Source organism: Acinetobacter sp. BSP-28, assembly GCF_044130285.1.
GTDB lineage: Bacteria > Pseudomonadota > Gammaproteobacteria > Pseudomonadales > Moraxellaceae > Acinetobacter.
The window spans coordinates 172,616-227,424 of sequence record NZ_JBIQOB010000003.1 but is presented as its reverse complement, the minus strand read 5'-3'; the positions used below and the strand labels follow the sequence as shown (position 1 = coordinate 227,424).

Annotated in this window: 44 protein-coding genes and 3 pseudogenes (1 of these 47 cut by a window edge); 9 read left to right on the top strand and 38 right to left on the bottom strand. The window is 39.3% G+C overall.

From position 1 onward, the window contains the following. The 13 genes from ACE01R_RS03595 to ACE01R_RS03535 form a co-directional block, all read right to left on the bottom strand. A partial coding sequence (locus tag ACE01R_RS03595) for a DUF4116 domain-containing protein (protein ID WP_395546198.1) occupies nt 1-472 on the bottom strand: 472 nt, incomplete at its 3' end. A 63-nt stretch (nt 473-535) separates the two neighbouring features. Next, a complete protein-coding gene (dmpG, locus tag ACE01R_RS03590) occupies nt 536-1,561 on the bottom strand; it encodes a 4-hydroxy-2-oxovalerate aldolase (protein ID WP_395546197.1) in 1,026 nt (341 codons plus the stop codon). Between the two features lie 11 nt (nt 1,562-1,572). Further along, nucleotides 1,573-2,517, bottom strand: a complete 945-nt coding sequence (locus ACE01R_RS03585; RefSeq protein ID WP_395546205.1) for an acetaldehyde dehydrogenase (acetylating) — start codon at nt 2,515-2,517, stop codon at nt 1,573-1,575. A 15-nt stretch (nt 2,518-2,532) separates the two neighbouring features. Continuing rightward, entirely contained in the window at nt 2,533-3,318 is a 786-nt protein-coding gene (locus ACE01R_RS03580) for a 2-keto-4-pentenoate hydratase (RefSeq protein WP_395546196.1), read from the bottom strand. 135 nt (nt 3,319-3,453) lie between these two features. Beyond that, on the bottom strand, nt 3,454-3,993 hold the full coding sequence (locus ACE01R_RS03575) for a VOC family protein (protein WP_395546195.1): 540 nt from the start codon (nt 3,991-3,993) through the stop codon (nt 3,454-3,456). Between the two features lie 11 nt (nt 3,994-4,004). Next, on the bottom strand, nt 4,005-4,223 hold the full coding sequence (locus ACE01R_RS03570; RefSeq protein ID WP_395546194.1) for a ferredoxin: 219 nt from the start codon (nt 4,221-4,223) through the stop codon (nt 4,005-4,007). A gap of 43 nt (nt 4,224-4,266) precedes the next feature. Next, on the bottom strand, nt 4,267-4,764 hold the full coding sequence (locus ACE01R_RS03565) for an aromatic-ring-hydroxylating dioxygenase subunit beta (RefSeq protein WP_395546193.1): 498 nt from the start codon (nt 4,762-4,764) through the stop codon (nt 4,267-4,269). Beyond that, on the bottom strand, nt 4,764-6,170 hold the full coding sequence (locus tag ACE01R_RS03560; protein WP_395546192.1) for an aromatic ring-hydroxylating dioxygenase subunit alpha: 1,407 nt from the start codon (nt 6,168-6,170) through the stop codon (nt 4,764-4,766). Before ACE01R_RS03560 ends, ACE01R_RS03565 begins: the two co-directional genes overlap by 1 nt. 120 nt (nt 6,171-6,290) lie before the next feature. Further along, on the bottom strand, nt 6,291-7,235 hold the full coding sequence (locus ACE01R_RS03555; RefSeq protein WP_395546191.1) for a VOC family protein: 945 nt from the start codon (nt 7,233-7,235) through the stop codon (nt 6,291-6,293). A gap of 157 nt (nt 7,236-7,392) precedes the next feature. Then, complete coding sequence (locus ACE01R_RS03550) at nt 7,393-8,886, bottom strand: NAD-dependent succinate-semialdehyde dehydrogenase (protein ID WP_395546190.1); 1,494 nt, start codon at nt 8,884-8,886, stop codon at nt 7,393-7,395. 25 nt (nt 8,887-8,911) lie between these two features. Further along, nucleotides 8,912-9,931, bottom strand: a complete 1,020-nt coding sequence (locus tag ACE01R_RS03545) for a dihydrodipicolinate synthase family protein (RefSeq protein ID WP_395546189.1) — start codon at nt 9,929-9,931, stop codon at nt 8,912-8,914. A 74-nt stretch (nt 9,932-10,005) separates the two neighbouring features. After that, nucleotides 10,006-11,007, bottom strand: coding sequence for an ornithine cyclodeaminase family protein (locus tag ACE01R_RS03540; RefSeq protein ID WP_395546188.1), 1,002 nt, complete (start codon nt 11,005-11,007; stop codon nt 10,006-10,008). 347 nt (nt 11,008-11,354) lie between these two features. After that, nucleotides 11,355-11,945, bottom strand: a complete 591-nt coding sequence (locus ACE01R_RS03535) for a hypothetical protein (RefSeq protein ID WP_395546187.1) — start codon at nt 11,943-11,945, stop codon at nt 11,355-11,357. A 667-nt stretch (nt 11,946-12,612) separates the two neighbouring features. On the opposite strand from ACE01R_RS03535, the gene ACE01R_RS03530 reads away from it, so the two are divergent. After that, nucleotides 12,613-12,810: a hypothetical protein gene (locus ACE01R_RS03530; RefSeq protein ID WP_395546186.1), complete on the top strand. Its 198-nt coding sequence runs from the start codon at nt 12,613-12,615 to the stop codon at nt 12,808-12,810. Nucleotides 12,811-12,932: 122 nt separating this feature from the next. Here ACE01R_RS03530 and ACE01R_RS03525 read toward each other — a convergent pair whose 3' ends face one another. The 3 genes from ACE01R_RS03525 to ACE01R_RS03515 form a co-directional block, all read right to left on the bottom strand. Continuing rightward, nucleotides 12,933-13,850: a LysR family transcriptional regulator gene (locus ACE01R_RS03525; RefSeq protein ID WP_395546185.1), complete on the bottom strand. Its 918-nt coding sequence runs from the start codon at nt 13,848-13,850 to the stop codon at nt 12,933-12,935. 75 nt (nt 13,851-13,925) lie between these two features. After that, nucleotides 13,926-15,170, bottom strand: a complete 1,245-nt coding sequence (locus tag ACE01R_RS03520) for an NAD(P)/FAD-dependent oxidoreductase (protein ID WP_395546184.1) — start codon at nt 15,168-15,170, stop codon at nt 13,926-13,928. 25 nt (nt 15,171-15,195) lie between these two features. Further along, on the bottom strand, nt 15,196-15,975 hold the full coding sequence (locus tag ACE01R_RS03515; RefSeq protein ID WP_395546183.1) for an alpha/beta fold hydrolase: 780 nt from the start codon (nt 15,973-15,975) through the stop codon (nt 15,196-15,198). 200 nt (nt 15,976-16,175) lie between these two features. On the opposite strand from ACE01R_RS03515, the gene ACE01R_RS03510 reads away from it, so the two are divergent. The 7 genes from ACE01R_RS03510 to ACE01R_RS03480 all read left to right on the top strand — a co-directional run bounded on the left by ACE01R_RS03510 (nt 16,176) and on the right by ACE01R_RS03480 (nt 22,659). Next, on the top strand, nt 16,176-17,153 hold the full coding sequence (locus ACE01R_RS03510) for a VOC family protein (protein WP_395546182.1): 978 nt from the start codon (nt 16,176-16,178) through the stop codon (nt 17,151-17,153). Nucleotides 17,154-17,180: 27 nt separating this feature from the next. Next, nucleotides 17,181-18,083 (top strand): alpha/beta fold hydrolase, encoded by a 903-nt coding sequence (locus ACE01R_RS03505; RefSeq protein ID WP_395546181.1) that lies wholly within the window; start codon nt 17,181-17,183, stop codon nt 18,081-18,083. Between the two features lie 37 nt (nt 18,084-18,120). Continuing rightward, nucleotides 18,121-18,549 (top strand): lipocalin-like domain-containing protein, encoded by a 429-nt coding sequence (locus tag ACE01R_RS03500; protein ID WP_395546180.1) that lies wholly within the window; start codon nt 18,121-18,123, stop codon nt 18,547-18,549. A 22-nt stretch (nt 18,550-18,571) separates the two neighbouring features. Next, complete coding sequence (locus ACE01R_RS03495; RefSeq protein WP_395546179.1) at nt 18,572-19,402, top strand: alpha/beta fold hydrolase; 831 nt, start codon at nt 18,572-18,574, stop codon at nt 19,400-19,402. Nucleotides 19,403-19,421: 19 nt separating this feature from the next. Beyond that, entirely contained in the window at nt 19,422-20,564 is a 1,143-nt protein-coding gene (locus ACE01R_RS03490; protein WP_395546178.1) for an FAD-dependent monooxygenase, read from the top strand. A gap of 120 nt (nt 20,565-20,684) precedes the next feature. Continuing rightward, entirely contained in the window at nt 20,685-21,887 is a 1,203-nt protein-coding gene (locus ACE01R_RS03485) for an MFS transporter (protein WP_395546177.1), read from the top strand. Between the two features lie 331 nt (nt 21,888-22,218). After that, a complete protein-coding gene (locus tag ACE01R_RS03480) occupies nt 22,219-22,659 on the top strand; it encodes a DUF2147 domain-containing protein (RefSeq protein ID WP_395546176.1) in 441 nt (146 codons plus the stop codon). Between the two features lie 145 nt (nt 22,660-22,804). Here the strand turns inward: ACE01R_RS03480 and ACE01R_RS03475 are convergent, their stop codons facing one another. The 6 genes from ACE01R_RS03475 to ACE01R_RS03450 form a co-directional block, all read right to left on the bottom strand. Then, nucleotides 22,805-23,929 (bottom strand): FAD-dependent monooxygenase, encoded by a 1,125-nt coding sequence (locus tag ACE01R_RS03475; RefSeq protein WP_395546175.1) that lies wholly within the window; start codon nt 23,927-23,929, stop codon nt 22,805-22,807. Nucleotides 23,930-24,037: 108 nt separating this feature from the next. Continuing rightward, on the bottom strand, nt 24,038-24,193 hold the full coding sequence (locus ACE01R_RS03470; RefSeq protein WP_395546174.1) for a hypothetical protein: 156 nt from the start codon (nt 24,191-24,193) through the stop codon (nt 24,038-24,040). Then, a complete protein-coding gene (locus ACE01R_RS03465; RefSeq protein WP_395546173.1) occupies nt 24,174-25,361 on the bottom strand; it encodes an MFS transporter in 1,188 nt (395 codons plus the stop codon). Before ACE01R_RS03465 ends, ACE01R_RS03470 begins: the two co-directional genes overlap by 20 nt. A 167-nt stretch (nt 25,362-25,528) precedes the next feature. Then, nucleotides 25,529-26,743, bottom strand: coding sequence for a multidrug effflux MFS transporter (locus ACE01R_RS03460; protein ID WP_395546172.1), 1,215 nt, complete (start codon nt 26,741-26,743; stop codon nt 25,529-25,531). 75 nt (nt 26,744-26,818) lie between these two features. Continuing rightward, nucleotides 26,819-27,622 carry an SDR family oxidoreductase gene (locus tag ACE01R_RS03455; RefSeq protein WP_395546171.1) on the bottom strand — a complete coding sequence of 268 codons (804 nt, stop codon included), beginning with the start codon at nt 27,620-27,622 and terminating at the stop codon, nt 26,819-26,821. 69 nt (nt 27,623-27,691) lie between these two features. Then, on the bottom strand, nt 27,692-28,666 hold the full coding sequence (locus ACE01R_RS03450) for a transporter (RefSeq protein WP_395546170.1): 975 nt from the start codon (nt 28,664-28,666) through the stop codon (nt 27,692-27,694). Between the two features lie 600 nt (nt 28,667-29,266). On the opposite strand from ACE01R_RS03450, the gene ACE01R_RS03445 reads away from it, so the two are divergent. Further along, complete coding sequence (locus ACE01R_RS03445) at nt 29,267-30,514, top strand: integrase family protein (RefSeq protein WP_180044259.1); 1,248 nt, start codon at nt 29,267-29,269, stop codon at nt 30,512-30,514. 201 nt (nt 30,515-30,715) lie between these two features. On the opposite strand, the gene ACE01R_RS03440 is transcribed toward ACE01R_RS03445, so the two are convergent. From ACE01R_RS03440 to zorA, 16 genes and pseudogenes are all read right to left on the bottom strand, one after another. Further along, nucleotides 30,716-32,155, bottom strand: a complete 1,440-nt coding sequence (locus ACE01R_RS03440) for a VWA domain-containing protein (protein WP_395546169.1) — start codon at nt 32,153-32,155, stop codon at nt 30,716-30,718. Between the two features lie 3 nt (nt 32,156-32,158). Continuing rightward, entirely contained in the window at nt 32,159-32,749 is a 591-nt protein-coding gene (locus tag ACE01R_RS03435) for a hypothetical protein (protein ID WP_395546168.1), read from the bottom strand. Between the two features lie 106 nt (nt 32,750-32,855). Beyond that, nucleotides 32,856-33,080, bottom strand: a pseudogene (locus ACE01R_RS03430) (biotin/lipoyl-containing protein); the annotation flags it as partial. A 189-nt stretch (nt 33,081-33,269) separates the two neighbouring features. Beyond that, nucleotides 33,270-34,115, bottom strand: a pseudogene (locus tag ACE01R_RS03425) (AAA family ATPase); the annotation flags it as partial. 65 nt (nt 34,116-34,180) lie between these two features. Next, nucleotides 34,181-36,310 carry a dynamin family protein gene (locus tag ACE01R_RS03420; protein ID WP_180044251.1) on the bottom strand — a complete coding sequence of 710 codons (2,130 nt, stop codon included), beginning with the start codon at nt 36,308-36,310 and terminating at the stop codon, nt 34,181-34,183. A 119-nt stretch (nt 36,311-36,429) separates the two neighbouring features. After that, entirely contained in the window at nt 36,430-38,067 is a 1,638-nt protein-coding gene (locus tag ACE01R_RS03415) for a dynamin family protein (RefSeq protein WP_395546167.1), read from the bottom strand. 10 nt (nt 38,068-38,077) lie between these two features. Then, nucleotides 38,078-39,724 carry a dynamin family protein gene (locus ACE01R_RS03410; protein ID WP_180044247.1) on the bottom strand — a complete coding sequence of 549 codons (1,647 nt, stop codon included), beginning with the start codon at nt 39,722-39,724 and terminating at the stop codon, nt 38,078-38,080. A gap of 15 nt (nt 39,725-39,739) precedes the next feature. Next, nucleotides 39,740-40,354, bottom strand: coding sequence for a hypothetical protein (locus tag ACE01R_RS03405; protein ID WP_180044245.1), 615 nt, complete (start codon nt 40,352-40,354; stop codon nt 39,740-39,742). 203 nt (nt 40,355-40,557) lie between these two features. Further along, nucleotides 40,558-40,716, bottom strand: a pseudogene (locus ACE01R_RS03400) (transposase); the annotation flags it as partial. Nucleotides 40,717-40,988: 272 nt separating this feature from the next. Further along, nucleotides 40,989-42,371 (bottom strand): hypothetical protein, encoded by a 1,383-nt coding sequence (locus ACE01R_RS03395; protein ID WP_395546166.1) that lies wholly within the window; start codon nt 42,369-42,371, stop codon nt 40,989-40,991. Further along, nucleotides 42,364-47,376 carry an AAA domain-containing protein gene (locus ACE01R_RS03390; RefSeq protein ID WP_395546165.1) on the bottom strand — a complete coding sequence of 1,671 codons (5,013 nt, stop codon included), beginning with the start codon at nt 47,374-47,376 and terminating at the stop codon, nt 42,364-42,366. The genes ACE01R_RS03395 and ACE01R_RS03390 overlap by 8 nt, the downstream gene beginning before the upstream one ends. A gap of 484 nt (nt 47,377-47,860) precedes the next feature. Beyond that, entirely contained in the window at nt 47,861-47,986 is a 126-nt protein-coding gene (locus ACE01R_RS03385) for a hypothetical protein (protein ID WP_395546164.1), read from the bottom strand. A gap of 67 nt (nt 47,987-48,053) precedes the next feature. Then, entirely contained in the window at nt 48,054-51,257 is a 3,204-nt protein-coding gene (locus ACE01R_RS03380; RefSeq protein WP_395546163.1) for a DEAD/DEAH box helicase, read from the bottom strand. A 9-nt stretch (nt 51,258-51,266) separates the two neighbouring features. Next, the gene (locus ACE01R_RS03375; RefSeq protein WP_395546156.1) at nt 51,267-52,655 is read right to left on the bottom strand and encodes an EH signature domain-containing protein; all 1,389 of its coding nucleotides are present in this window, start codon (nt 52,653-52,655) and stop codon (nt 51,267-51,269) included. Nucleotides 52,656-52,675: 20 nt separating this feature from the next. Next, nucleotides 52,676-53,407 (bottom strand): type I Zorya anti-phage system protein ZorB1, encoded by a 732-nt coding sequence (gene zorB1 / locus ACE01R_RS03370; RefSeq protein WP_086199918.1) that lies wholly within the window; start codon nt 53,405-53,407, stop codon nt 52,676-52,678. A gap of 18 nt (nt 53,408-53,425) precedes the next feature. Then, nucleotides 53,426-54,809, bottom strand: partial view of an anti-phage ZorAB system protein ZorA gene (gene zorA, locus ACE01R_RS03365; RefSeq protein WP_395546204.1) — the 3' portion only. 626 nt of this gene lie beyond the right edge of the window; the window shows 1,384 of its 2,010 coding nt (coding positions 627-2,010); its start codon lies beyond the right edge, outside the window — the gene reads right to left on this strand; it ends in the stop codon at nt 53,426-53,428.

The window sequence follows — 54,809 nt, the reverse complement described above, 5'->3', positions numbered from 1 at the left end:
TAGCCATGCCATCTTTACGTAATGCCATGTAGCAAAGACCTTCTGTCTGTTCTTTCACATATTTAATCGCTTGTGGATTCGATTGCACTGCTGCCTGACAAATCTGTTCTGTTTGTTGACGTACATATTTCAGTGCAAAACCATTCTGCTTTATTGCAGCTAAACATATTTCTGCATTTTGAAATAAGACATGCTGCAATGCCAATCCTTCATTCTGTACAGCAGTCAAAATCATTTCATGGGTAGGTTCATGGATATATTGCAATAAATCGCCATTTTTTCGAACCACCATTAAACATAAATCTTCAGTTTGCTTTTTTACATATTTAATCGCGCGTGGATTTTGTTTAATCGCCTCATAACACAAACGGTTATCCTGTTTTTCTATGTATTGCAGATATAAACCATGCTCTTTTACTGCATTTAAGTCGGCATCATAACTTGGGTAATATAATTTTTTATATTGAATCATCTCAATATCTTCTGTAATCAAATGGAATGATGCAGCTCATCACATACATCATCCCTGTCATTTTTAAACCTGCTGCTGTTTCAGCATATTCAGCGCGACATCGACAATCATGTCTTCCTGACCACCAACCATTCTACGTTTACCCAGTTCAACTAATATGTCAAAAGCAGATAATCCGTATTTTTCTGCAGCCGTTTCTGTATGACGTAAAAAGCTTGAATACACCCCCGCATAGCCCAAGGCTAATGTCTCACGATCGACACGAACCGGTCGTTCCTGCAATGGACGCACGATATCTTCCGCAGCATCAATCAGTTTTTTCACATCACAGCCATGGTTTAAACCCATGCGCTGGACAGCAGCAATAAACACTTCTAGTGGTGCATTACCTGCTCCCGCCCCCATACCGGTTAAGCTAGCATCAATACGGTTACAGCCATGTTCCAGAGCCACAATACTGTTTGCCACACCTAAGCTCAGGTTATGATGGGCATGCATACCGGTTTCTGTTTCAGGCTTCAGCACATCTTTCATGGCTTTAAAACGGTCGGCAACATCATACATATTCATCGCACCACCTGAATCCACGACATAGATACACTGTGCGCCGTAGCTTTCCATCAGCTTACCTTGCTGCGCCAAACCTTCAGGCGTATTCATGTGGCTCATCATTAAGAAACCAACCGTGTCCATGCCCAGTTCACGCGCATATTCAATATGTTGTTTGGACACATCCGCTTCAGTGCAGTGGGTTGCCACACGCACCACGCGTGCTCCTGCATCATAAGCCGCTTTTAAGTCATGTACTGTACCAATGCCTGGCAACAGTAAAGTTGCAACTTTTGCATTTTTTACTTCACTGGCGACAGCTTCAATCCATTCCAGATCCGTATATGCACCAAAGCCATAGTTAAAGCTTGAGCCTTGCAGACCATCGCCATGTGCCACTTCAATACTGTCTACACCAGCCTCATCCAGAGCACGGGCAATTTGACGCACATGATCCAGAGAATACTGATGGCGAATGGCATGCATACCATCACGTAAGGTCACGTCTGACACATAGATTTTGCGTTTTTTATCCAACATGTTGACTCTCCTTACGCGATCTTTTTATTTAAATGTGTTTCCGCAAAGCGCTCTGCGGCTGCCAGTGCTGCGCTGGTCATAATATCCAGATTACCCGCATAGGCTGGCAAGTAATGTGCAGCACCTTCAACTTCAAGGAAGATCGAGACTTTTAGACCTGGCAGTTTGCCTACTCCGGGAATATTCAGCGGATGAGCCGTATCGAATTCATCGAACTGGACATCCTGTTTTAAGCGGTAACCTGGTACATAAGCCTGTACAGCATCAGCCATTTCTTTCACGGACTGGCGAATTGCCTCCTGGTCTGCACCTGCTTCTGCCAGACAATACACGGTGTCTCGCATGATGAGAGGGGGTTCAGCCGGATTCATAATGATGATGGCCTTGCCTTTTTGGGCACCACCCACCTCTTCAATCGCTTTAGAAGTCGTTTCAGTGAACTCATCAATATTGGCACGGGTACCAGGCCCAGCAGACTTACTGGCGATTGAGGCAATAATCTCGGCATAATGTACCTTTGCCACTTTGGCTACCGCATGCACCATCGGAATGGTTGCCTGACCACCGCAGGTGACCATATTGATATTCGGTGCATCCATATGTTCATCCAGATTGACCACAGGCACCACGTAAGGGCCTATCGCTGCTGGAGTGAGATCAATAACCTGAATACCATACTGCTGCAGCACCTGATTGTGATGGGCATGGGCACCCGCCGATGTAGCATCAAAGACAATTTTGATATCTTTAAACGAAGGTAGTTTAAGTAAGCCTTCTACACTTTCATCTGTGGTTTCAAAGCCAAAACGTGCAGCACGGGCTAAACCATCTGAACTTGGATCGGCACCGACCATGGCAGCCATTTCCAGATATTTTGAATTGCGCATGATTTTAATCATCAGGTCCGTACCAATATTGCCCGAACCAATGATGGCGCATTTAATTTTTGCCATAATGTTTATCCCTATTTGTTATGCGCTAAAACGCACAGAGACTGAGCCAAATCCTTCAATCTCTACCTTAAATTCTTCACCTGCTTTCACTGCAACCATTGGACCCAATGCACCGGTCAGAACAATGTCACCAACTTTCAAAGGCCGTCCACGCCGTACCATTTCATCTGCCAGCCAGACCGCAGCATTGAGTGGATTATCCAGACAGGCTTTGCCTTGTCCTTCTGAAACCACTTCATCCGAACGTACCATTTGCATACGACAATTCACGAGATCAACATCAGCCAACTGTACTTTTTGAGTTCCAAGAACAAAGGCTGCACTTGAAGCATTGTCTGCTACTGTATCTAGTAAGGAAATTTTCCAGTTTTCAATGCGGCTATCGACGACTTCAATGGCAGCGACTGCATAATCTGTAGCAGCAATAATGTCAGCCACACTATGCTGGCTATGGGTTAAACTGCTTTTCAGCACCAAAGCAATTTCCGCTTCAACTTTAGGCTGAATCAGCTTTTGGAATGGAATGGTTTGACCATCCACAAATGACATATCTTCAAACAGCATGCCGAAATCGGGTGAATCCACACCGAGCTGTTTCTGTACTGCAAACGAGGTTAAACCAATTTTTTTACCGACCAAACGGCGGCCATTAGATAGTGCTCGTTGGGTATTGATATCCTGTACCGCATAGGCATGGTCTGCACTAGCTTCAATCCCTAAACGCTCACGAATGGGTGCAATCGCTGTCCGATTTTGTTCCGCTTGATATAAAGCATCAGCAATTGCATGTTCATTAGCTGCCATCGACTGCTCCTTTTTGAATTCTCTGCATTTTTAGGCATAGCTTCGCCCGAGCATGACTGCCCATAGTTTTAAATCCCTGATGTAAAAATTGATTCAGCTCATGTTTACCAAGCCTGCATGAGCTGAAATGAAGGTTTAGTCGGTAATACTGACATTTTTACCGCTTTTCAGTTCTGCCATACGTTGATCAAGTTCACCATCAACATAGTACAGTTCGGTAAAGCAGCCAATTTGCTCTCGAGTATCAAAATATGCCCAGCGGCAGTTGCCAAATGGCCCTTCAAAAAAACCTGCCATGGCTTTTTTGATGCCTAGATCAGTGTAATGTTTTTCTGCCTGTGCATATTCAGCCGCATCTTTTTGGCGAAAACCGATATGATGCGGACCTTTGCCTTTTTCATCTAGCCAGTCTTTATAGACACTTTGTCCGCCATCATGGCGTGCCAGTTCAATCAGCGTTTCACCCGTAAAACCGTAGGCACAGCTGAATTGGAAATCACCCGGCTGGCCGTAATACTCTTTTTCTTTTTGCGTCTGAGAAAGTCCTTCCGCAACATTCCAAACTTCAACGCCATTGGTTTTACTAAAAAAATCCATCGCCTGCTGCAAGTCTTCAACCACAAAACAGATTTGGTCGAAGCGCTTGCTCAGCATATTTTGTACAGATTGAGTCATCAGTTGTTCCCTTAAGCAGATTCTAGAACACGGAAGCTGATTGCTTGTGCAGGGCAAGAGCCTGCAAGCTCTTTCACTTCATCTTCACGATCAATATCGACAAAATGCTGTTTTAGATTTGCCACCTGACTACCTTGTGGAATTTCAAAAATGTCTTCAGACATAAGACACATACCATAGCCTTGGCATTGGTGTGTATCTAAAATAACTTCGATTTTTTGATTGCTCATGAGATTCATCCTTTAATTTCAAATCCAGCGGACGGTTTCTGTTTTACAGAAACACGCCCAAGTTTGGTGTACGTAAAACAGCTTCGGTTAAGATGGCTTTACGTTTGAGTAAGCGAGCACCCTGCTCCGTAAGTTTTAATGTGTCCACGCGGCGGTAAGGAATGATATCGCCCTGTTCATCGTGACCGCGCTGACGGTACATAATAGTCGCGCTGTGCACATTCACCACATCTGCCTGTTCCGTTGGCTCGATCATGACACTGCCAATCACCCGCAATGTACGTGATGGTGGCACTTCTGCCCAAGCCTGACCCGATGCCATACGGTCAATACGCACTTTAATGTGAGCCTTTTTATCTAGTACACGATAAGCTTCACCCGGGAATTCGTCTTTAAAATGATATGAGCTAATACGAAGCGGAACCTCATACACAATTTCATCATCCAAAAGTGCAAACCATTCATCAAAGCGACGCTCATCTAGCAATAAAGCTTCCTGCGCCAAAAAGTTGTGTACGGTATTGTGAGTTGAATAGTCCATTAAGCCACTCCTTTTTGCTGTGCATTTTCATCAGCCAAACAAGTTACTTTGGCTTTTTGACCTTCACGCATTTCTTTTAACCAGCGACGCCAGAAACCGATTTGGCAATATTCCCCATAAATCGATGGATGGAATTCACCTGGACCTTTCCAGGCTGGATCTGCACCTGTTTGTTTTTGGCTATAATGCAGATTGACTTGCTCTTTACGCATCCAAGGGCTTTGTGCACCTTTGGCAATACCTTCCCAAACTGCTGTATCGTCAGCTTCAAAAATACCGCCTGAACCAAAGGCATACTGACCAGCAGCATAGGCTTTTTCTGCATACTGTTCTGGCACAAAACTGAACTCAAATTCATAGTTCCATAGTTCCATCACACCTGGTGCCACAGGCTGCCACATACGGATATTAGTAAATGGTATTGGCATTTCACCCGGTGCTGGCGGATGTGGTAAACGCATATAGCTAAAGTTGGGGAAAATGGTACCAATAGTCGGTGGAACATCTTTAATCATTTTTAATTGAACATCGTCCAATTTTGACAAATCAAAATGTGCCTGCAACTCTGGCGGATAGCCCCAGTTTGGTAATGGAATGCCAACCATATCTGATAAGTTGTGGCCAATAAAACTGTTTCCATTACCAAAGTCATAGCCCGAAGCATGCGTGCTGACTTGGTTTACACTTGGAATAAAACCAGAGCTGGCAGCAGATAAATGTGCTGTGCTTACATGGTAAGCATCACCACAGAAGTTTTCTGCACCGCTTTTCCAGTCAGCTTTGACTTGAAAGCGTTCGGGTTCTTTTAATAAACGCACACCTTCTGGGTGAATACCAAAAATTGCATCCAAAGCCCAAACCGTATCGCCTAAGTACTCACGTAATGGCGGAACATCCTCATTCAATGATGCAAAAATAAAACCATAGATGCTTTCAACTTTCGCAGCACGAAGTAATCCCCATTCTTTTGCATCCAACTTGCCACCATAGGCATCCTTCATGTGCGGTGCGCCCATCCAGTCGCCATTGTTCTTATATACCCAGCCGTGGTATGGGCATTTAAAGCTAGAAGCATTACCACGGTCATTATGACAAACCTCTGTACCACGATGACGGCAATGATTCAGTAAGACATTAATTTTACCTTCATTGTCACGTGTCACAATCACTTTATCCAAGCCCAAACGGCGCAGCACATAATCGCCATGGTTTGGAATTTCAGTCTCATGCGCAATGAAAATCCAGTTACGTGTGAAAATGCGTTCCATCTCGGCACGGAACACAGCATCATCATTAAAAACGTCAATCGGCAAAAAACCGTTGTTAATGCTTTCTTCAACACGATTACACAGGTGCTCTACGTAATCTTCATCACTTCCTGCTGTCACTTGAATGTACTTAAACATGTGACTACTCCTTCCATTTTTGTTATTACTGCCTGGCGGCTGAATCAGCTATCCGACTGATTCAGCGCTAGAATCGCTCGGTTTAAAAATTGTCTTGCTTTAAAATCATGCAGCTAAAAATTAGCCTGCTTTTTTGGCAGGACCATTAAATGGTGCCCAGTTCTGCTTTCTGAATTCCAGCAAATACGCTTGGGCATTGTCTTCATGTAATGGCAGCTCACGTGGTACCCAGTCGTTAGCCAACTGATCCATATCGGCATCGTATTCAAAACGGCAACCCAATGGCCCGTCGAAATACCAGAACCAGTTCGAACCTAAACCATGACGGCCTGGGCCCCAAAAGCTTTCGTGACCAGCTTTTTCAAAACGTTGGCCTGCCAGCATCAGCTCACTTGGCCCAGAAAGATGGAATGAAATATGTTCAACACCTTTGATATGTTCCGGTGCTTGAATTAAGAATAAGGTATGGTGATCTGTGGTACCACCAGCACGCAGGAATGGTCCGCCACCTAGACGGTCACTAACGCGGAAACCTAAACGGTTGACAAAAAAGGCTTCGGCTTTGGCAGCATCTGGAACAAAGACTGCTGTATGCGCAACTGTACGCGGTTGAATTTGAATAGAATGATCTACCCCCAGCTGGTTATAGCCACGCTGATGTGGAGCACCTGGCGCATTGATTTTTTCTACAGGCAAATTTAATTCACGGCGAATGCTGATTTGGAAACCAATAGTGATGCCTGAATCATCGAATGTTTCCAGCGCGCCATTTTCCAGCACTTTCACTTCACGGTCTGTGCTCAATTCTGCTTGAATGGCATCTAAAGTCGCTTGATCTGCAACACCGTACACCATTTTGCGTAATTGACTCATTAGTGAGAGTTTTGGCGGCAAAGCAGCATGATCTGCTTCTGCAACCAGAATACCTGTACCATCTAAAGTTTCAAAATAGCGACCAAAAGCTTGACCCGGTACTTCAGTCAAACCAAAGTCCTGCATAAATTGAACTGAGGCTACTAAATTATTTGCACCGTAGATCAATTGATCTATACCGATAATATTCATTCCATTTCTCCTGTATTCCATTCCTCGGAATACCCCTGTTGCTTTGTATTTTTATCTCGCCGTTTTACTGCATCATGCATTGGCTATTGAGCTGTTCAGCATTGTGAATAAAGTTGAAACAGCCCAATAGTAGATCTAAGACCAATTGACGATTGACTTACTCTGTGTACAATCCATCCCAACACATGTATTTCATTTCAAGAAATTCATCGATGCCGTAATGCGAACCTTCACGCCCCAAACCACTTTGTTTTACACCACCAAATGGCGCAACTTCATTTGAAATCAGTCCAGTATTAATACCGATCATGCCCGCTTCTAATGCTTCAGATGTACGCCAAACACGTGCTGCATCTTGACTGTAAAGATATGCAGCCAAGCCAAATTCAGAATTATTGGCTTGAGCAATCACTTCTTCGTCCGAACTGAAACGGATTAAAGGTGCGACTGGACCAAAGGTTTCATCATGTGCAATCACCATGTCTTTAGTGACATTTTTCAAAACTGTTGGTTCAAAGAAGAAACCACCCAATTCGCTGCAACGACCGCCACACACCACAGATGCACCATTTTCTAATGCATTACGAATGTGTGATTCAACTTTGTTAACCGCACCTGCATCAATCAAAGGACCTTGCACCACACCTTCTTCCAAACCATTGCCGACTTTTAAGGTTTTGACTTTAGCTGCCAATTTCTCAGCAAATTCGTCATAAATGGCATCATGTACATAAATACGGTTGGCAGAGATACAGGCTTGACCTGTGTTACGGAACTTAGATGCGATCACGCCGTCTACCGCCAAGTTCAAATCTGCATCATCAAAGACTATCGATGGTGCGTTGCCGCCCAGTTCCATCGAACATTTCTTAATGGTCGCAGCTGACTGTTCCAGCAAAGTACGGCCAACTTCAGTTGAACCTGTGAAGGTAATTTTACGAACCAAAGGGTGTGAAGTCAGAATGCCACCAATGACACGCGTATCATTACCGGTTAACACACTAAAAACACCGTCTGGTACACCGGCACGGCGTGCCAATTCTGCTAAAGCTAAGGCTGTCATTGGGGTTTGGCTGGCTGGTTTCACCACCATGGTACAACCGGCTGCCAATGCAGGCCCTGCTTTACGGGTAATCATCGCTGCCGGGAAATTCCAAGGCGTAATCGCAGCACACACACCAATCGGCTGCTTCAACACTACAATACGCTGTGTGTCTTTCGGTGCCGGCAATACATCACCGCGGATGCGTTTGGCTTCTTCAGCAAACCATTGCAGGAATGATGATGCATAATCGATTTCACCGCGTGCTTCAGTTAAAGGCTTACCTTCTTCTAAAGTGATGATGGTGGCTAAATCTTCTTTATTTTCTACAACCAACTGATACCAGCGATTGATAATCTCATAGCGTTGCTTCGCTGTGGTTTTACGCCATTTTTCAAATGCTGATTGCGCAGTAGCAATCGCCTGATTGGTTTCTTCTTCCTTACAGCGTGGCAATTTAACCAGCTCTAATCCTGTAGCAGGATTGTTTAAGCTGTAACTGCCATGGGCAGTTTCCTGAATCCACTGACCATTAATAAATGCGCCAGTTTTCCAAAGGCTTGGATCTTTCAGCAGGTCTGCTGGATTTAAATGTGCAAAACTATTCATTTATCTATCCTTAAATTATTTAGCCTTATTCAGGGAAACGACCAACAAGGAATTCGCTGTCCGGGTCATTGGTACACGGCAAGCCTGAAGCAATCAAACCTTGGCGAAGTACTTTCATTTGACGGTCTGGAATACGGGCAATTGGCGCGCGCAATGGGCCACCGTTAAAACCTGCCAACCAATCCATATATTTCCAGTGTGCACGGTTTATATAGTTTGAGCCTGGCATATAAGCGCCTGTTGCTGCACCTACCGCACCGCGTGCAGGCTGTGCTTGCCAATACAACTTCATGGCTTCGTCAAAATTGCCTTCTTTTGCTAGATTAAAGGTTTTCACAAAATGATCACCCATCCACTGCGTATAGCTAGTTCCTGAGAATTGCATATCCATGTAACGCAGTAATGGAATCACGTCGCTTTCAATTGGGCAGGTCACCACGATTTGATCATTGAAACGTTCAAAGCTATCCACCAGACCGGCAATATGTGGGAAGCCCTGTTCTGCTTTTAAAGACACCACGTTCGGACAATCATCAATTAAGCGTTGAATCAGTTCTGGTGACATGCCTTGTGGATGAACACGCTCAAAGCCCCAAAGCGGAATAGCGAATAACATCACGCCTAAATCCGTTGCATCACAGAAAGCTTTGGTGTAGTCATAAATATCTTGCTCAGAGGTCGGCCAGAAATTTGACGGGTAAGACAGCAGTACGATATCTGCACCGGCTTTTTCCGCCAGTTTTACTGCACGAATATTTTCTTCCAGTGTGCCAAAGCCTGCATGGAAGAATAAGCCCAGTTTGTCGCCAGCCTGATCTTTTGCCCATGCAGTAAACTGTGCATTTTCTTCTGGGGTAATCGCAACTTCTGTACACAGCAAGGTATAGGTGTAACCCAGATCAATGACTTTTTGAATGTCGTGGCGAATCCCTTTTTCATTTAAACGGCTTAAATCTTGGCTATAACTTGGAATAGTTACAGATGAACATCCTTTTAAATGTTCTTTTGCCCATGCACGTGCTTCATTGCGTTTATAGTTAGCCATCAAAATTCTCCTTTTCCCTCATTGGGTGCTTTCTTAAATGTCTATGTTTTTAGATCTGTGTTCTAAAGTGTTGATTAGCGGTCGATGGTGACAATGCTGTCACTCATTTCTTGATATAAGTCTGCTGTTTTGGCATTACGCAGCAGCATTTCTGCAGTGACAATATCCTGCAACGCTGAACCTACTGACTTATAGATGACAATGTCTTCTGGATGATTTCGGACTTTGACTTTGCCTAACATCACATCAGATAAAGAAACTGTCTTTGCTGCGACATCACAGCCTTCTTGTTGTGCAACAAGCGCGTCACCAGTTTCATGAATGACTTCTTCCGGCATATCCGCCACAATCAGGCTAGCCTGTTTCATGGTTTCAACATCCAATTCACGCTGTTCCGGCAATGTTGAACTTACCGAAACAATAGTCATTCCCGGCTCTAACCAAGCCGCATCAAAGACTGGTCCACCGTCACGGCTACGTGAGGCACAGATCACTACATTGGCACCCTGCACAGCTTCTTCTGCAGTAGCAACTGCTCGAATGTCTAGGCCATATTGAGTATGAAATTCTTGTGCAAACTTTTCACGATTGGCTTCAGTTGGACTAAATACGCGAACTTTTTTGACACGACCAGTTGCATTTAGTGCTTCTAAATGGGTACGGGCCAATGCACTCGAACCCAAGATTGCAACATCAAAGTGTTCTGTACTGGCTAAGGCATTGACTGCCACAACAGAACTTGCGGCTGTACGGATATCTGTAATGCGATTGCCATCAATTAAAGCCACTAAACGCATGGTATCTTGATCGAACAAAGAGATCAGGTAACTGGCTTTTTTGTTTTTTGGGCTAGCTGCGATGAGTTTACAGCCCATATATTCCTTAGAAGGTGATACAGCACATAGGCTGCGCAGCCAGAAGCCGTCACCACGAGCCATAGTTCGCGGCGGCACCATCGCATCAGAAATAGGTTGGCTATAAGCTTGGCTTAGTGCTTCAATTGCATTGGACCAGGTTGCGAGTTCTGCAACATGATCATCATTGATGAATAAGGTTGGATGGTGTGCGTGGTTCACTGCTGAACTCCGTTTCAGTCATTTTTTTCTAATGTACTGATCTGTGATATACGGAGCTAGCATGTAAGGTGTAAAGCAGATATCTATTAAATGGATGGATATGAAAAAATGTTTGAATCGAAATATATAAAGATTTTCTAAGTAATATTGTGGAACATTGCTTAAATATTGATCGTGGAACATGAAGAATCAACAAAAAAGCCCAAACACGTATGTTTGGGCTTTTCACATCAACATAAGACTATGATTTATAACGAATAAAATAAAGAATTTCGTATAAGGTGTATTATGTTAATTTCAGGAAAACTTAAATTTTATAATAAAGAGTGAGGTTAGTATTTTGAGGGTTAGTCAATATACTTTATTTCCTTTATTTCCTCATTTAATATTTTTAACGCTGTTAAACAGATATCTAAGTATTGTTCATTAGTAACATCAAAAAAATGGGCATTATAGATTCTTATAAGAATCCCATTCCATTTAAAACGACCTGTTTTAGCGCTACATGATTCATGATTAAAAGTATTCAAATCTCCAGAATAGTATTGAGGTGAATACATAGAAATTCTAAAAAAAGTTCCATAACCAAATTCATTTTTCCATTTTTTCCCCAATATTTCATTTACAGTATCAGGCCAATTTATATTAAATCCAGTATCACCATAGTATTGCCTTGGTATTAACCAAAATCGGCCATTACGTTTTAGTAAAGCATATTTACGAGCATCAAATTTTGGTAATTTTGCTAGATCTTCGGGTGTATAGGAGTCAAGCTCTTGAGCTAATCTCAGTCTTTGTCTTTCCATTTGTCCACGAATCTGCGCATCCTGTTCTTTCTCTGTTAAAGGAATACATTTAAGTACAAGCCATGCCATAAATATTATGAGGGCAAGCCCACCAATGAAACCTTTAGAGAAATGATATTTTTTTATTTTCATTGCTTTTGATAGAGTGAATGACCGATCTTACTAATTTAAAGTATATTTCGATCGATTATTTAACATAATGGTGATTATACGAAACTAAAAATAAATAGTGTTATATTTCAATAATTTATGCCGTAATAAATCGGGAATGTAAACCCGAAAAGCCGGCTTGGAAACAAGTCGGCTTTTTTATGAGCGGTTTTGATACTTCTTGCCAATAAATTTATCTAAAAAATAGACGATTTTGCGGTTTTTCCTGATTCCATCAGATGCCTAGAGAAAAAATTATCCACAATTTCTGCGGATAAAACTGAGACAATTTTTGGCCAAATTTGTACGCCCTGGCGCACATACATTTAGGGATTTTACGGCTAGGTTATCTACAGGTTTTTAACTTATGATGAAGTCATACAGGAACAGGATGTTCCTGAACAGAAAACAAAAATAATAAGTTCAAGCACCAGGATCGTGAGGTAGTACAGCAGCTTTGCCTAACAGCTAAACACGAAAAAGCCCGACATCAGTTGGGCTTTTTCGTGTTTAAAATTAAGTTTTTAAAAATCATATGGTTACTTATAGAGCAAAGCACACGTCTATTTGTGTATTTATCAACCATATAACCAAAATAAACAGGAAATTCGAGTTTAGAATATGTCCCCCATTTTATAAGGAATAGGTTGTGAAAAAAGTACTGTTCATATTACTGGTCGGCCTATCTAGTCATACACATAGCGCATGGTCTATAGATGGAAATGGTTTGTATCATTCCAACTTTTGCCGTGCTGGACATTATTGGCAAATTGTTAATTGGAATTTGACTGGTACTGCTTGTTATATGCCAATGCATGGCTTGTGGGGACAACGTGTAGCCGAATAAATTAAAGTACTAAACTTGTCATACTTAGTGCCTGATTTACCGATTTTGTAGACACCTTAAAAGGTGTCTTTTTTATTTAATATAAAATCTCTTATGCGAAATGAATTCTTCTTCACGTTACATCACCGATTCACTATCATCCCTTTTAAAATCAGCGGTGCTTGCTTCTCAAACCATTGTTGAATGACCCGTGAAGCTCGTGTATTCGGGCGTCGAATGGTATGCGCTAGCACCACGCTACGTGACAGCTCAGGCTCAACAATCAAACTTGCCGCCAAACGCTGTTGGTTCTCTACACCAAATAGTCCCGAAGAAATCGCATACCCCCCACCCGCTGCCACAATCTCATGCTGTAAACGGTTCGAGTCTGCTTCTACCACACAATCAAACTTATAATCCATCTGACGTGCCAATTGATCTAAACGCGCACGCAGCGGATGCGGACGACTCGGTACAATTAAAGGTAAATCCTGTAAATCACGTAATTTAATCGTTGGCTGCTCTACCAAAGGATCGTGTATTTGACCGACCAGCATCAAACCGAACTCGGCAATCACAGCTTCTTCCGATTTAATCACTTCACCTTCACGAAGCAATAGCGCCATGTCAATGCGCCCTTCTTCAATCATCTCTTCCAGATGGACGTTTGAACCTTCGCTCAGGCGTAAATCTATTCGTGGGTAATTTTGCTTCAAATAGCGGTATAGCTCCCCCGAAAGCTGACGCACCAATGCAGGCAACAAGCCGACACGTACTTCTCCAATCGGTTCACCACCATAAGTCCGGATATCATCTTCAATTGCACCGCATTCAATCGCCAGGTTAATAATGCGCGGCAATAACTCATAACCGAGTTCAGTCAGAACCACTCCACGGCCTGTACGTTTAAACAGACGTGTGCCGCATTGTTCTTCCAGTTGGGCAATATGCCGGCTAATCATGGACTGCGGTACATTAAATGCATGCGCGGCCTTGGACAAACTGCCTAATTCTGCAACTTTAATAAACACCAGCCATTTCGAATCCAGTATTGATTGCATGCATATTTCCCTATTCATATTCCATGTAAAAAACCGGCCTGAAACCCAGACCGGTTCAGACGGTTATAGCATCCTTTATACCGAATTTAAGCTCAAAAAACTCTTTAAATTGGTATGAATATCTGCAACTTGGTGCTTGGATGGCGTTATCCCTGCTTCCAGCAGTTTTCTCGCCATCATATGATCTACAGGTTGATTCACCGAATCAATAGCTACAAGTTTATCTTTCGCATAATGAAACACGGAAAAACGGCCGCTCTTCATATCGCCACGAATCACATAGTCACTGGTATCAAAGGATAAACCGGTCATTTGTAGGCGGATATCGCCCTGATCTGTCCAGAACCAGGGTACATTTTTATATTCTGCAGGCTGTTCAGTGACGAACTTGGCCACAGTAATCGCTTGATCGTTGGCATTCTGCACCGATTCCAATCGGATACGGCGGTCGCCTGCAAAATGATTTTCATGGTTGGCACAATCACCAATGGCAAAAATATTGGCGATATTGGTTTGCATGGTACGGTTCACGCTAATCCCATTATCACATTGAATACCTGCCTGCTCTGCCAGTTCGGTATTTGGAATTGCACCGACACCGACCAAAACCAGCTCAGCTGGAATCACGCCATTGGCACAGCGTACGCCTGTGACTTTGCCATTTTCACCGACAAATTCATTAATAAATGCACCTGTTTCAATTTGAATGCCATTATTACGGTGAATTTCGGCAATATAGTCTGACACCAACGGCGATACAGATCGGCCTAACACTCGCGGCATATGCTCAAGTACTGTGACATTTTTATCTAAACAGCGTGCAGTCGATGCCAGTTCTAAACCAATAAAACCACCACCAATAATCACCACATTTTCAGTGGCACTAAGTGCTGAACGCAGTAGGCGTGCATCCTGTAAAGTTCGCAGGCTCATCACACCCTGCAGTTCAGTTCCAGGCAAAGGTAATTGACGTGGACGTGTACCTGTTGCTAACACCAGATAATCATATTTAATCATATCGCCGTGATAGAGCTTCACGACGTTCTCATCGGGATCAATCTCACTCACTGCGGTATTTAAACGTAAATCGATTTGATACTTTTCATAAAAGTTTTCTGGTTGTAGACACAGTTTGGATAAATCCATTTCATCTGCATCTTTAATAAAGCTTTTTGACAGAGGTGGACGGTGATACGGTAATTCCGATTCATTGCTAATGAGTACGATTTCACCAGTAAACTGTTCATGACGAAGTGCTTTGGCACAGCTGCATCCGGCATGGCCGCCACCGATAATCACAACTCTTTTATTGTTATTCATATTGATTTCACTCCATGAAAATCATTTATGGGTTAAAAAAATTAGTTAAATACTGTGTCACCTGATCAGGTGCTTCAAAATTACAGATATGGCCACTACCATGAATAATTTCTAATCTCGCATTGGGTAATTGTGCTGCCATCGTCTGCATATCTTCAACGGGGCCACCACCATGATCATGCTCTGCTGCGAGCAATAATACCGGCGCTGTGATTTGCCCTAGCTGATGTGAAAAATCCATCTCAATAAAAGCATTCACATAAGCACAGTAACCTTCAACTGTGGTGCGTTTAATCATGGCACGCAATTGCTGATCCACTTCCGGATGTGATGCACGGAATTCTGTTGAGAGCCAACGGTCTACCGTAACATCACCCAGTTTATCCAAACCATTGGCCTGTGCTTTGGCACAGCGTTCACGCCAAAATTCATGACGGTCATCTGGCTGACGAGGACGACAGCAGCACGCCACGATTTTTTCAATCCGTTCTGGATATGCCAGACCCAGCGATAAGCTTACAGAACCACCAAAACCTAGACCGACTACACTACTTTTTTTAATCCCTAAGTGATCCCATAATGCAACAACGCCATCGACAATGCTTTGAAAAGAACATGGCTCTGGTGGCAAAGGACTGAGATTGTGTCCCCAAGGATCAAAGGTCAGTACCTGAAAATGCTCTGCTAGAATTTCAGCATGCACTGCCCAAAAACTTGCATCATTGCCAATACCTGGAATAAAGGTAACCCATGCCGCATCTGCTTTGCCTTGAATATGGTGATGAAATAACGGTAATGACCTCATGTCAGTTGAACTCCACTCATATCTTGTTTGAGATTAATTAAACAAAAATGAGCGATACATCCTAGGTTTGAAATCCTAAATCAGATATCCAAAATATGCATAACTGCTTTATGAGTTAAATGCTATTTTCACATGCCAATGCTTCGTAAAGTGAAGACCAAGGATGAATAACACTTTGGTACTGACCAACGGAGTACGACATGACTGCAGCACAAAATTTTAAAATAAAAGGTTTAGACCGCATACGCTTTGGCGTTGAACAACTAGATGATGCTTTACGCTTTGCTAATGATTGGGGCCTAAAGCAAGTCGAAAGCGATCAGGACAATAGCTACCTTTTTGTGACCACAGACAATTCTCAAGTCGAAATTTTCCAAGCGGATACAACTAATCCTGACCGCACCCCTATCGGCAATCCAAGCGGCATGTGCGAAATGGTCTGGGGGGTAGAAGATCAAGCTAGTCTAGATGCTATTGCTACAGAGCTGAGCACTGACCGTGAAGTAACTGTAGATGCTGACGGTACAGTACATAGTCAAGATGACTTGGGTATTCACATTGCTTTCCGTTTAGCCCAGCGCAGTTATGTGCCATTTAGCGATACACAATTTAACTCACCGAGCCAACCGAAACGTGTCAATAGCCGTGCCCCTCGTTACGAAAAAGCTCAGCCCTATGAAATCAGCCATTTAGCTATTGGCGTGGATCATGCGGGTGAAGCAGTGAAATTCTATTTAGACCGTTTAGGTTTTTTTGTATCGGACCGTTATGCAGATCGCGGTGTCTTTATTCGCTGTGCAGCCGAAGGTAACCATCATCACTTGTTCTTTATGAATGGTAAAGCACCAGGCACCCGCTTCAACCATCTTGCTTTTAAAGTTCGCGACATTCATGAAGTGATTTTTGGCGGTCAGCATATTGACAGCCAAGGTTGGCAAACTTTTGCAGGTCCTGGCCGTCATCGAGTTTCTTCAGCATGTTTCTGGTATTTCCTCACCCCATTTGGTGGCGCTTGGGAATATGCAGCAGATGAAGACATTGTAACCGAAGACTGGGAATCAACAGATTTTGCAGCGGAAGCACATATTTTCACCGAATGGACCTTTGGACTAGAAAAGTCCGACGGAACCTTGCGTGGTCCGATTTCACAAAGTAAAGCGCAATCACTAGAAGACTAAAGCTGACACTGAGACAAGGAGGAAAGCATGAATGCCACTGTTCATACCGAAGCAGAACATTATTGGGTTCAGCTGATTCATTCAGATGTGCGCATTATTCAAGGCAAATATAAAAGCCGTATTTTAGAAGCAGGCAATCCGAACAACCCTGCCCTATTTTTACTGCATGGCACTGGCGGTCATTTAGAAAATTATGCTCGCAACATTCCAGCACTGGCTGAACATTTTCGTGTCATTGCGCTAGATTTTATCTGGCATGGCCGTTCACAGACCACAGGCTTTGATCACGAAGTCATTCCGGTACTGATTGATCAAATTCTGGATGTAATGCAGCAGCTACATATTCCACGTGCACATTTTGAAGGTCAGTCGATGGGTGGCTGGGTTGCCATGCAATTGGCAATTCAGCATCCAGAAAAAGTGGATCGTTTAGTGCTGACCACAACTATGGGTTACCGCCCGGATGCAGGTGCAATCCCTGAGTATGTAGAACCCCATTGGGCAGCAAATTTACCAAGTTCGATTGAAGTCCTGAACAACCCAAGTTTTGAAAATGTCCGTACCCGGATGGCCCGCATTTTAGCCAAGCCAGAACGTTTAACGGATGAAGCGATCCAGGTGCGTCAGACCTTATATCGTCAACCTGCTTTAGCTGATGTTCAAAAGCAATTCATTACTGAATATTTGTCTGGCGAAACTATTCAAAAACATACCGTAACTGATGCTTTAGCTAAAAAAATTCTAGCGCCGACATTAGTTTATTGGGGAGATGCCAACCGTACACCGCCTGCTTTAGGACAGCATATTGCAGATCAGGTGCAGCAAGGAAAATTTTACTGTGCGGAAGATACGGGACACTGGGCACAATTTGAAAGTGCCGACATCCACAACCAAGTGATAACCGACTTCTTATTAAGCAAAAACCAATAAAACCAGATTTAAAAATTGAAAATTTAAGGAAGCAATAATGTCGAATATAGATTTAACCGGCCGCTGGGAATTGGTGACCTTTGTACAAAATTATGATGACGGACGCCAAGTTTTACCTATGGGTGAAGCACCGCAAGGCATTATCCAATATACCGCAGATGGCTATATGAGCTGCCAAATTACCAAAGCCGACCGCAGTAATTTTACAACTGGTGGTCAGTGGAGTGCTTCAGATGCTGAAAAAGCCGATGCTTATAACAGCATGCTGTCGTATGCAGGACGTTATGACGTTGAAGGTAATACTGTAACCCATTATGTCGAGCTCAGTTTATTTCCAAATTGGATTGGCGGACAGCAAAAACGCACCTTCTCTTTAGATGAACAAGGTCAGCTCAGTTTGACTGCACGTTTAGAAGAAAATACATCTGAAGCTCGCACTGCACTCCTGCTGTGGAAACGTGGTTAATTCAATTTTCAAGGAACGAATGATGAATACGATGACTAATCCTGAAATTGGCAAAAGCATCCAGTGCGGCGCCATTCAAACCAATTATCACGATATAGGACAAGGTGAGCCAGTACTGCTGCTGCATGGTTCAGGTCCTGGCGTCAGTGCATGGGCAAATTGGCGTTTGACTATTCAAGCACTGCAAAACGATTACCGCTTGCTAGCACCTGACTTTGCCGGTTTTGGTTATAGCACCTTCCCTGAAGATATCAGCTTTAACCGTGATACGTGGCTCAAGCAAATGGTGGATTTCCTTGATGCTTTAGGACTGGAAAAAGTGAATGTGATTGGTAACTCCTTTGGCGGCTCTATGGCTTTGGCATTGGCAATCTACTATCCGGAACGTGTCAATAAACTGATTCTCATGGGTAGCGTTGGAGTGCCATTTGAACTGACCTCTGGTTTAGATGCGGTATGGGGCTATACACCATCGTTTGAAAACATGCAGGCAATCATGAAAATCTTTGCCTATAACCAAAATCTAGTAGGTGATGATTTGGTGCAAATGCGCTATATCGCCAGTACTAAAGAAGACACACGTGCAGCCTATGAACGCATGTTCCCTGCACCACGCCAGCAATGGGTTGAAGCGATGTCTCATTCTGAAGACGCCATTCGCAAAATTAAGCAGCCGACATTGATGGTACATGGTCGTGATGACAAAGTGATTCCGCTTTCAACATCTTTGACCATGCTGAACTGGATTGAAAATAGCCAAGTTCATATTTTCAGCCAATGCGGCCATTGGACTCAAATCGAGCACGCGAAAAGCTTTACCCAACTGGTTGCACAATTTTTAAAAGATCAATAATGCTTCAAGGATGACTCGCATGACACAACATTCTGCCTCTGCTGGCAAAAAAGCCCTGATTATTGGTGCAGGTACTGCGGGTATGGCATCTGCCATTACCCTCTCTCGCATTGGTATAGACATTGACCTGATTGATATCAACCCAAACTGGGGTGCACTGGGTGCAGGCCTGACCATTACCGGACCCACCCTACGTGCACTGAAACAACTCGGCGTTTATGACGAAGTAACTAAACAAGCTTATGTGGGTGATGGGATTCAAGTCTGCGATCCGCAAGGCAATCCGCTGCGCATTTTACCTACACCAATGCTAGAAGGCTCAGATACCGCTGGAAGTGGTGGCATCATGCGCCCCACTATGCATTCAATTATGCATAAATATGTTGAAGAAGCTGGTATCAAAATGCGTTTAGGTCTGACTGCGGATGCTTTTGAGCAAGATGATACTGGCGTGACGGTCACATTTAGCGATGGCACAACTGGCCGTTATGATTTTGTGCTCGGTTCAGACGGCGTACTTTCAAAAACTCGCCAGCTGTTATTTCCTGACGCACCTAAAGCAGAATACACCGGTCAAAGCTGCTGGCGTTTATTTTTAAAACGTCCTGCATCGGTTGAGCGCCGTACTTATTTCTTGGGTGGTCCTGTGAAAGTCGGTTTTACTCCAGTTTCTAAAGATCACATGTATATGTTCCTGCTGGAACGCTGCCCGCAGCGTTGGCAAGAACCTGAAGACAACTACAAAAACTTAAAACAACTGCTTGAAGGATACGATGGCATTTTGGCCGAGATCCGTGAGTCTTTAACTGAAGCAGATAATCCAAATATCAATTTCCGTCCCTTGGAATGTTTCGACCTGCCTGGTCCATGGTATGTCGGTAAAGTGCTGCTGATTGGCGATTCCGCACACCCAACCACGCCGCAATTGGCTTCAGGTGCAGGCATGGGCATTGAAGATGCTTTAGTACTCGCTGAAATCTTCGAGAAACAAGCAAATGTCGATTTGGCCTTTGCTGAATTTATGCAGCGTCGTGAGCATCGTTGCCGTCTGGTGACACAAAGCTCAATGGAAATTGGACGGCTAGAACAACAACGTGCCCCAGTGGAACAGCAAACAGCAGTCGTCACTAAAGCACTGGAAATTTTAAAAGAAGCCATTTAATCCAAAGCCCTGATCACATTTGATCGGGGCTTATTTTTTAAAACAACAATGATAGACAACAGTCTAAGCAACACGCTCAGTGAAGAGCTCACATTATTTGCATGCTAAAGGAGCAGCATTATGGTTCGTATCGAAAGCAAGCGTGGAATGCTTGCGCTGATGATGGCACACTGTGCCGGTATGGTTGATTTGGTTGCATTGCCGGTTTGGGTTGGAACACTGATTGCCCATTATCATTTTGATCCGCAGCAGGCAGGCGGATTAGCCACTTTATTTTTGATTGGTGCAGCAGGCGCCAGTATTTTCTTTGCCCCGCGCTTTAACCGTATTCAGGTGAAACTAGCTGCAGTGCTTGGTTTTGCTTTTGCAACATTAGCTTTTATTTTATCAGCCAGCAATACCAGTTTCCCTATTTTGGCAGGCCTGCATTTCTTTGGCGGGCTTGCTGCAGGTACAGCACTCAGTGTCACTCATGGCACCATGGGTCACGGTATTAACCCTCATCGAATTTTCGGTATTGCCGGCCTTGCCATTGGTATTTTCGGGGTAATTTTCTTAGGTGGTACACCAGGAATCATTCAACAGTTTGGCGGTTACAGTATGTTCTATGTGCTGGCAGCAGTCATGCTGCTCGCGACATTAGCCTGCATTTTTTTCTTTCCTAAGCCTACGCGTGCAGTCGATTTTGATAACTATGAGCAAATCAAAAACCTGCCGCCACTTGGCCGTCCTGTCTGGTTCTGCATGATTGGTGTCGCATTACTGGCGATGACACAAGCCATGACTTTAAGCTTTTATGAGCGTATTGGGCTTGAGCGTGGTTTTAGCCGCGATATGGTGACTATGGCTCTGGTGATTTATGGCATCGTGACTATCTTCCCAGCACCATTAGCAGCGCTACTTGAAAAGCGTGTCAGCATCACCGCCATTATTACTTTTGGTCCAATCTTTCAGGGCATCTTCTCATTGCTAACTACCCAAACACATGAATATGCAGTTTTTGCCATGGCAGGCCCAATGATGGCATTTACCATTTTATTTGTGCATACCTTTGCTTTTGGTTTATTGGCACGTTTAGATCCAACAGGTCGTGCTGTAGCTGGTACACCTGCCATGCTGATGGTCGGTGCAGCCGTAGCACCATTTATTAGTGGCACCATTGTAAAATTTATCAGCTTTGAAGCCATTGGCTATGCATGCTGTATTGTAGTTGTAGTGCAAGTTTACCTCTTTAGCCAGACTCGAAAAGCTGTGCTTACAGGTCAAACCAATATTCCTGTAACACCTAAAATTAAAAACAATGAAACTCAGCCTGTTGCCTGAGGAAAATCCTGTACATTGATTAAAATTTTAATCGTTATTTTTTCAGTTTAGTCAGGTTTTCCATGAGCCTGACTTTTTTATTTTCATCTTAAAAAAGCTAGAATATTCCGGTTTTTTTGTAAAAGCAGAAGCTAAATCTCACTATCTAAATATTTGATAACTGATATCTTTTTCAATAAAAATTTTTAAGCCTTTTTGCACTTGCCCCACCTATCTGTATATTTTATATTCAATGCGCTTCATTACACTAAGCCACTATTTTTTAATATATTTTTAAATTCGGCTATTGGTTAATGAACCCAATACTTCATTTTAAGCTTAAGGAACAACCATGGAACTGAAAGGGATATTCAGCGCAGGATGTATTGTGCTCTGTTCTGCTGCACTATATGCCAAACCCGCTTTAGATTTAACGGGAAACTGGAAAGTTATTGATGACAAAAGCGGCTTCACTTTGGTGAAAGTTAAAATCAGCAAAAATAGCAATTCTTTATACAATGGACATATTATCGAAGCATTTAATGCACCCAATCTGCCGACACAGAATTTAAGCTCGCTGAAAGGCTTTCACTTATTATTTGATTTAAAACAAGACCCAAATGATCCTTATAAATTTATCTCGGGGCAGGTGTTTGATCCTGCTGCTCAGCAGCGCTATAACATTAATGGCAAAGTCAGCCGTAACGGCAATACCCTGATTCTGCGCAGCCCTTCCGATGCAGAAAAAGCCAGCCGTAAACTGTCTTGGGTTCGTATACGTAGCGCCTCATAAGGCCTGTACACAATAAAGCCTGCATTTGCAGGCTTTATTGATTTAGTTAATTCAATATCAACTTTTAAAGATTATTTTATATTTACCTAATTTAATCCGCTCTATATAAGAGATCTAATTCAACTGTTTGGATTAAATGAATAAACTATAAATAAGCCGTAGTGACTTGTTCAAACCCTTTGGCCAAGAGCATGCTTCTTTCCATCATGGAACTGCCCTCGATTTCCATACGGCCAATTTCACCCGATGTTTCAACCACAAATTGCGCACGTGCCAAGCGTTTTTGCATGAACTGCTCGAATACAGTTTCTAAATCATCCCCATATTCATCTAATAGTTTTGCCAAGACAATGGCATCTTCAACAGCCAATCCCGCACCTGAACCCAAGTGCGGTGTTGTGGCATGTACCGCATCGCCAATGAGAATCGTTGAACCACGATGCCAGTCACTGTTCACCATCACACGCTCTAAAGGACGGTAAATAATCGGGGTATGTTCATCAATCGAATCAATATATGGCTTCAGCACAGCTTCGAACTCGCGCAGCAATTCTTTTGCCATTTTCGGCAGTACTTCAGGCTCACGCCATACTTGGTCTTTTGGTACACACTCCATCATGTACATATACATTTGCGTTGGGCTGCAAGGGTTAAAGCCCACTTTTATTTTTTCAGACTGGAACATACGTCCGCGGACAATATCCTCTGGACGGTCAAACTGCAAACGCCAGCACGCTTGGCCAGTATATTCAGGTACTGTCTGTTCAGGCATCAATAGTTGACGCAACTTTGAAAATACACCATCTGCCCCAATCACCAAATCATAATGCGCAGTCCGCCCACTTTCAAATTGCACAAAACTGCCCTGCTCCAAGCTGCTTTGGATGCTGGCGACGGTATCGCCTAAATACACAGGAATATCGAGGGAACGAACCTTAGAGGATAAAATATCATGCAGTACAGGACGCAGAATTGCTCCCTCAGATGGAAAATTATCTGCAATTACACGCTTGGAGAGCACTGTGCGGATAAAGTTGCCGTTTTGATCATAAATATCAACGCCGTCATGCACAAAGCCTTGCGCCGCAATTTCGTCTTGTACCCCTAAATCACAGAGCGCACGTAAGGTCAGCACAGAAAGTGTTAAACCTGTGCCTAAAGCTTTCCAGTCTTCTGATTTTTCAACCAATTCGATGTCATGGTTGGCCTGCTTGAGTTTAATGGCTGCCGCCATACCGCCAATACCGCCGCCTAAAACCAATATTTTCATATTCAATTCCTTGAGTGTGGTCCTGCTGAGCGCTGCCTGCGCTGTTTTTCATAAATAGCTGAATGAATCTTTCGTTCAGCCAGTCAAACCTAATGACCTTAAAAAGCATTATTCTTTTGCAAAATCTGCAGAAGTATTTCTGTCTTCCGCTACATTTTCAGCGATATTTTTAATCAGCATACAAACGGTCATAACCACAGCAGGTATTGCCAATACCATAAAAATTTGCGTCCAAGCCATGTTGTTATTTGCCATATAGCCCATACACATGGTGCCGGCAACTGCCGCACATCCATGACACACCAGTGGTTCTGGCTTCAGTCGGATAGAACTTCGCTGCCAAAACAGGCAAAGAAGACTGGGCGGTATTTTGAAGCGTTCCAGCACTGATCATCAGTACAATAAACACGGTTAAAGACCAATGTACTGCGGGACCAATTAGCGCGACACATATCGCTGTAAAAAAAGTACAAACTGCAATCACATAATTGCCGTTAAAGCGGTCCATCAACCAGCCATTCAGCATGGCCCCTATACCGCCCAGTGCAAACAAGCCAGCTACTATCGGGCCTAAATGGGCAGGCATACCCGCTTCTTTAAACAGCAGCGGCATCCAGTTGACGATGCCGTAAAAAATCATCAAACCTGAGAAGAAACAGATCCATAAGCTCAGTGTGCCCACGGCATATTTAGCTGAAAATACGGTTTTCATGGCTTGCAACATGGAAATACTGGAATTGCTATCTTTCAGCAGAAAATGATGCTGATTTGCCGATGGATTTATTTTGCCTAAAATCTTTTGAATGTGCTGATCTTTTCCTTTTTTTAGCAATAGATAGCGCACTGATTCAGGCAAAAGTATCAACATAAATATCATCAAAATAAAAGGCATTATCCCGCTGATTAGCAACATGCTTTCCCAACCAAAGTTCGGAATAATATAAGCAGCCGCAAAACCACCGACTGCTGCACCAATTGGAAATCCACAATACATAGTGTTGACAATAAATGCCCGCTTTTGTACAGGACAATATTCTGAAAGCAGTGTTACGGCGTTCGGCAAAGCCGCGCCTAAACCCAAACCGGTAATAAAGCGCAGTATTTCCAGCTGGGTCAGATTTTGTGCACAACTGGATAGAATGCAGCCCACAGAAAAAATAAACACGGATACTAGTAATAATGTTTTGCGTCCAAACTTATCTGCTAAAGGACCTAAAATGATTGCACCGATGGCAGCCCCAATTAATGCAGCGCTGAGAATCGGGATAATATCGGTTTTGCTGATATGCCATTCACGGATTAAATCAGGTGCAATATAGCCCATGACTGCAGTATCCATGCCGTCAAAAAAAGCCACCAAAAACATCAAGGCAAAAATCAGGGTTTGAAATCCTGACCATTTTTGCTGATCCAAAAAAGTTTGTATATGCATCTTTCTATCCTTATTGCATGCAGTGCAAACATCTATTTCTCAGTTCAGCATAGCCTAACCCTGTATCTATAATGATGGGCCAAGCTGGATATTAGATATATTCAAAATAGATAACATAGGTGAAAAAAAACCACCTTTAAAAGGTGGCATACCAAGGAAACTGTAGTTTATGCAGCCTGCTGCATATTAAAAAATCGCTTTACCGCTTGAATGGAAACATTGGCGCAAAATACAAAAATCAGCATGGCTATGCTCAAATTCAGGAGCGCTGACCAAGGCAGGAAATTCAGTAATATGCCGCTGAGCAAGCCAAAGAAAAATTGCAGTCCGCCCATCAATGCACTAGCCGAACCGGCCTGTCTGCCTTGCTGTGACATTGCCAAAGCTGTTGAGTTCGGTGCAGTCAGACCAATGCCTGCAACAGCTAAAAACAAACCGGCTAATACCAATGACAGACCCTCTTGCGGTAGCAATGCAGCAATCAACAATAAGAACACGCCAAAAATTTGCACTATACCGCCAATACTCAATCGTTGCAGCACAGAATATTTATGTTCCAGCTTATGATTCATGGCTGACAAAAACATAGTCCCGACTGCATTCAAGCCAAAAGCATAAGCAAATTGCTGTTCATTCAAATGATAGCTGTCCATTAACACTGTAGATGCTACATTGATATAGCAGAACAATACGCCAAAGCTGAAGCAGCCAGCGAGCATGGGAAAACGGTAGCTTGGATCCTGATAAATTTTTATATACAGCTGGAATACATGCTTTAAGGAGAGCTTTAAGCGTCGATCTACTGTTAAGGTTTCTTTGAAACTGAAAATCACCCAGACCAGGCTAATTACGCCCAATAGTGTTAGAGCAATAAAAATAGCGTGCCAATGGAAAAACAGCAGCATCCAACCACCTAAGGTCGGCGCGATCACAGGTGCAACGCCCATCACAATCATCATGCTGGCAAAAGCTTTGGCCGCAGAATTGGTATCCAGTACATCACGGATTGCAGCTCGGGCTAATACCAAGCCAACACAACTTCCTAAAGCTTGGAGTACACGAACAATCAGCAGTGTCTGCAAATCATCTGCATATATGCACAATATACTGGCGGCAATATGCAGGCTGAGACCAAAAATTAACGGTATTTTCCGGCCTATGCGGTCACTAATGGGGCCATAAATTAGCTGTCCAATGGCAAGCCCGAAAAAGTAAGCCGGCAATGAACTTGATACCAAAAGTGTTGAAACTGAAAATTCTTTTGCCATATCCGGTAAAGCTGGCAAATACATGTCTGTGGATAGCGGCGCAATTGCTGTTAATAGCGCCAAAAGTAAAATCCAATTCAGGCTATATTTTTGTGCAGTCACAGCTTGTGTCATGCGCTATATCCTTTTTTTGGCAGCAGCGATCCATTGACCTGTTTTCAAGGTTCTGAAATATTGTTGTTTTGCGTGTTAGTGAGTAAGTAAAGCCCGGTTCAGCAAGCCTTGATCTGCAACGATAGTCTGCCCGGTCATGACCTTATTTTGCTTCGAAGCTAAAAATGCATACAGTGCACCATAGTCTTCTGCATCAGGCAATTCCTGCAGCAAACTGATAGACTGGAATAAATTCAAAAAAGCATCTTTCGGAATATCAGACTGTTTTTGATGATCCAGGTTCAGCGCTTTCGGACCTTTTAGCTGGCTGTTGCCAATAGCAGCTGGAGCAACGCCATTGACCCGGATTTCAGGTGCAAACTCATATGCCAATTGTTGAATCAGACTTCGAATTGCTCCTTTGGTTGCTGTATAGACTGCACCACCACCATCTGCAGCATAAGCAGCCGTTGATGTAGTAAAAACCATCGCCCCTTTATTAGCTTTCAGTACATCTGCAAAAATATGTGCAGTGAGCAAATAGCCTTTGACATTGACTTGGAATAATTCATCGAACAGCTGATCCAGATGTGCAGCAGTCATATTTTTAATCGCTACATTGCCATCAAAAATGCCTTGTGCACCAATAACTGCATCTAAGCGGCCATATTTCTGCAAAATTTGCTGCTGGCAATATTCTAAATCAGCAATCTTGGTCACATCACAAATTAACGCAAGATCATTGCCACTAAACTCTGATGCCAGCTGCTGGATTTTTTCACTGGAGATGTCAGTGACGATCACAGCTGCGCCTTGTGCCTTACAATAACGGGCAATACCCAAACCTAGACCGGAGCCTGCACCTGTAATTAAAACGATGTGATTTTCCAATAATGACATGCTTAAACTTCCTTATTGCAAAGGGCTGGATAAGCAGCCCTCATCAGCATTTTTCAAATGATGAATAGATTAAAATTCTGCAGGTAAATTAGCAGGTTTCGGGCGGTCTTTCATGTACATTGGCACTGAAATATTCAATGTAAAACGGCCATCATTGCTGACTGCATTCTTTGTTTCCAAATCCTTGCTCCAGCTCAAACCGACGAATAAGCCACGGCCAAAATCCTGTAGCAGCTGAACACCGAGCCCCATTTGACGTGCTTTACCACTGGTTGTACCAAAATATGCAGTTCCATTGTTTTCATCGCTGGTCACCTGTTCACGCACGTAGCCAATTGGACCAACCTGCAAACCTTGATGAATAAAATCAACTTTTTTCAGTAAAGTCGCATCAAAGAACAGCTCATCCCCTGAATCATATTTAGTCTTATCATTTTCAAAATTATAAAAATAATGTGACTCTAAGGAAATATTCCAATCCTGATTCATGAGGCTATAACCTACACGCGGATTGATCGACCAGTATTCACCGCTAGTATTGGTGTCGCCCAGTTTCCATGAACCCGTGGTCGTAATCACACCTAAGCCTGCACTGACAAATTGCCCCGGATTGAGTGTCCAAGCGACATCGGCAAAATGTACATCAATGTTGGCAATATTATTGTTTGAATGCTTGCCAACCTCTCCCAGCATTGGATTGCTAATGTCTTCCTCAGCCATAATGAAAGGAACCGCAAGCCATGCCCGGTAATCACCACCCAATACTTTGAAACCTGGGGTATAGATAAAGATTGAAGTTGATGCAGGCGCATTCAGCTTTAATCCCATGTTATCGCCATTATCGTCTTTCAACTGACCGTTCAATAACTTAGTTGAACTGGTAAAATACAGACCAGGCGGTAAAGGCGCATTCAATGGAATGCCCATTGTGTTGCCAGCTGGCGCCTGTGGTGCAGCCCCCGGCTCTAAAGCCATAACAGTTTGTGAAATACATAAAGATAAAAGACTGAAAGTACAGATGTGCTTAAGCTGTTGTTTTAACATTGCCTACTCCATTAGCGCTGTTTATTTCCAATACCTAAACTATTGAAATGAGCTCAATGAAGTCACCAAAAAAGCATGAAAGCAGTTATCAAATTTATAGATAGCTTAGTGTTACTTTAAAATTTCGAATTGCATGTCTAAGATGAAAGGAATGCTTTTCACTACTTTTACTTTTTAAGAGATTTGAAACGTTTTAAAAATACAGGTTATTTGCATAAATCAAAGTCTAACTAAAGAAATGGCTAGAGATGTTAAATACAGCACCGTCTTTGGAGATTTTTTATAGTCTGAACAGACATGTAGTAAAGCTACACTGTTGATACCAATCAATTTTGCTGGTTTAGATGGATTTTAGAATTAAAAAAGCACCTAAGAGAATCGCTCTTAAGTGCTTGTTTTATATGGTGGGCCCAGACAGACTTGAACTGTCGACCAACGGATTATGAGTCCGTTCACGTTTAATCAAAATATCAACAAGATATTAAAATAAAACACATATTATCATACACTTATTAATTTTAAAAAGTTTACTATTCACTCTTTTTGTTGATTAATATATATTGATTTTTAGTACTATTTGCTTACCAGATGCTTACTAGAATGAAATTCACAAAACCAGCTATAGACAAAATTAATTGTACAGATAAGACTAAACCAACTTTTTTTTGGGATGAAAGAACACCTGGATTCGGCGTCAAAGTTACACCTAAAAATAATAAAAGCTACATTTTCCAGGGTCGTATTGGACTCCAAAATCGCCGTATCAAAATTGGCGATGTCGATACATGGAAATTAGATGACGCTCGTAAGTATGCACAAGAATTGGCTATTATGTGTCACAAAGGGATTGACCCATTGATCGAGCGTAAGAAAGCTTTAGCTGATAATAAAGAACTGCTAAAACAAGAAAAACGCAAGACGATTAAATTTAAAGATGTATGGTTTGAATATTTAAAAGCAAGACAACCTAATTGGCGACCAAGAAGTTATCAGGACCACATCGAATTATCTAGAGGTGGTTACGATCCTGAAAAAAATAGTGTTTATACCAGTCAACCCATTTTTCAACTGTTTGAGTACAAACTTTCTGAATTAACTGCAGATGTATTTTGCGATTGGCTTGATCATAATGACTTCCGTCCAACAACATCAGCTAAAGCATACAGACTTACACGAGCTTTCCTGAATTGGTGTGAGGAACACGAGGATTATGAAAACTTAGTGCCTCCAAAATCATATAACTCAAAAAAAGTTAAAGATAAAGTCCCTTCCCCCAAAGCCAAAAATGATTGTTTGATGAAACAGCATCTAAAACCATGGTTTGAAGAGGTAAATAAGTTAACTAGTAGAAAAATAGCGATTTTTTTGATATGTAGTTTAATCACTGGTTGCAGAAAGAATGAGCTGCTTTCATTAAAATGGACAGATGTCGATTTTCGTTGGAAAACAGCAAAAGTCAGAGATAAAATTGAAGATGAAGGTCGCCTAATCCCTCTGACTGCATATGTTGAAAGCTTATTATTAGAACTAAAGAAAAATTCTGATTCTAAATTCATATTTAGCAGTAAGGACGCTGCATGTGGACATATTGTTAATCCCTACGATAGCTTAGAGAAAATATGTAAAAAACTAAATATTGGACTTACTCCCCATGGATTGAGAAGGTCATATAAAACATTAGCTATATGGGCAAAAATCAATGAAGGATCTTTAGCACAGATATCAGGTCATAAACCAAGTGCATTAGTTGAAAGACACTATATCGTACGACCTATGGATATGCTACGAGAAACACTGCAAGAATATGAGGATTGGATTTTGCAACAAGTGCGAAATGGCATTAATTAAAATACCCCCATTTGAGAGCTTGTAAATAATTTTGTGTAATTGCTTTTCATAAATTAAAGGTGATTGCTTAGGCGGTCACCGAATTCAATAATAAATCGGCTCATAGCTAAACGCCAGTCTCGAATCGGCACATTCCACAATGATATTCCATCTTAAACTTTACAATTAACATCATCAAATAATTTACAATTAATCCTGTGTTTATTTTTTAATTTTATCCCAGTTTTTAAAGCTATAAGTACTGTTGCATAACTGTTTTAACCCTTGCCCATTGCCACTAACTTGTACCCCATGGAAACGAGCACCCTTTTCCGCAGAAGATTTTACAATCTGTTCAATATGAGAAGAAGCTCTCCATTCACCATCACTCACAATCATTACATCAGCTTTTTTCCATTGTTCTTGTTCTAATCGTCTAACAGCATACTCAACGGTTTCAATATCATTCCCACCACCAAAAGAATAGCCCAAAAACTCTAGTAATTTTGGAATACCATCTTGAGTAAACTTTAAATCATGCTCAATTCTTTGTCCTTGCCCACCAAATGCATATAAGTAACATGCTCTCTTTTCTGCATGTGCGGTTTTTGCAGCTTGTAATGTTAATGCTTTAGCAATGATTTCTGGCGTGCCACTCATCGAACCAGACGTATCAATTACAATGAGCATCGGACCACGATCAAAACGTGGTCGAGGTTTTCTAACCTCTTGTTGCTCACTTATATCTACCCATGTTTTTTCAATTTCTACACCTTGAACTTTGTAGCTTAATAAAGCCTGTTCATGGCGTTTTGCATGCCATAACATTTTTAACTTTGAGTGACCTAGAAATAATGCTTCCTGTGGAAGCATGCGGCTTATACTGCCACTACGCTCAATGCCAGACATTTCTTCAGGAATATAATCAACGATTTTTTCTTGAATCTCTTCCACAACACGAGAAATACTCTCAAAAAAGCTTTCAAGTTCTTCTTCATTTTCAATACTTTCCTGCAGCCGCCCCAAAGCATCTATGATTTTTTTAAACTCATCAATGCGTTGTAGTAACTTTTGCAATCTTTTAATATGTTTCCAATGCTGATGTTTAAGGATACCTTTGGTAATATCCACATCACGCCCAAGCATTTGGCTTAAATCGCCGAATACACTGTTTAGCTGTTTCCATGCCTCTAATCGCTCATTCCATGAGTTATGAATAACCAATTCACCTGAATATTTAAAGTCGAAATCTTGTGCCACTTCAGAAGACTCAAATGGTTCATTGCTTTGTTTCGCATTCGCAATTTTATCCTGCAGCCATTTTTGCATTTTTTCTTGATATTCAGATTGAATCACTTGCCATTGCAATATGACATGTTTTAAGAACTCAATCGTCAGCTCATGCTGATCTTTCAAAAAAGGTGCAATTCCTGACTGCACAATTTGCTGCTGTACGACATCGGAAATATGCTTTGGCAGCCACTCAGGTTTTCGAGGGATTTCACCCAAGATAAAATACTTATACCATCGCTGCATGGTATCGCTGCGCTGTTCAAGCGTGCCTACGGTTGAACAAATCACTTCTTCCAAAAGATCAGAAGGACAATCATCCAAAAATGAATACTGATCTTCTAAAAAATCAGCAGCGACTGTATTTTCCATATATTAGCCTTGATAATCCTGATATGTAGATTTTAAGATAAACATACGATTTTCAATATCTTGCACTTGAGTGAGACTGCCTTTTAATGTGTCTAACGCAGGGTCAATGAATTCATGATCGATCCATAGATGGCCTTCTCCCTGACTTTCAAGTTCTTTGAGATTTTTTGTGAGTTGCAGTTTGACTAGACTAATACGCTCAAGATGTTTTTCGACTTCATTAATTTTCTGGTTGAACCATTCAGAATTTTTCCGTTCTAAATAGTCTTTCTTTTGATCTGCCTGATTAAAATATTGCATAGCAATATATGTATCAAACTTCTCAGGATATTGACTATTTTTTGTGATATAGGCATGGACTATTGCATTAAAAACTTCATCATCACTCGGTTTCAGATTTTTATCCATTGCATTAATAAAATCTTGAAGCTGTTGTAATACATGCTCTATATGAGTCTCAGTCTTGTAATATGTTGCTAATCTTTTTGCTAAATTTGCTGTTTTTCCACTAAATTTCATCCAGACAGCTTCCCCTAAAGCAGAATCATTAACTGCTGAATTCAAACCATTACCTACCGAAGCCCAGTATCCCATCTTTGACTCTCCTTATTTAATTATTCATTTGTGCTCTGATTAAATCACCAATAGTTCTTGGGCCAGATGTTTGATCCTTTGTATTTACAATAGATTGACTTGTAAGTTCAAGTACGGCAATTTTTTCTTTGGATAATACTGTCTCACCTTCATCTTTGAGAACTGCATAAAGTACGCCCTCCTGCGGAGCTACAACCTCTAAAACCACCTTATCTGTTTCAATATCACAAATAACTTGATCTCTTTCTACTTTATCCCCGACTTCTACATGCCATGTTGCAATTGTTCCATCCTCAATTGAATCAGGAAAAACAGGTGTAGGAATTTCGATTAACTCACTATTAATTACATTTTGATCTTTTTGACTAGTTGCATTGATAGTGGTGTCTTTCATTGTATTTGCAGCATATTTAGGCAATTTTTCAGCCTCTTTTTCCAATACTCCAACAACTGTAATCAAATTTTGTAGATTTACCACCGACTTACCACAATATTGTTCATACATCCCTGCGACCAATTCAATCTGCTCAGGCTTTTCCCAAATACAATGTTGAACTAACCAACAATCCCATATTGTGACCTGACTTTGACCATTGGTATATGCCGAAACTTGCAGCATACTCACAATTTTACGCCAACGTCGGTCAGAAACCTGTATCTGATTTTCTGCACACCATTTTCTCAACTCCATTAAAAATTGAAGAGCCTCAGCAGATAATTCAATCTTTTTAGCGTATTGTTGAATGTATTTGAGTTCGTCATAAGACAACTGCTCAACAGATAGCTCATCATCTATGGATTGCATCGTCAACAACTGTTTAAAACCTGATTTACTTACAGGTTCAACATACTGCCTAAATAAGAAACGGTCATATAAGGCACTCAAGTTGCCATCTTCAGGCAGTTCATTGCTTGCTCCAATGACTGAAATCAATGGCACCTTTTCTCTGATCACACCATTATCGAATTCACGTTCATTCAATAAAGTTAACAGTGCATTTAAAATGGCACTGTTGGCTTTGAAAATTTCATCCAAAAATGCAATTGATGCTTGGGGCAAATAACCTTTGGTTAGACGAGTATATTTATCTTGTTCCAAAGCCTGAATCGACAAAGGTCCAAAAAGTTCTTCAGGCACTGAAAATTTGGTCAAGAGTCGTTCAAAATAAGGTGTTTCCTGAAAAACCAAGTGAAGACGGCGTGAGACTAAGCTCTTCCCTGTGCCAGGTGGGCCGATTAGCAAAATATGTTCACCTGCTAGAGCTGCAAGCAGTGTCAGCTTAATCGTTTGTTCTCGTTCAATTAAACCATGCATCAATTGAGTTTGAATACGTTGAAGTTTATTAAATAGTTCTGTTGAGATCACAGCATTATTATCCTTAAGAAGCAATACCAAAGAAGGAGATATAGCCTCCTCCTCTTACAATGGGGTTAGGCAACTTTAGTGTTTGTAATATGAGGCAAAATAAGCTGTTGCAATTGTTGGTATTGCTGTAAAGCTTCCTGTTTACTTTCAAAGTCTTGTTTAATTTGATCAAGTTCTGCAGCTAACCCGTCAGTCAATTTTGACTCTAATTGTTGATGCACAGACTGCAAATTTTGTTCAACAATTAGAGAGGATTGATTAAATTGTTCTTTAAGTAACTGGAAAACCTGTTGTAACGCCTGGCTTAAGCTATTTTTTAAGGCTTGTATATCATCTTGTGACCGTACTTTACCTTTAAAATGTTTGCTAATCATTTGATTTGGATTAGCAATATTCAAGTTAAGCGAAGGCAACTTCAACTGACGAATAACACTATCTAGAATGTTTTTAAATTGATTGGCATCAAAGTCATTTTGTGCTTGGTTTAAAGCATCAGTCAAAGAAATACGTAGATCTAATTTTAATTTATCTAAATTAATCAGTTGGTTAAATTGATATTGAATATCAACCTTACATGTTTGAACATACTGAGTGACTTGCTCTACCGCATCTGATGAAGATAAGTATTGATAATTGGTAGTATAGTTTCGATAACATGTTTCCGTGTCGCCCCATGTCCAAGGTTTATACCATTTTGAGGTGCTCACTTCATAAGATTCTTGGTGTGTTTCAGTACCTGTATAGGTGCTTAACCGATTATGCTGTTTTATACCTTTTTCTAAATCTTTACTGATTTGCGCTCTGAGCTTACTGACCTCTTTAAGCTCTTTGGCAATATGTTTCTCAAGTCTGCTTGAAATCACTGTGATATGTTTACTCAGTTGATTCTGTATACGCTGTAATTGTGCAAGATCTTGTTTTTGTAATTGATGAGTCCGCTGTTGAATAACATCATTCAAATGATTGAGTAAATCATTAAGTTTCTCTTGGCAATTAGAAAGTAAGTTTTGTTTCTTGCTTTCTAAAATCTTGACTTTTTCCTCTCGAGCTTGCTGGTACAGTTGACGTAGAGTTTCAAAATTAGCAATACGTTGCCAATCTTGTTGGGTAAATTCGCTTGACCATGTGCTGTCGGCTAAATTAACAAGTTGTTGATGGCTATGTTGCATACTACGATCCCATTGTTCTTTTGGCCAATTGGCATAACCATAAGCAAAAGTACTAGATACAACGGGATGGACTAAATCTGTTAAAAGTTCTGCTAAATGATTACTACCTTTATTTTTTTTATCTTCCGCAAGTTGGCCTAACTCCTTGACTGCTCTTTCTTGTAGTATAGTCTGAATATTTTGTTCACAATCTGCCAAAGATTCATGATCGTAACCATCATCTAGGATGGCACTATCATATTGCCCTGCAACAAGATGGATACGTTCCACACCACCATGAGGTAATTGTTCAGTTAATAACTGAATATCAGATCCATCTAAAAATTGACTTGAACGTGATAAGAAAAATACTACATCACAACGTGCCATTTCTTCTTTGGTTTTTTGGGTACGACTAATGACAGGATCATTCATTCCTGGCGTATCAATCACATCAAAACCTTTAAGTTCATCATTGGGTAGATACAAACGTATCATTTTGACTAAAGCTGTGTATTGACCATCATTACCTGCATATTGGTTTAGAATCTCCATTAAATCATCTAAGTTGTTAGCTTCAATACGCTGTTGCTGCTGTTGTAAAATGGGATAAGGATCGATCCCTGAACTTTCAATCATCGATACCAGTTCTTTTGCAACTTTTACATCATCTGAACTATCTTGGGATTGTGCAGTTTGCTCAATACTATTCCAGTCTTCAACACTATAATATTCAACTTCTAAAGCAGGAATTTCACCATAACTGATACGCGTAAGATTAGCAGTTTTCGGAGTGGCTGCTGTCGGTAAGATAGGTTTGCCATTAAATAACAGAGCGTTTAAAAAGGTGCTTTTCCCTGCTTTAACCTGTCCCATAATAGCGATATTCAGCGTTTGCTGGTCTTGTTCAAAACGTGTGACATCTAGTTTTAAAGCATCTCTTAAAGAGATAATGTCGTTAATTTCATTATTTGTAAAACGTGGTGCCCAAGATACTAATGTATTACAAAGTTGGTCTAAATTATCAGCATATTGTTCAATTTTCATCATTTTCTCATTACAATATATAAAATATTTCTTTTTAGTATATGTGATTACACACAAACTAAAATCTCTTAACAACATGAGTTCGTCATAGTTTGACCAACTTAATTAAATTCCATAAATCATTGTTCAATATAGATTTTCAAAACCCTTGCTAAAAACTGTACAGCTCGTTTTAGATCATTTTGAGGTATATAAAGCACTTCTTCAGAATTGACATATAATTTGCTTTCATTGGTATCAAATCTAATATTCCGAATTAGATTTAAACGAATCACAAACCGTTTTGAAAAGATGTCCTTACAATACAATTCAGAATGAGTGAGATATAAACCTTGTTCGGCATTTTTAAATAATGTTGTTGTATCAATCAGCAGTAAGGGATCATCATTATATTTTCCATAATCCCCATCCCCTTCATAAGCATACGATTTAATTGCACTTTCTATTTTTTTTCGAACTCGATTTAAATCACTTCCAAGGTAAGCTCCTGCTTTAGGTGCCCTGATGTCATCCGGGTATTGATCAAGTAATTCATCTAAGCTACGTTTAGTTGGTTGTGTGAGCTGTTGTTTAATTTGATTGGCTTTACTAATGAGGTCTTGTAATTGTCCTTGCTGCTTTTGGCTCTCTTGTAATTTACATTGTTGCTCTAGACGTTTTGTTTCTTGCTCTAGTTCTGCTTGGTATTTTTGCAAAATCTCTTGGCGTTTGAGCTCGATACTATTTTGTTGTTTAAGGTATTGCTTCCAAGGCTTTTCCAGATCTAACTGTGAGACTTGCCCAAGTTGATAAATACTTTCAAATATCTGTTTCTGTATCAGTTCGAGTTCCACTTTCAAATCAAGAGTATTTAGCTGTTGCTCAAGCTGATTAAATAGTAGAGAAAATTGATCAAATACAGCATATGAAGTAATTTTTTTATTCCAATTTTTTAAGTACTGATCGAGCTTGGCATAATCAAAGTCCTGTGATTGACGTGTAGATAAAGCTAAAACATCAAGATATTCTAATTGATGCTGGGTTAAGGTTTGGGCCGTCAGTAATTTAATTGATTCCAAATCTTCAGGTAGCTTTTTATCTGCACGTGTAATAACGATCAATTTAGGAATTGTCACGTCTAAGGTTTTCAAAAAATCAATATCGCATTGAGAAATTACACCTTGATCAGCGGAAATCACCCAAATGATATGTTGCGCACGATTCAACTGAACTTTAGCAATTTCAGAATCACTAGTATTCTGGTGACTAGTATTACTATTGCTATAACCTGGCGTATCTAAAAAGGCCAATTGATGCCATGACAATCGAGGCTGTTTTACCACTACAAGGTGAGTATTTTGAGCTAATTTTTTCAAATGCTCAGGTACTTGATGTGTCATTTTCTTCAATTGCTCTAAGCTAATTGAATGCTTGATCCCCTCATTTTGAATAGCTTGGATCTCTAATTCCTCAGCATGAATTAAATAGGTTGGTAGAGAAGTGGTTGGATTGATTTGTGCACTTAAGATTTTTTGTCCTAAAAGACAGTTTAAAAGACTAGATTTCCCTGCACTAAATGCACCACCAAGTCCAACGATGGACTTGGTAGATAACTCAGGTACTGCACAAATTCTATAAAAATTTTCTAGTTCATTTTCAAAATCCGTAAATATACTGTATGTATTAAGAGCAGCATTAGATTTTTGTATTTTTTTCAAAAAATTAGAAAACGTTTTGTTCACGTTATTCAACTGGGTAAGCATCGATAAGTCATTCATCCATTTTGCCTTAAGCAGCTAATTTCTGTTTTAGTGTTTGAAGCCAATTTAAATCTTTTCGATACTGTTCAATTTGAACTAACCGCTGTTGTTGGTTTTGTTGTAAATCCTGCATGAGCTTGACTAAAGCATGGTCTAGATGTTCGACTTTATCTTTAATTTGCTGCTCAACCTGTTCACTGACATGCTGAAATTGCTGGTCTAAAACAGTTTTTATACTTAAACGAACCTGCTCAAGAATCTGTGGAATAACTTGAGATTGAACAGCATCTACCGCCTGTTGACGTTGCTGTTCACGCTGTTGTTCTTTTTCTGCCTTATTCATAAAGGCCTTTAATAAAGCCCCAAGAATCGGTACCACTAAAGCTCCCCATGGTACAACTTTAAAGATGATAGGTAATAAACTCATCAAACTCGTTAAGCCTACAGTTAAAAACTCATTACTTTCCAACTCCTGTTCAAAATGAAAAGTATCGTTAATACTTAATTTAGGTAACTCATTCTCAACACGATGAATATATTTTTCAATAACAGGCTGATAATACTGTTCTAATGCTTCTGTAACTGCCATACGCACACTATAATTAACTTCATGTTCAAGACTTTGTTGTGCAATTAATAGACGTGCATATTGATCAGATTCTCCATTTAAACGGTTTTTAACATGTTGTAATACTTGATCAAGTACACGTGGTAATTGTTGCTGAATAACTTGCTTTTCTTGTGAAAGCTTAGCTGTAATCTGTTGATGTTCTTGTTTAAGCTGTTGGATTTTTTGTTGTAGTTTTTCTTCATCCAAATTGTCCTGATTTAACAAAATGGTTAAATGTGTATATAAATTATCTATATGATGATTAAACTTAACCATAATAGTATCTTTAAAGCGCTGTTCACTTAGTTTTTCCAGATGATAAAGTACCTGTTTTAATTCAACATTTTCTTGGTTTCTTGAGGCGCTGACAACTTCAAAATAATTATCACTTTTAAGTAATTTTTTTACTTCTTCATTGACCTGTTTTTTAATCGCGTCAATATCTTCAGGTAAGCGCTTATCACTTTTATTAATGACAATCACTACAGGTGCTTTGTGAAGGGCTAATTCTTGTAAAAACTTTTTAATACTGCTTTTTAAAGTACCTTCATCACTACTCACTACAATGATATAACCTAGACTACGCCCAATATAATTATGAATGGCCTGCATATGCGCTTCTGATTTGGACTCTAACCCAGGCAAATCTGCTAAGCATAAATGTGGAATTCGGTTTAAAAAGGGATGATTTAAGACAACTCTAATATGGCCATCTGGATATAAACCTTCAAACTCTTGAGCTTTCAGTTCTGCTTTATTTAAATCACGTATCCATATGTCATCAATATAACCAGCAATACGTATATCTTCTTGATCATGAAAACTAATTTCAGTAGCTAAGTTGCTTTCTGGTTTAATGGCAGTTGATAAAAGTTTAGTCTCAATTAACGTATTAATTAAAGTCGATTTACCTGCACTAAATGCCCCAATCAAAGGTACACGTAATTTAAAATCTTCAATTTGTGGTAGAAGTTCATTTAACTGTTTGGTATCGAGTTGGTAATTTTGATATAAATTTTCAAGAGATGAAAAATTTGAGTGAATTTCGTGTTGAATTTTAAACATGAACGTATTTATTCCTTATTTCATTTGTAGTGCATTCGCCAATTCAGGCATTTCATATGATTCAAGTATGGTGACTAATGTTTTTAAGCTCTTTTTGATTTCTCTATCTTCATTATTAAAGATATCTTGATAAACTCGGGTAATTTTACTACTCACGCCTACAGCAAATTCCTGCATCATAGAAGGTTGTACTAAGCCAACGCCTCTTCTTCTGTCTTTAGTCAAAATATCCAGCAGACTTGATTCATCATCTGAGTAAACAGTGTTAGACGTGATCAATCTCGCTTTCTGAAATAATGGTAATAGTTCTTGCTGTGTATGCTCAGGTAAAATATCACTTAATTGTTCATCTACAAGTCTTAAAATTAATGCCTGTGACAAGCTTAGACCTTTCACAGATTGTTCCACTTTTTTCCACCGCCAGTTATAAGGCATACAATCTCGACGACACTCAAGAGGGAAAAGGGTTTCCAATAAATTTAAATCCCTCTGAATTGTTCGTTGGGTTGTCGTAATCCCCTTAGCATGTAAATGCTTTTCGATTTCTGTTGTACTAACATATTTACTATTTAATAAAAACTGAATAATCATCCATTGACGGGTAATAACCTTCGATGACTCGTGGCTCATTCTAATCTCAGATCTTAAATTTATATCTTAAGTATATATTTTTTATTTATATTTTTGAGTAAAATTTTAATCAAGTGCGACACAGTTTGACTAGGATATATTGAGAATTACGCGAATTGATTACGCTCGTACAAAGATAAATACTATCAGCACAACTTAAGTCAGTTTTGTCTCAATGCATCGTAATACGTGTGAAGTCCTTTAACATGAGCAGGATACTGCACGACACCATCATGATGATGAAAGTTCCTGATCCAACGACTGACGAGGTTGGCATTAAGACCATGCTTCAGTGCGACCGAGGCGATCGAAGCATTAGGATTAGTAACGGGAGGTGTTGCAGAATATATATCCATGCTCATGGACTAAGTCCCCACTTGTTTTTAAGTGGGAACTAAATTAAGGCTTATAGGATAGCTTGGTAAGATGAGTTAGCCGGATTCTTACCTATAACTGTCTTTAAATCCATAAATAGGTGTCCACTTAATTTAGTGGACACTATCGCGATATTAATGGGTTAGAAAAAGTGGGGCTCAGCGGATGCTTACGATCAGGGGATCTAAAATTTTGAATAACAGTTTTAAGATTCTAGCAAATACATAAATCAAATAACTTTTGCATCATTCAACTGAATCTACTTCTTAAACATTGGACCAAAACTTATCCCATTTTCCTCTTTTGGTCGTTGCCAAGCATCAAACAAATTCACCAAGCTGTTTACCATACTCTTATTGGTACTCATTGAACCTATTGGAAAACTGGTCAGGTGTTCAGCTTCTGAATCTAAGACATGCAAAATTACCACTGCAAATTCGTTTTCTACAACAAGCATTTCAAAGTTTCCAGCTAGCAAACCCTCTTTAATTCCATAGAAATATTTCTGATGGTCTTTTGCAATGATTTTGCGGTAATTAATAATGGATGCTTTATCTTGCTCATTATTCATAGGCAAAAAGCACTTTAGCTTTAATTCAACATTTTGTTTGTTCTTGAGCTGTCCCAAAGCACCAACAAAAGTGTTAAATCTAAGTGATTTTCCCCAAAAGGCATCATCCGGTGCCAACCAATAAATATTCTGAACTAGACGACCGGTTGCAATAATCTCTTTAATTTTATTGAGAATAAGTTTTGCGTTACCTTGGCTATAACATGGTCCTATAAACTGATGATTACTTTCATCTCCTGAGCTTTCAATAATATTTAAACTATTGAATAGTGCTACCGATGCCAAGAAACGCCCATCTTTAAAATATTGTTGTAAGTTAAATTCTTCAAATCCATCTAGATTATCTACGATGTCTTTAATATTGTTCCCTTTCTTACTTTGACCTAAAACCTGATAAGTTTTTTCTCTAAGTTCTTCACTCATAATAGAGTCAAAAACTTTAATTGCTTGTGGTTCTGCATTGGCATCAATATTAAGGTCAAGGGATTTACGTACCGTGCAGTCTTTGACTTTCTTAACCGTACCCATCTTATAGATGCTTGGTCTACCATCCATTTTTTTTAGTGTTATGACCTCATCTTCTACAAGTTGGTAAAATTGCTTCTGGAATTTATCACGCACAATGTTTTCACTGTTTGCAGCATTCGAGTTTGAAGCGATTAATTTCAAACCATACATATTATTGTCAGGCTTTTCCGGAATGAAATTGAAATTAGTTAACTCATACATCAAATTTTGAGTATGCTCCAGAATTGATGCCACTTTAGGTATTGAGTCTACAGTTGTGAAATATTTCATTGATTTATTTGTTAGATGGAATAAATCGTCCTTTTTTAGTTCAATTTCATTATTTGTAATAAGTTGATCCAATACTATTCTGGATTCTCTTTGATTCAACCCTAAAAAATTGGCAACACTATCTGCTGACATTGGGCTAATACGAAGTAATCTCATAATCATTGAGTCAATGAAATTTGGCATTTGACTTGATGTATAATTAAACTTAACTTCAAAGCGTTGCGCAGGGATTAGGATATCCACATCATGATATGGAATGCTGTAATTAGTCATGAGTGATTCCTCTACGTGAATTATTTCCAGTCTTAGCGTGTCGTCTTGTTTCTAATTTAGGATCAGCTATATATTGATAGTGATCTTTATCTCCTAATCGCTCATTGATATAGCTAAAAACTTCACCCAATGGAGTTTCTTGATGCTTTGGCATATTCCACAATCTTGATGCACCAAATATAACTAATCTATCCATAGCTCTTGATAAGGCAACGTTGATTCGATTTGGCATTTTCATGAAACCGATTTTGTTATCTTCACTGTTACGAGTAATGGACAGAATGATTATTCTATTCTCTTTACCCTGATAGCTATCTACCGTATCAATTTTCACTAGGTTCCTAAAATCCTCATTCCAAGACTTAGAGTTGAACTGCTTCCTCAAATGACGTTTTTGTTCCCCATACATACAGATAATGCCGATCGGTGGCTCATTCGGCTTAGATCTGTCTTTTAGCTCTTTCAATAATTGTTCATCTGCATGTATACGCTCTAACAAATCAATAATTTTACGAGCTTCGTGTTTATTGAAGAATGTAGTACCCACTCCATCACTGAATTTCTCTGAGGTATCTACCCATGTGACAGTTGAGCGTAATTCTTTAACGGTAGATTGCTGATAGATATGTGGCACCATGCGTACCATATCTTTTTGGTGAGAATGACCTAAAGGTTCGATAACACCAGTATTTAGTTCATCATCATAGAAACAAGCAGATACCATTTCCCCAATTGCCGGTGCCATACGGTATTGAACCAAAAGCTTTCCTTGAACTGTCTTACCATAAGGTGAGTTAAACAATCTCTCAAAATCACTTTTTAGATTAGCCTCAATACGATTTTTAGAGACCCCTAATTTACGACCAAGTGCTTTTGCATGTTCCGGTGAATAGAGTGGCGGTAATTGTTTATGATCACCAACTAACAGGATTCTTTTAGCCGATTGCATTGCAATAGCTAATTCAGACGAAATTGATCTCGCTGATTCATCAATAATGACCCAATCAAATGATTGGTTAGCGATGTCTATCGAATGATGTCCTATTCCCACACATGTACCACAAACAAATTGACGGGTTTTTGAAAGATATGTTTCATAATTTGCATTTGGACTATCTATTAACTCATCGTAATCAAACGCAATTTTTACAAGTGCTTTAGCGTTACTGGCAGCTTTACCATGCACTTCAAAAGCATCATCTAACATCTGCCAAATTTGATTTTCACGATCTAAAATTTGACGGCTATTTAAACCTACCAATGATGAATACAGCTCAGGTGAATAGCCCTTGAGTCTTTCAATAAGCTTGTCGGCTAGTTTATTCCACTCAGTTTTTGAGATTAGATTTTCTTCTGGCAATTCGCTTGAAACCAACATTCTTGATAAATGCCCAAATAATTGCACTTTTAAGAACAAGGCACATGCTAAGTATTCTCGATCAACACCAATGGACTGACTTAAAGATAAAATCCGTTGCTCCATTTCACTTAAAAACAGATTTTTATGTGTTGAAATGATCGAGTCTGAGTAAACATCTTTTAAGTTATTCGATACTGCACTTTCTCTATTACTGAAACGAACAATCTCCAACGGCGTATTCAAGCGGTTAGAATGTTTTCTAATTCGCTCGGCAGCTGTATTCACAGCTTCGTGTGATTGACTAACCATCAATACATTATTGACGTTCTGCTTCTCGAATAGGTAATGAACGAATGCAGCAATAAACTCCGTTTTACCTGTACCTGGGGGACCTTGGAGAATAGAAACTGGACCATAGTTGATAAGTTTACGAAAAGCTTTTCGTTGTAAATCATTCAGACTAACAACCACCTTGCCCGTTTGATCTGTTTGATCATATCTCTCAAAATCTTGGTCTGTTACCTCAATGTCATAACAAATAGGATTGATATTTGAGTCAGGTTCAAAATAATCAACTAAATTCGGTATATCCGATTGCCGTCTGAGAATCTGTTCTAGAGCATTTTTTCTTTTTAAGAATGATGACTTATCCGCTTTCGTGCGTAGGTATAAGACCTCACCTACTTTAATTTTATCCGCATGTTTAACACCCTTTACTCGCAACTCACCTGCTAAAGAGTGTTGAATATCAATGTCCCCTACACGGAATTCCCTGTCGTCACCATTAAAATCAATAGTTTTATGGATCAGGCTGATGATTGAGTCTTTAGGGAATTTGTCTAATACATCATTGTCATCTTCATAGCGTGCGATATAAATTTTATTATCAACAAACTGTAGTGGTTGCGATAAAATGATATAAGGTAACGCCTCTGTCTCCGTTTCTAAAATTGCTTTCCATAGCTTTCTAGTATCAATATTCAATGCAGCTAAATTTTTAACCTCATCAGTGAGGTCATTTGAATATTGATCTAAAATTAACCGTACATCAGGATTAATATTTTGTTCTAAACCCGATAAAATTTGAGAATCAACACTTTCTTCTTGATCATTTAATTGACTTGCAAGAACATCATCAATAGCAGTTACAAATTCTTCAAGTCCAAAAAGAAAATTAGAAAGATCTGAATAATCTGAACGGCCAACTGCATGTTGTACATCTAGAGCTACATTAATCTCTAGTACAGCTTGATCTACAATGTAGTGTGGCACCACATCCGACTCACGGACACCAGTGATAAATTTAATACTTTTACTTTCAGGATCTAAAATAAATTGTATAGAGCCACCAATACCTTGCATTTTAACAACAATGTCTTTGGCATTACGACCCTTTTCTAATGACACATATACACGTTTATTGTCGCCGTAAATTGTAAGTTCATTAAACTTATCTGGCACAGGCACTCGAATAGTTGGCGTATCACTATTACCTTGAGCAGTTTCAATACTATCCAATAACCGGTTAAGATCCCCTAGAGGATATTCATTTTCTTCAAGCTCTAATTTAACAGCGTCACTAATCCATCTAAAGTCAGTGCTATCTTTACCAATCTCGAAATCTAGGATGTCACATACTAATTTCATGATTGCGAAGTTTTGGCACTGTTCACTCGTTGGGTTATCAATGTGATCAGGATAGTATTCACATTCAGGATCTACTGTATGGTTTATATCTATGATGTCGTTAAATACAAAACTGTTTTCTTCTAAATTGAATAGAACATTGAAACTAGAAATTCTACCAATAGGTAAACCAAGTTTCTGCAAATGAAGAATTGCTTCAATTAAGTTGGCAGCCAACAATAGTCGGGTCTCATTTGTCGTATTAATTTCATTGGCTCTAAAACCATCTTGATATTCATTGACGATAAACAAGGATCTCGACTTAGTAGAAATGCCAACTCTTACAAGCTTTGGTAAATAAGGTAAATTCTGCTCGACTGTCTCATTAATACGTTCAAAGAAATGCTGATATTTGAGAATGGCACTCGATGTAAAATCCTCTATATGTACATCCGACCATTCTTTAACGAGCAAATCACCTGAGCGATATAAAATAACGTCAGGTTCCTCATCTTCATACAGCTCATAATCCTCTGGATAAGCTTTATGTATTCTATCCGTCGTAATGTATTGTTCTAATAATGTCGGATCAGCGCTAAACTCAACTGATTGTACTGGTCTATTGGTATTGAACAGGCGTAGCAATTGGGTTGCATCTTCAACTTCTAGATTGATAGCCTTTTTAACTAGATCACCTATCCAGTGTGAACTTTCAACACTAATATTGCTCAGTGACTTAGACGTTAACCGAATATTCGACCATAAATGCCATGCTAAAACAGCAAGCATATAAGTATCTTTCTTAAACATTGAAACATTCTCAAACTTTGAGCAAGACGTATCATTTAAAAAAGACAGTTCGGGTTGTAATTCACGAATATTATTATCAATACTTTTAGTATCAGCTGTTAAAAAGTGAGAAATTCCTACCTCTTTTTGAGGTGAGATCCAAATACAATGTGCATTAATATCTCCATGTGAAACGCCAATTTTGTGCATTTCAGAAAATTTGCTTAATAAAATTTGTATTAAATCTAGTTTATCTTCTTCACTTAGATTGTGGCTAATTGTAGTTATGAAGTCATTGAATCGAAGATGACTTTGGCGATATTCAACCAACTCATTGTATTGTTGAGTGATTTGATCTTCCTCTGGCATGATCAAAGGAACAAGTGCCGTGTTATATAAATGGTTACTTTGCTTAAACTCAGCACTGATAACACGCTCATGATTCAGTAAATGAGCTCTAAGTTTAGGAGATTGAATACTCAAATTATGAAAATTTGCGAATTGCCATTGTCTTATAATCGCTTTGTCAGAACGAGATATTGTAGAGGTCGCCTCATACTCCACATAAAGCTTCTTAGGGTGAGAGATAAGCTCATCGTCCTGTTTATATTTATGCACAACAACCTTTTTAGGCGGGTTGTTTTTGCTTGTGAAAATCTTATCGATTAATTCAAAATCTTTGTATAGATGTTGAGCTTGTGGGTGTGGTTTGAACTCTTTATTAAAATTATTTTTGGTGGCAAATTTTAGAAACTTTTCTAGGCTTATTACGTGATTTAGATCTTCATCAGGCAAGCCAGAGAAATTAACTTTTCCGCACATAACAACATAAAAATGAACTCTAGGTACAAAACCTGAATTACCCTGAAATTTGTTTTTTAATACCTTTAATTTATTCATAAGAATGAATTGTTTTTGGCGTGTCAAAGAAACTGGTGACACACCCATATCACGATCATCCATATACCAATTGCCATCAGCTGTCTTGATCGACTTTCCATTCCAGTCTTTCAGTTCAACAATAATCAGGACACTATTGGTCACTAAAATTAGATCGAATTCCCCCTCTTTTTTTGAGATTTGATCCACCAAGGTATAGCCTGCATAACCATACCAAGGACTCACTTTTCTCATTTCATCTTCTACGCTAAAAGCTTCTCTAATCTTAGTTAATGCTTTAGTTTCGTGTTGATGAATACCATTTGCTTGAGTTTTAATAATTAAAGACATAAATATCCCACAAAAAACACATAAAAAATCAATCAAATTCAATAATTTAATTAGATTTAGATAGTTCTGAATATATATAAAGTTTGGTATATGGTTATTGGCTTAGAGCAATACATATTGCTTTAGCTCAAAAATTAGGTGGTTTTTTTAATATCAGCCCTCAACCCTACTGGGTTTATTTTTTGTATGTGTGAAAAATATTCAAAATCAAATTAAAAGTAAAGTATTATTTTAAATATCTTTTATTTGGGTTATTTAGTTTTAACAGATTTGGTAATCCCAGTAATCCTCCCATAAATCACCGAAGTTAAAAGTAAAAGTGGTGGAAGTTGAAATCAAAGCTGGTTTCTTATATAGGTTGATGACAATAAAAATGTTTAACCCATTTTTACCCGAGTAAAATTTTAGGAACTAAAGATTACTACTGTAATCTTTAGTTAGATGAGGCTTAAAAAGAGCTCATTCATTTTAGAGGAATCTAACATCATTTCCTAGAATTACCGGCTTTAGATTTAACAAGTTCATTAAGCATTTTTTGAGCCAAGGTACGTGATTTATCTTGAGCTTCCTTACTCATTTTCGTTCGTAGTTCTGAAAATTTTTTAGCCATCAAATAATCCCTCTATAAAACCTAACGTATTTTCACCTTAGACTTAACTGATTCAAATGCCAAACATTTAAATTAATTTGATTAATTCACGACCTAGATCCACATTTGGTTTTAACATATCATCAGCTAACTCTCTTTTACTTGATAAAAGTCGATCCAACTTTACTTCGAAAGTCTTGAATTCATCTGTTACAACTGTTGGGTAGTAAACAAAAACTTCTTTATCTTGCCCAATACGATACGCACGGTCAGTCGCTTGATCTTCCTTAGCTGGATTCCAACTACGTGTATAATGAATGACATGATTAGCACGTTGAATGTTAACACCAAATCCTACTGCAGTAGTAGATAAGATAATGATATTAAACCCTGATTTTTCTTGAAATTTATCAATCAAGTTTTGCCGTGTTAAGCCTTTTTTACTGCTCGTATTTGAATCACCATTGACTGTTGTAACGTTTAAGCCAAATCTCTCCAGAAGAATTCGCTTAAGAAATACTTGAATATCTCTAAATTCAGTAAAAATAATGACTTTTTCATTTTTTTGCTTGATAGATTCTAAAGTTTCGATTAACCAACTTACTTTTGGAGAGTCACTTAAAGTAGCATTTGGTTGAAACTGTAATGGATGAGCACAGATCATTCTCATACTATGTAAAGAAGTTAGCATCGCCCCCTGATTACCTTCTGCGGACAATTTTTTAAAGCGGTTAACCACATCAATATATAATTGTCTTTGCAATAATGAAATTTCAATATTTTTACAGTGATCTACCTCAGTTTTAGCGGGTAAATCTGCGACATCATGTTTCATTCTTCGTAAGACTTGAGGGGCTATTAACTCACGAAGCTTTAATAGTGCTACTTCATCATTATTTTCAGTATTTTCTATAGGTTTGCGATAGTTTTTACCAAATTCATTTAAAGGACCTAATAAGTTTTCTTGAATGAAATCGAACAAGCACCAAAGATCGGTTAAAGAGTTCTCTACTGGAGTACCTGTACACGCAATTTTAAAATCTGCTTTTTGTGCTTTTGCAGCCTTCGTCACCATTGCTGTAGGAACTTTAATCTTTTGGGCTTCATCGCAAACCATTATGCTCCAGTCTTCTCTAGCTAAAGAAAATTCTAGATCACGCATTGTCTCGTAGGTTGTTAAAACAATGTCAGCATCACCACGCCAATTATCTTCTAAAAGGTGGGTAATACCATGATTTTCTCTTAACTGTGCCGAGATAAAATGTTTGGGAATTTTTCTATCTTTTAAATTATCACCATATAGACTTAATATTTTGGCAAATTTACCACTAAAGAATCGATTTGCTTCGGCTTCCCAATTCTCTAACAGTGAAACTGGGGCCACAATTAACACTGGTTTCTTATCTTCAGCATTTTCAAGATACTCACCAATAAAGCATAAGAGCTGAAGTGTTTTACCTAAGCCCATATCGTCAGCTAAAAGACAGCCACTGACTTGTTCAGGCGCATGCTGGTGCAGATTCTGCAACCATGCTACTCCATATTCTTGATGCTGCTTTAAACTAAATTCTTGGTTTCTAAAACTAGCGGGCAATCTAGCTGATGGAGGATTCTGCTCATCAAAAAGTAAGCGATTGACTCGCTGTTTTGTAAACTCTGCTTCATCAATATTATTCGCGATTAATAATGTATCTTTTTTCTTTTTCTGTGAATTAGCGTTAGATTCTTCTAAAATCTCTTTTGGCTCTTCTTTCTTAGAAGCATATAAACGGTCTAATAAATTTTTGGCATCATCTAATGACACTTCTTTATCTGTATATGGAATTTCAACTTCATCTTGACTGTTTTGCTCCGCCTGCTTAATCCGCTGCTCAAGCAATTCAATGGTTTCATCAAAATTTTCATATTGCAGTTGCTGCTCTAAATCCATTAAATGCTGTGGCAACCATTCAGATTCCCCGCTGTCTCTTTTAATAAATTCAGAGTTCAGCTTTTCTGCTTCTCCAATACCAATAACACGACCGCTATAATTCGATAAATCCAATACTTTTTGAGCTTGTAGTTCATCTTGATATTTTTGAATTTGATTTAGGTCACTTTTTAATTCTTCTATTTGATCATCTAAATAGCTACATCGGTCAATTTCATACCCTGCCCAAACAAAAATAGGCGATTTTTTCTCATAGGCTTGAATAAAATGATAAGTCTGATCTAGATTGTATAGTTCTAATATAATAGGATTTTTTTCTCTTTCAGAATTCTCTTGTAGCTCTAATTTCGCAGAAACATAATGATTTAACTCATCATAGTTTTTTTCTATTTGCACAGTATAAGTATAAATTTCTGCTTGCTGCTTTGACTCCTCAAAACTCTCAGGTGAAATTACGTCAATTGCATCATCACCTAGTTGGGCAAATGGATTGTGTAAAAATGCTTGTGCACGCTCTCCAGAAATACGTCTATTCGGCATTTTTTTAATTTCATTCAGAACTTGCTTCACTTGAGGTTCAATCACCACATGCGCAATTCCACCATCAGCTAAACTAATACTGTACTGATCTTGAACATTATTATATTGATCAAACGTCTTCAGCCAATTTGATGGAGCTTCATCAAATTCAGGCTGAACTTCTACAACAGACTCCTGACCAATCAAATTTTTTCGAAGATTTAACTGTAATTTCTCAGGTGCTAGAACCACTGTCTTACGTAAAAAATCATCTAAGTTTGCATTAGACTTATTGGCCAGTTTTCTGATATTTGCCCAATATTTTTGGTTCTGTTTCGTATCTTTATTCTCTATACGTGAAAACTCTTTTAATTTTTCGACAAGTTGAAAACTTGGTTCATTCAAGAGATGCTCTGTACCATCAATCGTTAAAATAGCTCCAACTCGCTGAATAGAACTTTTAACCTTAATATTATTTTCGTTCAACCAACCATCTAAAATGATTTTGAAATCTGGGTCACTTAACCCTCCCTCACTTCTAATTATTGGACGAAAAGAAGTCTGTGTTGGAAAGTTTAGTAAATGAATTACATTTTCATGTTCTGAATCTTGCTGAAGTTGAAAAAACTCTTCCCAAGGCAACACAAAGTGGTCATCCATAAGGTATGCAAGCTCTTCCTCTTCCAAGCTTTCCCAATAGAAATCGGCATCTGTTTTAGCATTTTTTGTATGTGAGTAAACTACACCTACTTCATCATACGTAAAAGTTTTGGAATTCAATTGAACAGGTTCTTCCTGCTGAGCCTCTGTACTTTTTTTTCTTTTCCAAAATGCTAATTTCATGATTTTTCCTTAATATTTTCTATAGCCTGAATTGTAGTTATTCACTTCGATTTGATTAGAAAACACACCCAATTCTGCCATTTTGGAATCAAAACGAGATTGCCAGCCAGGTGTATGACTTAGCTTAAGTAAATTATTCCATGGTTTTAAAGTATCTCGATGTACTTCAAGTTTATTTTCATTGTATGGAATCCTATTAACAATGAAGCATGCATTACCAGTATCTGAAAAATCAATGACATACAAATTTTTAATTTTTAACATGAAGGCATTATAAGTAGGAGTAGATCCAACTAATTTTTTCAAACGTCCACTATTTAAATCACGAAATTTTTTATGTTGAGCTTGTTGAGATTGGAATGCTGCTGGTCCAAGAAAAATTTGTGAGAAAGAAATTTTATCGATAAATTTAATCCAATAATTAAAACGATTTACATCTGCAGATGCACTGAACAACTTAAAGAAAGCTTCTAGATCAGCTCTTACAAGCCATTGAATGACCATTCTTTTTGTATCAGCATTGACCTTATTCCAACCCGCAGAAGAATCATATTGTGGATTTTCCCACTGGTTTAAGGCTAAATATTTTAGAACTTCATGAACTTTTGCTCGCTCAGATGTCTTAGCATATCGCTCTAACAAAGCAACTAAAATATCTGATGTATATAATAAATTTTGCTCAGCCAAATGCAAAAAACGAGGGATGATTTTCAAATAATCCTGCTCATTCATACCGTTAATAGATTGAATGGAAGATTTAATTAAATCATCCCAAAACCAACTATTAGATGCCATCTTTAAGCTTTCTAATTCATTTGCAACACTACTTGCGTCTTTGTCTTCTAAAAATCTTTTAACAAATGATTTTGTTGGTGAATTAGATAAAATTTCTGAATAATCAACAAGGGTATTTATCCATTTTTTAGGACGTTTTAAGTCTCTATAAACACCTGACCTATTTGTATTTAATACATCCCTTAATTGAAGCCAAATTGCTGGCTTGTTTTTTACATCTTCATTTTCTAAAGCAAAATAGCTATACAACAATGGAAAATAAACGAGTCCAATAAGGTCCATCTCTGATTGTTGAAAGTGCTGAATAATCCTTTTACCAATATCACTAAAGATAAGTTTTTCTTGTGTACCTGGCAGTATTTTGCTTAATGCCCAAGCCAAATTTTTCCAATCTCTTCGTGTGAGGTGCCCAAAACCAGAGCTTTCTAATTTAGAAATTGTCCTAAAAATTTTTTCATCTAGAGGAAGGCTATTTTCTAAATCATCAAACTTCTGATCAAGCACAGAAAGTGTTTTGAGCAGTCGTTGAGGCTTTACAAATTTCGCATTTGTAACATCTACAACTGAATGACCACTCAATTTTTCCTCCAAACGACGTTTCAAGTTCGCTATGCTCATAGATATCACCGCGTCAATTGGCATGTTTCAATCGGCGCTGAAACAAAATGAGGTTGAGGCTCTGCACTTTCTTTTTCTTTTAAGCCATAAAACTGCATTCTCAATTCAACACGGCGAGATGCTTCCTTACTATCTTTAGCCGAGTTAAAAGACACCCCCCCAGCCAAGAATAATTGCTTAACCTGGTTTTTTTGCTGTTCAGTTAAAGTTAGGCCTGAACTAAATTTAGGATCAAGTAAACTACACATCACCCATTCTGAACGACGCAAACTCAAGTTTAAATTATATAGATATGAACCATCTGTATCTGTAAAGCCTTCAATCACTATTTGCTTAAACCATTTTTCACCTTGTGGGTTATTTGCTTCTTCAAGAATAATTGGCACAATAGTATTTAGACGATTACGACCCACCTCATTTAAACGATAATCATTATGTGAAAAACGACCAGCTTCACCAAAATTAATGCGGTTATTTTTACAATCAACTTCAATGCCTGCATCTTTCAATTTGACACTGTGCTTGATACTCTGACAAATATTTAAAATTTCTGCACTTCTTTGATCTTCAGCTTGAGTAGCCTCATTAATCTTTTTAGTGACGATCATGAGTGATACAGCCATAACAACGAGAAATAAAGTCATTAATGCTGTCATTAAGTCCGCAAAAGAAATCCAAAAAGGTTTTTCACCTTCATCTTTAGGACGTGCCTTTTTAGAGTACCGATTACCTAGCATTGCTCATGTACTCCAGACTTAGTTTTTCTTTTGTCTAACGATATCTTCAAGATCCTCAACAAAGCTACCTAAGCCTTCTACACCACTTGAAAGACGCTTAACTGCTTGGTCAAGCGTATTATCATATATACCTAAAGAATGGTTCAGACTCGTCTCAACCGATGCCCCGAAGCTATCAAAACTCTTCACCAACACATCACTGACTTGTTCAAGATAGTCTTGCATCTCTTTTTTCACTTGATTTAATGCCGTTGTCATTTGAGTCATATCATCAAGCATTTTAGTACTCATACCGGCTTCAGATTGCGCTTGTTTAATCAGTCCATCAAGCGTACTGATCGCTTTATTGACGCTATCCTGAGAGTTTTTATAATCGCTCAATAACGAAATAAGATTACTGCTTGCACTAGTCAAATGAGTAGATGTAGTAGTTACTTCTGAAATCAATTGTGATGTTTTATCTGTGACGCTAATAAGCGATGTACCCGCCGCATTAAACTGCTCAGAAGCTAGGCGCATTTTTTCTGCGCCGTTGTTCATTCCTGTAATACTATCAGTCGTCACCTGAGTGAGCTTTTGAATGTTATTTTTATAAGATTCAACTGCATTTTGACTATGCACAATTAATTCTTTGATCTCTGCCCCAAGGCTATCAATTAGGATTGAAGATTGTTCATGTAGCTTATGCTGATTATCTGCAATTGTACGATCCTGTTCTATACGCTGTTTAGCAATATCCGCCATTACACCTGAGATAGTTCCACCCATGTGCCCAATCAGCTCAGAAACCTTTCCATTTAATTGTTCAATTGCATATTGTCCCTGCTCTCCAATTTTTTCTGCACCTTTAGATAAGTGCTCGACCATTGAATTCATTTGATCGGACATCGCATTTTGCTTTTGTTGAATATCCTCAATCATTTTAGACATTTGGTTTTCTAAGCTTTTTGTCGAACTTTCACTATTCACTTTCATATCAGTAATTAATTGAGTGAATCCTAATTGCATCTCTCTCATTGCAGATACTGATTGAGTCATCATCTCACTCATACCATTCATTTGAGTCCCAAACGTTGATTCTAATTTGGTCATAAATGCAGTGAGTACATCTGTCATTAACTCTTGGACAGCAGAACTTTGATCACCACTGACCTGCTGTACACTTGACGCAATTTTCTCTAGTGGTGCTTGTAAATTATCAGAAATAGACTGGCCTATTTGATCAGCCATATCCTTGCTTGTCTTGGCATAGCTATCCGTTAATTGTGATGCAAAAGCCATTTGATTCTTTTTATTTTCATCAATTAAATTTGTCATCATTGTCTTTAAATCATTAACAAGACTATCTTTTAACTGACGTGCATTCGTTTCATTTGCTTGTGATGATTTTAGTAATTTGGCT

Bases quoted from the DNA above. Each gene is read 5' to 3' on its own strand.
- ACE01R_RS03415 (WP_395546167.1), bottom strand. From the start codon at position 38,067: ATGAATGACTTATCGATGCTTACCCAGTTGAATAACGTGAACAAAACG.
- ACE01R_RS03420 (WP_180044251.1), bottom strand. From the start codon at position 36,310: ATGAAAATTGAACAATATGCTGATAATTTAGACCAACTTTGTAATACA.
- dmpG (WP_395546197.1), bottom strand. From the start codon at position 1,561: ATGTTGGATAAAAAACGCAAAATCTATGTGTCAGACGTGACCTTACGT.
- ACE01R_RS03435 (WP_395546168.1), bottom strand. From the start codon at position 32,749: ATGGGATACTGGGCTTCGGTAGGTAATGGTTTGAATTCAGCAGTTAAT.
- ACE01R_RS03450 (WP_395546170.1), bottom strand. From the start codon at position 28,666: ATGTTAAAACAACAGCTTAAGCACATCTGTACTTTCAGTCTTTTATCT.
- ACE01R_RS03520 (WP_395546184.1), bottom strand. From the start codon at position 15,170: ATGAATAACAATAAAAGAGTTGTGATTATCGGTGGCGGCCATGCCGGA.
- ACE01R_RS03580 (WP_395546196.1), bottom strand. From the start codon at position 3,318: ATGGCAGCTAATGAACATGCAATTGCTGATGCTTTATATCAAGCGGAA.
- ACE01R_RS03395 (WP_395546166.1), bottom strand. From the start codon at position 42,371: ATGACTAATTACAGCATTCCATATCATGATGTGGATATCCTAATCCCT.
- ACE01R_RS03535 (WP_395546187.1), bottom strand. From the start codon at position 11,945: ATGAAAATAAAAAAATATCATTTCTCTAAAGGTTTCATTGGTGGGCTT.
- ACE01R_RS03475 (WP_395546175.1), bottom strand. From the start codon at position 23,929: ATGAAAATATTGGTTTTAGGCGGCGGTATTGGCGGTATGGCGGCAGCC.
- ACE01R_RS03440 (WP_395546169.1), bottom strand. From the start codon at position 32,155: ATGGAAAATACAGTCGCTGCTGATTTTTTAGAAGATCAGTATTCATTT.
- ACE01R_RS03495 (WP_395546179.1), top strand. From the start codon at position 18,572: ATGAATACGATGACTAATCCTGAAATTGGCAAAAGCATCCAGTGCGGC.
- ACE01R_RS03575 (WP_395546195.1), bottom strand. From the start codon at position 3,993: ATGACTCAATCTGTACAAAATATGCTGAGCAAGCGCTTCGACCAAATC.
- ACE01R_RS03550 (WP_395546190.1), bottom strand. From the start codon at position 8,886: ATGAATAGTTTTGCACATTTAAATCCAGCAGACCTGCTGAAAGATCCA.
- ACE01R_RS03380 (WP_395546163.1), bottom strand. From the start codon at position 51,257: ATGAAATTAGCATTTTGGAAAAGAAAAAAAAGTACAGAGGCTCAGCAG.
- ACE01R_RS03465 (WP_395546173.1), bottom strand. From the start codon at position 25,361: ATGCATATACAAACTTTTTTGGATCAGCAAAAATGGTCAGGATTTCAA.
- zorB1 (WP_086199918.1), bottom strand. From the start codon at position 53,407: ATGCTAGGTAATCGGTACTCTAAAAAGGCACGTCCTAAAGATGAAGGT.
- ACE01R_RS03505 (WP_395546181.1), top strand. From the start codon at position 17,181: ATGAATGCCACTGTTCATACCGAAGCAGAACATTATTGGGTTCAGCTG.
- ACE01R_RS03545 (WP_395546189.1), bottom strand. From the start codon at position 9,931: ATGGCTAACTATAAACGCAATGAAGCACGTGCATGGGCAAAAGAACAT.
- ACE01R_RS03445 (WP_180044259.1), top strand. From the start codon at position 29,267: ATGAAATTCACAAAACCAGCTATAGACAAAATTAATTGTACAGATAAG.
- ACE01R_RS03455 (WP_395546171.1), bottom strand. From the start codon at position 27,622: ATGTCATTATTGGAAAATCACATCGTTTTAATTACAGGTGCAGGCTCC.
- ACE01R_RS03460 (WP_395546172.1), bottom strand. From the start codon at position 26,743: ATGACACAAGCTGTGACTGCACAAAAATATAGCCTGAATTGGATTTTA.
- ACE01R_RS03485 (WP_395546177.1), top strand. From the start codon at position 20,685: ATGGTTCGTATCGAAAGCAAGCGTGGAATGCTTGCGCTGATGATGGCA.
- ACE01R_RS03390 (WP_395546165.1), bottom strand. From the start codon at position 47,376: ATGTCTTTAATTATTAAAACTCAAGCAAATGGTATTCATCAACACGAA.
- ACE01R_RS03470 (WP_395546174.1), bottom strand. From the start codon at position 24,193: ATGGGCTATATGGCAAATAACAACATGGCTTGGACGCAAATTTTTATG.
- ACE01R_RS03555 (WP_395546191.1), bottom strand. From the start codon at position 7,235: ATGAATATTATCGGTATAGATCAATTGATCTACGGTGCAAATAATTTA.
- ACE01R_RS03405 (WP_180044245.1), bottom strand. From the start codon at position 40,354: ATGAGCCACGAGTCATCGAAGGTTATTACCCGTCAATGGATGATTATT.
- ACE01R_RS03490 (WP_395546178.1), top strand. From the start codon at position 19,422: ATGACACAACATTCTGCCTCTGCTGGCAAAAAAGCCCTGATTATTGGT.
- ACE01R_RS03525 (WP_395546185.1), bottom strand. From the start codon at position 13,850: ATGCAATCAATACTGGATTCGAAATGGCTGGTGTTTATTAAAGTTGCA.
- ACE01R_RS03570 (WP_395546194.1), bottom strand. From the start codon at position 4,223: ATGAGCAATCAAAAAATCGAAGTTATTTTAGATACACACCAATGCCAA.
- ACE01R_RS03560 (WP_395546192.1), bottom strand. From the start codon at position 6,170: ATGTTTAAGTACATTCAAGTGACAGCAGGAAGTGATGAAGATTACGTA.
- ACE01R_RS03510 (WP_395546182.1), top strand. From the start codon at position 16,176: ATGACTGCAGCACAAAATTTTAAAATAAAAGGTTTAGACCGCATACGC.
- ACE01R_RS03500 (WP_395546180.1), top strand. From the start codon at position 18,121: ATGTCGAATATAGATTTAACCGGCCGCTGGGAATTGGTGACCTTTGTA.
- ACE01R_RS03410 (WP_180044247.1), bottom strand. From the start codon at position 39,724: ATGTTTAAAATTCAACACGAAATTCACTCAAATTTTTCATCTCTTGAA.
- ACE01R_RS03565 (WP_395546193.1), bottom strand. From the start codon at position 4,764: ATGGACTATTCAACTCACAATACCGTACACAACTTTTTGGCGCAGGAA.
- ACE01R_RS03515 (WP_395546183.1), bottom strand. From the start codon at position 15,975: ATGAGGTCATTACCGTTATTTCATCACCATATTCAAGGCAAAGCAGAT.
- ACE01R_RS03480 (WP_395546176.1), top strand. From the start codon at position 22,219: ATGGAACTGAAAGGGATATTCAGCGCAGGATGTATTGTGCTCTGTTCT.
- ACE01R_RS03385 (WP_395546164.1), bottom strand. From the start codon at position 47,986: ATGGCTAAAAAATTTTCAGAACTACGAACGAAAATGAGTAAGGAAGCT.